At 60.2% G+C, this 57,671-nt stretch carries 40 protein-coding genes and 1 other RNA gene (2 of these 41 cut by a window edge); 30 read left to right on the top strand and 11 right to left on the bottom strand.

The window, feature by feature from the left end; all coding sequences use genetic code 11:
• From AAF358_09365 to AAF358_09355, 3 genes are all read left to right on the top strand, one after another.
• On the top strand, nt 1-1,978 hold the 3' portion of the coding sequence (locus AAF358_09365; protein ID MEM7705747.1) for a 6-bladed beta-propeller. Its footprint begins 2,792 nt before the window's first position; 1,978 of the gene's 4,770 nt are visible here — the last part of the coding sequence; its start codon lies off the left edge, out of view; its stop codon occupies nt 1,976-1,978.
• A 410-nt stretch (nt 1,979-2,388) separates the two neighbouring features.
• Nucleotides 2,389-2,628: a hypothetical protein gene (locus tag AAF358_09360; GenBank protein ID MEM7705746.1), complete on the top strand. Its 240-nt coding sequence runs from the start codon at nt 2,389-2,391 to the stop codon at nt 2,626-2,628.
• A gap of 51 nt (nt 2,629-2,679) precedes the next feature.
• The gene (locus tag AAF358_09355) at nt 2,680-4,938 is read left to right on the top strand and encodes a hypothetical protein (GenBank protein ID MEM7705745.1); all 2,259 of its coding nucleotides are present in this window, start codon (nt 2,680-2,682) and stop codon (nt 4,936-4,938) included.
• Nucleotides 4,939-4,989: 51 nt separating this feature from the next.
• Here the strand turns inward: AAF358_09355 and AAF358_09350 are convergent, their stop codons facing one another.
• Nucleotides 4,990-5,439 (bottom strand): NUDIX hydrolase, encoded by a 450-nt coding sequence (locus AAF358_09350; GenBank protein ID MEM7705744.1) that lies wholly within the window; start codon nt 5,437-5,439, stop codon nt 4,990-4,992.
• A gap of 3 nt (nt 5,440-5,442) precedes the next feature.
• A complete protein-coding gene (locus AAF358_09345; protein MEM7705743.1) occupies nt 5,443-6,951 on the bottom strand; it encodes a hypothetical protein in 1,509 nt (502 codons plus the stop codon).
• A gap of 118 nt (nt 6,952-7,069) precedes the next feature.
• Between AAF358_09345 and AAF358_09340 the strand changes: the two genes are divergently transcribed.
• Complete coding sequence (locus AAF358_09340; protein ID MEM7705742.1) at nt 7,070-9,481, top strand: hypothetical protein; 2,412 nt, start codon at nt 7,070-7,072, stop codon at nt 9,479-9,481.
• Nucleotides 9,482-9,800: 319 nt separating this feature from the next.
• Here the strand turns inward: AAF358_09340 and AAF358_09335 are convergent, their stop codons facing one another.
• The 4 genes from AAF358_09335 to AAF358_09320 form a co-directional block, all read right to left on the bottom strand.
• The gene (locus AAF358_09335) at nt 9,801-10,988 is read right to left on the bottom strand and encodes an integrase arm-type DNA-binding domain-containing protein (GenBank protein MEM7705741.1); all 1,188 of its coding nucleotides are present in this window, start codon (nt 10,986-10,988) and stop codon (nt 9,801-9,803) included.
• Nucleotides 10,989-11,152: 164 nt separating this feature from the next.
• Nucleotides 11,153-11,515, bottom strand: a transfer-messenger RNA (tmRNA) gene (gene ssrA / locus AAF358_09330).
• Between the two features lie 58 nt (nt 11,516-11,573).
• Nucleotides 11,574-14,255: a serine/threonine-protein kinase gene (locus AAF358_09325; protein ID MEM7705740.1), complete on the bottom strand. Its 2,682-nt coding sequence runs from the start codon at nt 14,253-14,255 to the stop codon at nt 11,574-11,576.
• Nucleotides 14,256-14,259: 4 nt separating this feature from the next.
• Entirely contained in the window at nt 14,260-14,796 is a 537-nt protein-coding gene (locus tag AAF358_09320) for an ECF-type sigma factor (GenBank protein MEM7705739.1), read from the bottom strand.
• A gap of 169 nt (nt 14,797-14,965) precedes the next feature.
• Here AAF358_09320 and AAF358_09315 point away from each other — a divergent pair, with 169 nt between their 5' ends.
• Nucleotides 14,966-18,904 (top strand): Ig-like domain-containing protein, encoded by a 3,939-nt coding sequence (locus tag AAF358_09315; GenBank protein ID MEM7705738.1) that lies wholly within the window; start codon nt 14,966-14,968, stop codon nt 18,902-18,904.
• A 77-nt stretch (nt 18,905-18,981) separates the two neighbouring features.
• Here AAF358_09315 and smpB read toward each other — a convergent pair whose 3' ends face one another.
• Nucleotides 18,982-19,458 (bottom strand): SsrA-binding protein SmpB, encoded by a 477-nt coding sequence (gene smpB / locus AAF358_09310; protein ID MEM7705737.1) that lies wholly within the window; start codon nt 19,456-19,458, stop codon nt 18,982-18,984.
• 70 nt (nt 19,459-19,528) lie between these two features.
• Between smpB and AAF358_09305 the strand changes: the two genes are divergently transcribed.
• Nucleotides 19,529-19,966 (top strand): type II toxin-antitoxin system RatA family toxin, encoded by a 438-nt coding sequence (locus AAF358_09305; GenBank protein MEM7705736.1) that lies wholly within the window; start codon nt 19,529-19,531, stop codon nt 19,964-19,966.
• A 51-nt stretch (nt 19,967-20,017) separates the two neighbouring features.
• On the opposite strand, the gene bamE is transcribed toward AAF358_09305, so the two are convergent.
• Nucleotides 20,018-20,392 (bottom strand): outer membrane protein assembly factor BamE, encoded by a 375-nt coding sequence (gene bamE, locus AAF358_09300; protein MEM7705735.1) that lies wholly within the window; start codon nt 20,390-20,392, stop codon nt 20,018-20,020.
• A 137-nt stretch (nt 20,393-20,529) separates the two neighbouring features.
• On the opposite strand from bamE, the gene fur reads away from it, so the two are divergent.
• Nucleotides 20,530-20,934, top strand: a complete 405-nt coding sequence (gene fur / locus AAF358_09295; protein MEM7705734.1) for a ferric iron uptake transcriptional regulator — start codon at nt 20,530-20,532, stop codon at nt 20,932-20,934.
• Between the two features lie 20 nt (nt 20,935-20,954).
• Here fur and recN read toward each other — a convergent pair whose 3' ends face one another.
• On the bottom strand, nt 20,955-22,628 hold the full coding sequence (gene recN / locus AAF358_09290) for a DNA repair protein RecN (protein ID MEM7705733.1): 1,674 nt from the start codon (nt 22,626-22,628) through the stop codon (nt 20,955-20,957).
• Nucleotides 22,629-22,718: 90 nt separating this feature from the next.
• On the opposite strand from recN, the gene hrcA reads away from it, so the two are divergent.
• The 13 genes from hrcA (at nt 22,719) to AAF358_09225 (ending at nt 39,616) form a co-directional block, all read left to right on the top strand.
• Nucleotides 22,719-23,756, top strand: a complete 1,038-nt coding sequence (hrcA, locus tag AAF358_09285; protein ID MEM7705732.1) for a heat-inducible transcriptional repressor HrcA — start codon at nt 22,719-22,721, stop codon at nt 23,754-23,756.
• Between the two features lie 132 nt (nt 23,757-23,888).
• Nucleotides 23,889-24,593 carry a nucleotide exchange factor GrpE gene (gene grpE / locus AAF358_09280; protein ID MEM7705731.1) on the top strand — a complete coding sequence of 235 codons (705 nt, stop codon included), beginning with the start codon at nt 23,889-23,891 and terminating at the stop codon, nt 24,591-24,593.
• Nucleotides 24,594-24,736: 143 nt separating this feature from the next.
• On the top strand, nt 24,737-26,668 hold the full coding sequence (gene dnaK, locus AAF358_09275) for a molecular chaperone DnaK (protein MEM7705730.1): 1,932 nt from the start codon (nt 24,737-24,739) through the stop codon (nt 26,666-26,668).
• A 32-nt stretch (nt 26,669-26,700) separates the two neighbouring features.
• The gene (gene dnaJ, locus AAF358_09270) at nt 26,701-27,810 is read left to right on the top strand and encodes a molecular chaperone DnaJ (protein MEM7705729.1); all 1,110 of its coding nucleotides are present in this window, start codon (nt 26,701-26,703) and stop codon (nt 27,808-27,810) included.
• A complete protein-coding gene (gene dapB / locus AAF358_09265; protein ID MEM7705728.1) occupies nt 27,810-28,604 on the top strand; it encodes a 4-hydroxy-tetrahydrodipicolinate reductase in 795 nt (264 codons plus the stop codon). Before dnaJ ends, dapB begins: the two co-directional genes overlap by 1 nt.
• Nucleotides 28,605-28,800: 196 nt before the next feature.
• Nucleotides 28,801-29,940 (top strand): glutamine-hydrolyzing carbamoyl-phosphate synthase small subunit, encoded by a 1,140-nt coding sequence (gene carA / locus AAF358_09260; GenBank protein MEM7705727.1) that lies wholly within the window; start codon nt 28,801-28,803, stop codon nt 29,938-29,940.
• A complete protein-coding gene (gene carB, locus AAF358_09255; protein MEM7705726.1) occupies nt 29,933-33,154 on the top strand; it encodes a carbamoyl-phosphate synthase large subunit in 3,222 nt (1,073 codons plus the stop codon). Before carA ends, carB begins: the two co-directional genes overlap by 8 nt.
• Nucleotides 33,151-33,630 (top strand): transcription elongation factor GreA, encoded by a 480-nt coding sequence (gene greA / locus AAF358_09250; GenBank protein MEM7705725.1) that lies wholly within the window; start codon nt 33,151-33,153, stop codon nt 33,628-33,630. The genes carB and greA overlap by 4 nt, the downstream gene beginning before the upstream one ends.
• Nucleotide 33,631: 1 nt before the next feature.
• Nucleotides 33,632-35,347, top strand: a complete 1,716-nt coding sequence (recJ, locus tag AAF358_09245) for a single-stranded-DNA-specific exonuclease RecJ (protein MEM7705724.1) — start codon at nt 33,632-33,634, stop codon at nt 35,345-35,347.
• A 91-nt stretch (nt 35,348-35,438) separates the two neighbouring features.
• Nucleotides 35,439-36,534, top strand: a protein-coding gene (prfB, locus tag AAF358_09240; GenBank protein MEM7705723.1) for a peptide chain release factor 2 whose coding sequence is annotated in 2 segments (ribosomal slippage) — nt 35,439-35,510 and nt 35,512-36,534 — 1,095 coding nt in all. Because the reading frame shifts where the segments join, the coding sequence is not laid out codon by codon here.
• Nucleotides 36,531-38,045: a lysine--tRNA ligase gene (lysS, locus tag AAF358_09235; GenBank protein ID MEM7705722.1), complete on the top strand. Its 1,515-nt coding sequence runs from the start codon at nt 36,531-36,533 to the stop codon at nt 38,043-38,045. The genes prfB and lysS overlap by 4 nt, the downstream gene beginning before the upstream one ends.
• A gap of 24 nt (nt 38,046-38,069) precedes the next feature.
• Nucleotides 38,070-39,245 (top strand): DNA polymerase IV, encoded by a 1,176-nt coding sequence (dinB, locus tag AAF358_09230; GenBank protein ID MEM7705721.1) that lies wholly within the window; start codon nt 38,070-38,072, stop codon nt 39,243-39,245.
• Between the two features lie 20 nt (nt 39,246-39,265).
• Nucleotides 39,266-39,616 carry a PilZ domain-containing protein gene (locus tag AAF358_09225; GenBank protein ID MEM7705720.1) on the top strand — a complete coding sequence of 117 codons (351 nt, stop codon included), beginning with the start codon at nt 39,266-39,268 and terminating at the stop codon, nt 39,614-39,616.
• 3 nt (nt 39,617-39,619) lie between these two features.
• Here the strand turns inward: AAF358_09225 and AAF358_09220 are convergent, their stop codons facing one another.
• The gene (locus AAF358_09220) at nt 39,620-41,296 is read right to left on the bottom strand and encodes an AMP-binding protein (protein ID MEM7705719.1); all 1,677 of its coding nucleotides are present in this window, start codon (nt 41,294-41,296) and stop codon (nt 39,620-39,622) included.
• A 157-nt stretch (nt 41,297-41,453) separates the two neighbouring features.
• On the opposite strand from AAF358_09220, the gene AAF358_09215 reads away from it, so the two are divergent.
• From AAF358_09215 to AAF358_09175, 9 genes are all read left to right on the top strand, one after another.
• Nucleotides 41,454-41,969 (top strand): polymer-forming cytoskeletal protein, encoded by a 516-nt coding sequence (locus AAF358_09215; GenBank protein ID MEM7705718.1) that lies wholly within the window; start codon nt 41,454-41,456, stop codon nt 41,967-41,969.
• The gene (locus AAF358_09210; protein MEM7705717.1) at nt 41,911-42,573 is read left to right on the top strand and encodes a hypothetical protein; all 663 of its coding nucleotides are present in this window, start codon (nt 41,911-41,913) and stop codon (nt 42,571-42,573) included. Before AAF358_09215 ends, AAF358_09210 begins: the two co-directional genes overlap by 59 nt.
• A gap of 97 nt (nt 42,574-42,670) precedes the next feature.
• Complete coding sequence (locus AAF358_09205; protein ID MEM7705716.1) at nt 42,671-44,584, top strand: CBS domain-containing protein; 1,914 nt, start codon at nt 42,671-42,673, stop codon at nt 44,582-44,584.
• A 30-nt stretch (nt 44,585-44,614) separates the two neighbouring features.
• On the top strand, nt 44,615-45,097 hold the full coding sequence (locus tag AAF358_09200) for a nuclear transport factor 2 family protein (protein MEM7705715.1): 483 nt from the start codon (nt 44,615-44,617) through the stop codon (nt 45,095-45,097).
• Nucleotides 45,094-46,089 carry a nitrilase-related carbon-nitrogen hydrolase gene (locus tag AAF358_09195; protein MEM7705714.1) on the top strand — a complete coding sequence of 332 codons (996 nt, stop codon included), beginning with the start codon at nt 45,094-45,096 and terminating at the stop codon, nt 46,087-46,089. The genes AAF358_09200 and AAF358_09195 overlap by 4 nt, the downstream gene beginning before the upstream one ends.
• 37 nt (nt 46,090-46,126) lie before the next feature.
• Nucleotides 46,127-49,435, top strand: a complete 3,309-nt coding sequence (locus tag AAF358_09190) for an FG-GAP-like repeat-containing protein (protein ID MEM7705713.1) — start codon at nt 46,127-46,129, stop codon at nt 49,433-49,435.
• Entirely contained in the window at nt 49,435-52,188 is a 2,754-nt protein-coding gene (locus AAF358_09185) for a multiheme c-type cytochrome (GenBank protein ID MEM7705712.1), read from the top strand. The genes AAF358_09190 and AAF358_09185 overlap by 1 nt, the downstream gene beginning before the upstream one ends.
• Nucleotides 52,181-53,989 carry a CRTAC1 family protein gene (locus AAF358_09180; GenBank protein MEM7705711.1) on the top strand — a complete coding sequence of 603 codons (1,809 nt, stop codon included), beginning with the start codon at nt 52,181-52,183 and terminating at the stop codon, nt 53,987-53,989. Before AAF358_09185 ends, AAF358_09180 begins: the two co-directional genes overlap by 8 nt.
• Nucleotides 53,986-54,522 carry a lipopolysaccharide kinase InaA family protein gene (locus AAF358_09175; GenBank protein MEM7705710.1) on the top strand — a complete coding sequence of 179 codons (537 nt, stop codon included), beginning with the start codon at nt 53,986-53,988 and terminating at the stop codon, nt 54,520-54,522. Before AAF358_09180 ends, AAF358_09175 begins: the two co-directional genes overlap by 4 nt.
• Here the strand turns inward: AAF358_09175 and AAF358_09170 are convergent.
• A complete protein-coding gene (locus tag AAF358_09170; GenBank protein ID MEM7705709.1) occupies nt 54,509-55,129 on the bottom strand; it encodes a peptidylprolyl isomerase in 621 nt (206 codons plus the stop codon). The genes AAF358_09175 and AAF358_09170 overlap by 14 nt on opposite strands.
• Before the next feature lie 182 nt (nt 55,130-55,311).
• On the opposite strand from AAF358_09170, the gene AAF358_09165 reads away from it, so the two are divergent.
• A protein-coding gene (locus AAF358_09165; GenBank protein ID MEM7705708.1) for an autotransporter domain-containing protein crosses the window boundary here: on the top strand, nt 55,312-57,671 show its 5' portion. Its footprint extends 3,397 nt past the window's final position; only the first 2,360 of its 5,757 coding nucleotides appear in the window; the start codon lies at nt 55,312-55,314; its stop codon lies beyond the right edge, outside the window.

The following is a 57,671-nucleotide window of genomic DNA, read 5'->3' as shown; positions in this document are numbered from 1 at the left end:
CGCCATGGGCAGCCAGAACGCTTACTTTGTCAGCCAGGGATCGCTGTCGTTCTCGAACGGATTCTGGGGCCAGATTCTGAGCGGCGAAACGGTCGGGGTGGCTTTTGAGTCTGCCTCGACCCTGGTTTCTGAGTCCTTTCAAGATCAGACGCCACAGGTCGACGCCAACGCCAACGGCGTGGCCAACGAACAGGCCGACCTCGATGCGGTGGCCGGGCAGATCATCGGCAGCGACATTCTCCTTGCCGGAGAAGCGCCGTCGATTCAGGCGCTGTCAGGGGCGCAGATCATCGACAGCGGCAGTAGCGCAACGCTGAGCGCGACGGTGCTGGACCCGGACGGTGTACAGCGGGTGTTTGCGATTCTGCGGCCGCCGGGGTTTATCCCGGCATCGCCCGATAATCCCATTGAGGGGTTACCGCAGCTGGAGTTTGTTGCGGTGGGCGGCGATGAGTTCACCGTCACCGCCGATATTTTCAACGTTCCTGGGACCTATAACATTGCCGTTTACGCCAGCGACAGCTTTGGCAATACCAGCAACGCAACGCTGACCTCGGTGACGGTCGACAATCCGCTGCGGCGAAAGGCCATTATCCTGGCCGGCGCGGCTGGTCCTGGTCTCCTGGGCACCGCCGGTCGGGTGAACAGCGAGCTGGCCTATCGGGCGCTGCTGCAGCAGGGTTACGGCCCAGACGGGGAAAGCTGTCTGGATGACAGCTGCGACTCCCTGCGGTTCCTGACTTTTGCCGGTTCCTCCGGGCGTGACGGAAATCCGTCTCTTGCGGCCCTGCAGGACGCCATCGAAAACTTCGGCACCGAAAATGCGCAGGACCTGATCCTCTACCTGATTGCGCCGGAGGAGGGCGGCAGTCTGGTGCTGTCGGGCGTCGACACACTCTCTCCGTCGGCGCTGGACAGTTTTCTGGATACGGCGCAGGAGACGCTGCCGGGAGAGATAACGGTGGTGATCGATGCGGACAACGCCGGCAGCTTTGCCAGTGCGCTGGTGCCTCCCGTGGACAAACGCCGCAGCGTAATCGTGTCGACAGCCGCCGGACAGGCCGCGACGTTCCAGCAGAATGGACAGATTTCGTTTTCGCGCTTTTTCTGGAACCAGGTGCTGAACGGGGCGCGCCTGCGTAGTGCGTTTCTGGTCGCGCGAAGCGCGCTGCGGTATCGCTCCAACAGCCAGACCCCCGGTCTGGACGACAACGGCAACGGGATCGTCAACGAGTTCATCGACGGGTTTCGGTCGCGACTGTTTTCTTTGGGCAACGGCATCCTGCTGGCCGGTGACGATCCGCTGATTGGAGAGATCACGCTGCCGGCAACGCTGACCGCTGTGGCAACGCCCCTGAGCGTTGCCCAGGTCACCACCACCGGCACGGTTGCTGAAGTGGTGGCGCTGGTGACCCGTCCTTCGGGCGAGGAAGTCAGCGTGAATCTCAGCGGCAGCGGCAGCGACTGGGCCATTAGCACCGAGGCGCTGTGCGCCGGTGCGGGCACTTACGAGGTAGGTGTGTTTGCCGTGGACGACGAGGGTGCAACCTCGGCTCCGGTGACCGCCAGCGCCAGCCGCGCCAGCGCATGTGAAGGACCGGTCGACCTGCTAGCGCAAGACGGCAGCGTGGACACCGGGATCAGTCGCAATGGTCGCGTGACGCTGAGCCTGACGGTGCGCAATGACGGCGGCCAGGATGCGGCGGCCACCGAGGTGGTGTTCCGCCTGTCCCCGGATGCCGCGATCGACGAAGCCGACGCCGAGCTTATCCGGGTACCCATTGGCCCAATCCTGGCCGGTGAAGAGCTGCCGCTGTCACAAGACATTCAGCTCCCCGGCAACGGATTCACCGGCTTTATCGGGGCCTGCGTGCAGGCCGTCAGCGGCGAGTCGGTCTACAGCAACAACTGCCTCAGCGGCCAAGCGGTCTTGGTTGAGCTGGAGGAAGCCGTTTTTGCTGATGGCTTTGAATTGTAGGAGTCTTGGCAAACTACCTGTGAGTGCGGCTGCGGTTAGCTAGGGAAGTCTCCCGTTGCTAACGCTGTGGAACAGCCGGTCGGCAGATTGCCGCAGAGCGGCAAACCTAAAAGTGGTGGAGGCGGCGGGAGTGCAATAAATGATATAAATCACTGATAAAAAAGGTTATACGTTCCAAATATTCATTGAATTGCCCCTAAAACGCAACCTAAGTTTTCTTGTGGCTTGGCACGGGTCGCAGGTGGAAAATTGCCGAAATTTGTCTGTACCCAGGTAATTTCCTATTGGCAGTCGTTAGCTATTCTTCTCAATGTAGGTTGAGTCAATCAGATGAGATGGCGTTGCAAGAAGTCACATCTAGTTTTTAAGGCGTTGGTTTTCAGAGAGTTTTTGCTGCCGAACAGCCGATTTTGACTCCCCTTGCTACTTCGGAATATCATGCGGCGGTTTTTTATCCCAAAACAGACAACAACCCAGACACCAAAATGGCAGCCCAAGAAAAACAAGATTTGGAGAAATCCGAGGCGTTTGCACGAAAAGTAAAGGAATTCTTCCCGGACCTAGAAGACGAAGTTGAGACGATGCGACGCGATTTCGATCTGTCAGACGAGGACAAAGAACGCGAATTTTGCTTCCACAACCCGAGGTAATTCGGGCTCTCTGTGTGAGCGTTAGTTTCTCCTGTTTTCATGATTGGGAAGTTGCCTCTTTACAACGACCGCTTACAGGTTTGTGGATTTTCCAAGCCGCTTTTTGGCCGCATCGTTCGCCAAGTTCTAGCTGGCTCGAATGTGGATTTGCGGGCAATATTCCGAAAGAAACAAGTCTCTTACCTCATCGGATATCTGTCGCGACAAAAAGCTCTTTCAGTAGTAATTGAAAAGGAATACGTAGACCGGCACTTTCTCGAAGACTACGCGAATTTCCACGTCCGAAGCCATCGCGACTTTGGGAAACTGTGCACCCGGCTGCATTTTTTTAGCGGGAAGGCGAATCCCAGCCACAATAGGCCGTTCTACCGCAAAGAGTTGATCGCGCTGATAAGAGGACAAGCCGAGACGTCGTTGTCTCAATCCTCTTTAAGCGAGGCCTACCTCGGGTTCGTCGTAGTGCGGCCACTCGAAAATGCACTCGTAGGACGGACTTGCCTAAATACTTATTCTCCCGGCGATAAAGCAACTGACGAGTGCGATTCGCGCGCACTCTCCAGGGAATACAAAACTACGACGTCGGAATCAGTCAACCTGTTCGGATTGGAACTAACTATCCCGACCACCCTGCCGTTTCAAGAGCAAGACAGTTCGGTAGCCGCATGCGCATCAAGCGCGTTGTGGTCCTACTTTTATGGCGTACCGACATCACGAAAAACACAAATTCCATCACCATCTAGCATCACCCGAATGGCCCAATCATGGGGGCGTGCAAAGGACTTCCGGCTTTCCGGGACACATGGTCTCACTCCCGACTTGGTAAAAAATGCCCTCGCGGCATTTGATCTGGAGTATGTTCAATACGCCGTGTCGCCAACGAGGGTGGACAGTAAAAACTCACCAAGTTTCAGAAACAACCGCCTCAGAGCGCTCATTTACGCCTACCAAGCCCGAAAAAGGGAGCCTCTATTGCTGGGGGTAGACGTGTACAAACGCTGCGATGGGAAACTGGGGCCAAAGCTTGATGGGCACCTGATTACCGTAACTGGATTCGAGTACGCTGAGGACTTGAGGATCGCCGGCGACCCTGGTTCTGAACTTTACGGCCATCGAAACTCAGCTTGCTCCATTCGTAAGCTTTACTGTCACGATGACGCGCTTGGTCCATTCGCGAGACTTACTTTCGAAGCCGTAGAAAATAGTGAAGGCGACGTTCTAGAGGTGCTTTGCCCCTATGTCGTAGATACAGGCTCCGGCGGCAAGAGTAACGCGGGTAACTTAGTGGATGATTTGGTTTATGTTCCGCGTACGGTTCACCTGGGCTTATACCATAAGATTAGAAATCCATTCCGCCAAGTCCTCGAAGACTTGCTCCGGTTTCGGCGCTATATTCAATCACTAATAATGCTGATTGGCTCAGATCCTTACTGGACAATGCAGAACGAGGCATGCTGGGAGCTTTTCCTCGTAGACCAGAACGACTACAAAGCTGAGATGCTTGACGTATCAAAGCAGGTCCAATCAGAGGACTTGAAAGATGAAATGTTTGAGTTGCTGGTTTCTCGACTGCCGAGATTCTTTTGGTGCATCCGATATAGAACAGAAACGATTACTCGTTTCGACATTTTAGTGGACGCGACTTCGTCATCGGGCGGAGCTAGCGAAACGATTAGCGCGGGAATGATTGGCGTTGTTTCCCATGACACAGAATGGTTTCGTCGGTTGACCCTGGCCTACGAATCAATGGGGCTAAAAACAACTAAGCAAGAATTCGAGAGTAGTGCGGAGACTCTGGATATGCTTTTGGCTTGGGAGCAGTTTATAAAGCAGCGCCAGCGTCTCCCACTAGCAGACAGAATTTTCGGGGACTTGGCGTTTCCGACTGAAATCTACTCTCACGAGGAAAAGAACCTTTACGAATTGAGGAAGCCTGCTCAGCATTTTTGTATATCGCGCAACTACTCTGTCGACGTTGAAGTGACTCTCAAACAGTTGGACCGACAGACCGTCTATAACTGGGTGGTTGACGAGTTTGGTGACATTTACGTCGGGAGCCTGGATGTAATTGGCGAGGATTCTGACGGAACGCCAATGGAGCTTGGGCATCCGACTCTTATCAACGGCGCGCCCGCAAGAATTGCCGGCGAGTTGCGATTTCTAGATGAACGATGGAGCCTCAACAATAATTCTGGCCGTTACGCAATGGATAAAGAGAATCGTGGCCCTTCTGAAGTAGAGGCGGTCAAGCGTTTTCTGGATTCAAGGGGATTTACCGACTCTGCTAACGAGATCTTCGTGGATGTTGATTAGCTGAGATTTCTTTACAGGCTTCATAGTCGCTTGCCGAAACACATATCCGGACTACTGAACACGCTGAGCGCTCAATAGAGGGTGCAGGGCGCAGATCATTGGTACATTCTTGATTACTGATATTTTCGCCATGTCCTCTATCCGAGTCCAAGCATAGTCATTGTATTCTTCTGCGTTAAGATCGATGTGTTGCTCCTTTGAAGCAACGCCGAAGAAGTGAGGCAGAGTCATATGTTTGCTGTCACTTCTGACGTACTCAACTAGGAAACACAGTTGGGAGGAAAGTTCGTAAGCAAAGACTGATCCAAGTTCCTCGGCTAACTCTCGCTGGATACCGGCCTCAATCGACTCGTCGGACAATTCTGTTTTACCGCCGGGAAAAGAATAGGTGCGGTCAAAGTCCGCTTCTCCTTTTCTCTTGCAGAGCAAAAACTCTTTTGACGCCGGGTTAAGCAAGCAAAGCTTTGGGCAAATAATGCTCTGCAGCGCGTTAGAAGACATGGATTAGGTAACGCACATGGGAAAAGGTTGGTCATGTCGACAGCCATCTCGGTATATTGAAATTGACTTTAGGCCAGACTTCCACGCTGCCGTAATCACATTCTTTGCGTCAGTTACCGTCGCAGAATTTTTGAGGTGGACTGTCTTTGAGACTGATTCATCGACATATTTTAAGAAAGCATTTGTCGTATTCAGTTGGTCCAGAACTGGCACAATGCTAATTGTGTTTGGTGCTCCAGGCGCATACGCCTCTAGGCTCGGAGATGCGCCTATCACTCTGGCGGCACGGCCAGAAGGTGGAATCGCGGTAGTGGTGCTGTGCTTTGTGCGATTGGCCTTCACGAAGGTACTTGCTTTGCGTACCAGGCCAGATCTTATTCCAAGCCCTAGTCGAGTGTTTTTAGGGGCATAGGTCGGTCCAATATCTTGATCACTTGGGCACTTCGCTAGTTGAGCCGACCTCTCCTTTGAGAATAGGTTAACCGCGGCCATCAATGTTTCTGCCAAAACCAACGCTCTGTGGGAGCCGTAGTTGGTATTGGTTTTATGAAGAGCATCAGAATAGCCGCAGATTCCCACAGCTATCCGCTTTCTTTCGCTGAGCATATCAAGCTTGTATTGATAGCCTGATTGAAAGCTTGTCCAACACAAACAATAGTCCAGGAAGTCAACGGTATCGTGCACGGCTGATCGGAGCCTCCGGAAATCAATCTCTCGATTTTTCTTGAAAAACGCGTTCAAATTGACATACGCAAAGTGGCAAAGATCGCCATCCATCAGTCCTGTTTCACCACATGGGGCCACCGTTGTGTATGGATTTCCAGGTAGCTCTTTCTTGTTGAGTCGATCCGAAAAAATTACACCTGGATCTCCGGTGAGCCAGGCAGAGTAGGCGATTCTGTCTAGAAGCCGTGAGGTCTTGCCACAAGTCTTGACTTTGTCGAAGAATGCCTGATCGAGCTTTACTGAAAAGTTTGCAAGCCATTTCTGGGATGGGTCTGAGTTCTTGATTTCGACGAATGCCGCGATATCTGGATGGTTCCAATAGAGGGAAGCCGAATCGCCAACAGGTCTCTTGAGATTCTCCTGTGAGTGTTGCCTTAAAAACACTCTATTTGATTCATTCAAAAATCCCACCGGGTCTTGCAGCTTGTCCAAGTCAAACCCGACACCGATGCCATGTCGATGCGCATGCAGGCAGTCTTTCAATAGGGCGCTGGCAGACCAGTCGCACGAAACCGCTCGAGCCGTACAGGAAGCCAAAGCGAGCGAGGGAGCTCCCATATTGAGCAGGATTGGCGTCCCTGGAACCACTTGTCGGTTATTGACTCGGTCTGCAAACCTCGACGCGCCAGTACTTGAGTTGGCTACCTTATTGACCAGATTCTGATAGCGGTCGTCGAAACACGCATTTCTTATTCGACGCATTGCGTCAGAGAGCGTCTCCCCGAGAATATCGTAGTCTCGCTGCGGCAAACCTAATGCCGTTTGAGTTGGTTTTTCGAGTGGCATTGGTTGGTGCCGATAGCCATCACTTGCCTGATAGCCATATTAAGGCGAGTTTCGTTTACCGGCAACGAACAAATAGCTACTATCTTATGGGGTAAATTTTTCTCGGGAGGGAGTCTGAGTGTTATTCGACAAACTAGTTGCTGATTCCAATGGCCTTGAACTAGCCCTTTATCAAGCGTTGGAGGAGTCGACGTTTTCGGGAAGCCAAGAGCAAACGAGAACCTGTAGCAAACCCCGCTTCGTTACCAGCCTGAAAAAACACTGGTACTACAGGAATCCGTACAATTCGTTTGCAAGTAGCCCAGATTTCTCCCGCTATTCTGGTTCATTGTTTTTCGTCTCACAGAAGAACGCTGATGTCACAAATCTCTTCTATATAGAGCTTGCAAACCTAATCAATAAACATAGCCGCCACACCGCGGATTGTAGGATATCAATCAAGTGTTACACCGATATTGAAATTGCTGATCTGATAGACAAGGCTGCCGGAATAGATGAGTTCTTCTTCAGCGACATAAATATTGATAGCAGTAAAGAAGCCTTGGGCTATGTCGAAAAGTGCACTGAATTTGTGCAGAGGTTTTTGCGCTTGTATCGCGATACCCTTGAGAAAAGCGTTGTTTTTGATCGATATTTTTGCAGTGGACTGATTCACTTTCCAGAAACTCTATTTTGCGATGTTCGAAAAGTTTTCGCGGAATGCGGCTATGCTCATTCAGCAGGAATTCCACTTATTTATAGGAATTCGTCCAAAATGTTCGGTGGCGACGTTTATCGGGCGTTTGAGAAATTTCTGGACGGCTTCAGCCCCGAGGACGACAAGAACAAAATGCTAGTGAACGTACTCTCTGAGTCGACCATCAGTCAAAAGCGCAAAAAAGGTAGCGTCTTATCAACACGTAATGGTTTAGCAGAGTTACAGATTGATTTGCGAAAGTATTACATCGAAGACGTTCCGCTAGTAAGTGTTATGGCCGATCTTGGCGCAAAGCACCGCTCCAAAGTCGTGATTCCGGTGCCGGGCGATGACGAGGAACTAGATGTGGAGTGTCGAAGCGATTGTTCGGTGTGGATGATCAATGACTTTGACATATACCTCGATACAACATCCAACCGATTCGGGAAGGGTACTAAGCAATATCTCGGAATCTATGCTCAATACTTCAAGAACGGAACACCTCTAAACATTTTCAAAGAGCGGAAGCCGGGCTGGATCGCGCCAATCACAATTCCAACCACGTTGTCCTCCGCCATCATTAATTCATGCGAGATACAGCTCCGCGAGGAGGCCCAAACCGGGGGCGAAGGACTTGTGATCTTGGACCCTTTTGCTGGATCAGGAGGCTTCCTGATGGACGCTTTGGTACGTTTCCCGAGAGCGAAAATCATTGGATTGGACAAAAACATAATTGCCCCTTACATGGCCCGAGACAACATTCGATTCTTCGGCAATATCGAAAAGATGTCGCAGGCAAAGGGCCTACTTAATTTGGCGATGATCTGCAGCAAAATTCGAGAAGCAGATGAGAACTTGGCGCCCGATAGAATTCTTGAATCTTACGATTCGGAGGCTATCAAAGATCCAACCGCATACCCTACTCAGTTTGCGATAAACGAGATCAATAGATCGTTGGATTTTCTGGGAGAAGCCCACGACGGGAGAGAATTTGCTGCAAAAATAGCGGACTTATCCGAAGCCGGAGGCCCACGTAGTCTCTTCGAGTTTTTATCGTCAGATGATGAAGAGCTATTGTCGATACGACTCTTTGTTTATGCAATTTGGCGCGGAATCTATCTAAATGCCACAAGCATAGCTCAGCACCCAGAAAGACTAGCTAGTCTCCTGGAGTCAGAGATGACAGCTCTGATTCGAGAGCTCAACAAGGCTACCGGATTGGCGGATGAGGGCGATCTTCATCATCTCGAACCGAGTTTGTTTTCACTATCAAAAAAAACTGATAGCAAGCAGATATTCTCAAGTTATACGACAATAGCTCAAAGCCAGATCCAAAAGTACTCTTGTTTTAGAATTGCATCTCCGCAAGATTCCTGTGAAGCGGAAAATATTATTCGCGAATTCGTCTCATCTCCAGAATCCGGGATTTTATATGTAAGCGTTGAAGACAGTTTGGATGTTTTGGCGCGTATGAAACAGTTTGCAGATCTCATAATCGGCGACCCGCCCTATGGATTCAACACATCGGAAGGGGGCAATGCGGGAATGATCGACTTATTTTCAAAGCTATTTCCAACGCTTATTGACGCAACGAAAGATGGCGGAGAGGTGGCTGCAGCAATTCCGCTACAGGCTCGCCATGGCAGGCAGTTTCCATATTTCCAGACCAACGAATTTATTGAGGATCAAATCATGCGTTTTCTCGCTGACACTGGCCGTGCTGCGCGTTGGGCCGCGGCGCCGTTTGGCGCCGTGAATAGTAGTCAGGGATTTGGGCACGCCTATTGGAGTTCTGCATCCGCTTTAGTAAGAGGGGTCCTAAACATAAAGCTCGGCGCTCCTCGATCTTTGTAACCGCGATTTGAAGAGGGCGATTCGCGAACGACGCGCGTGGCACTAGATCTTAGCCTAGTTTTCTGGGCGCTAGCGGCTTGGGTTTTCATCAGCCGGATGATAGATGACAAATACACGGTTTAGCCCTAACGTTTGGCGAAGACCTCGGGATCGGTCACGGCATATATTAGTCGAGTGGATCAATCGGAAACTTGCCTCCTGTCTTCATCACGACACCGTTCGTTCGTTAGCAACGCAGTTTATTTTTGTTGGTCCAGCCCAATGCTATAGAGCCCGACGCGAGGAACAGGTTTTTGTTTTTCCTATAGATAGATATAGGTCAGCGCGGTAACTTCTCCAAATAGTCAGCCCACGCTTGCATCATGGCTCTTCGTTCGTTTAGGTGGGCTGTCCGGTTGTATGCTCTCCCGAGTGGGTCGCGAACGGCGTGAGCAAGCTGATGCTCGATTAGGTGAGGTGCAAACCCTAATTCCTCGTCCAGGAGCGTTCTGGCCATCGCACGGAATCCGTGCACGGTCATCCGCTCTTTGGGAATGCCCAATCTTCTAAAAGCCGCTAGAAGTGCATTGTCACTCATCGGTCGGGTTCCCTTCGGCGTTCTCGCGCTCGGAAAAACGTAGGGGCCTCTGTCGGTCACCATCTGGATTTTTTCCAGCAGGCTGACTGCCTGAGTCGCTAACGGAACGATATGCTCGGTGTTGGTCTTCGTTGCGATGAATCGCCATTCAGCAGATTCGAGGTCTATTTCTTCCCATTTCGCGTGGCGCAACTCCCCTGGTCGGACGAAGACTAAAGGAGCGAGCTTGAGCGCTGTGGATACGATGAGCGTACCTTTGTAGTTCTCGATCGTCTTGAGCAACTCGGCAACCTCGGTCGGTTTGGTGATCGCTGGGAAGTGCTTTGCCTTTGCTTTCGGCAGAGCGTCACCTAGGTCGCGTGCTGGGTTCGAAACGGCCTGTCCAGTGCTGATGGCGTAGCGGAAAACCTGGCTGACGATAGTCTTGATCCGGTGGGCTGACTCGATGGCGCCGCGATTCTCAACTCGTCGCAGCGCGGAGAGAACGTCTGGGGCGGTGATTTTCGTGATTGGACTCTTGCCCAGGAAGGGCAAGATGTCTCGGTCCAGGCGGGAGCGGATCGTTCTCAGATGACCTGGCGACAACTCCTTTTCCTTCTGGATCATCCACTCAGCTGCAATGGCCTCGAACGAGTCCTTATTGGCTGAAGCTTGCGCTTTTCGGACGGCGCTGGGATCAATACCGTGGGCGACCTGTCGCCTGGCTTCTTCTCGTCGGTCCCGGGCCTCGGCGAGGGTGATCTCGGGAAAGGTGCCCAGGCTGATTCGCTTCTCTCGATTTTCGAACCGATACTTGAAACGCCAGTACTTCCCGCCTTTGGGCGTTACCTCCAGGTAGAGGCCTCTGCCGTCAAACAGTCTCTTGCTCTTCGTCTCAGCCTTTGCGTTTTTCACTTCCGCGACGGTGAGCGGGGTGGTCGTTCGTGCCATTAGGGGCAACTCACTTCCAGAATAGCGGCTCTCTACCTTTGTGTGCCCCTAAGGGTAGGGGGCTGCTATCGGATTTCCTAGGATGTTATAGGAACTAAAATTAGCACAAATGCTTGAATTTAGTTAATAAAAAAGCCGTCCTGGGACGGCTTTGGAAGGTGTATTGGTGGAGGCGGCGGGAGTCGAACCCGCGTCCGTCAGTCCTCTGCCTCAGGATCTACATGCTTAGCCGTCCTTTAATTTAACTGGGCGCTACCTGACGGCGGGGAAAACGCACAGCGGTCCCGGATAGGTTTTAACGAATCCACGCCGGGCGCGCTTCATCGCGATCCTGTGAAAGGTGACGTTCCGAATCTGCGCCGCACAGGCACGGCCTCAGTGGAACGGCAAACTACCGGTTTTTAGGCGGCGAGTGCGTAGTTGTCGTCGTTGGCAACTATAAGTTTGCAACGGGATTAACGAGGATCCTTGCGTCCTCGGCATGCACCTTGCGGTTTCGCGACCGACGTCGAAGCCAGTACGCCCCCACGGGTGGGTTCACTGCCCCTTTGGCAGCAAACCACGACGAATGTTCAATATATTGGACTAACCGGCGGTTTTTTCAAGGTGTTTTGCAAGGTCCTCACCGGCAATTCGCGCCAATATGGACCTTGCGCGCTTGATCTCTTTGTCGGCCAGCCAGGACGTTTCCGAGGGCGTTTGGCTGGCGGCTGACCTCGCTAGTCGCTCCGATTCTGAGTGCTCGCCCAGCGCCTCCTGAAGAGCGGCTAAAGCCACGGTCGAAGCAAGCGTCTCGGGGTGGTTGTCCGGCAGCTTGTCGCTGATGGATCGATGCGCTTGCTCCAGCATTGTTGCAGCCTCGACTAGCTTGCCCGAGGCGAGCAGTGCCTCTCCCAGCTTATGGCGAGCTCGCCAGACGCCCGGGTGGGTTTCACCCAATTGATCTACGCGGGTCGCCAAGGCGGATTCCAACCTTGAGACGGCCTGCGGAAAATGCGCTCTGGCCATCAGCAGATTACCGATCTGCATCTGTACCCGTGCCACCTGGGTCTGTGAGATTTGTTCGGCAAGCGGCAGCGCCTCATCGAGCAGTGCCTCGGCCTCGTCCAGGCGCTCGACGGCAATCAGCGTGGCGGCCATCCCTGTTAATCCCGCAACCAGGCTTGGATGCGCGTCCGCGAAGGCGGTTCGACGAATCTCTAGCGCGAGAGCGCGATGCTCGATCGCTGTATCGAAAAGTCCGAGGTCGGTTTCCACCGCTGCGAGAGCTGCCAGCGAATTGGCGAAGGTGGCCCGGTTTTCCATGCCCTGGTTGCGCTTGATCTCAAGGGAGCGTTCCAGCAGCTTTTTGGCTTGCCGATATTCACCGAGCGCGTGGTGAGCCTGCGCGAGATTGTGTAGCGGAGCCCCGAGGTTGAGCGAGTCAGGCCCGGTAACCGCCTCGTGCATTAGCCGGGAGCGGTTAAGCATCTCGACCGCCTCGTCGTATTTGCCGCTTCCGCGAAGGAACAGGCCAAAGTTGTTATAGGAGTCGGCCAGGTCGGTGTCCGGGCCGGATGCCAGGCGCTCGCGGATCTCCAATGCTTCCCGCAGCGCCGTTTCCGCCTTCTCAGGCTGGCCGAACTCGCGGTGGAAGTTGCCCATGCGGTTGAGCGAATCGGCCACCTCTAGGCTGTCGTTACCGAAGACCTCCCGGCGCACGTTAAGCGCCTTTTCCATCAGCACCATGCCGCCCGAGTAGTCGCCCTGGTTCACGTAGGCCATGCCGATGATGTGCATCAGGCGCGCGCGATTGATCGGTGCAGCCGCCATTTCTTGACCGATCGTCGACGCAGCCTCGTCCAATAAGTCTCGGGCCGTCACCTCCTTCATGTCGCTGGTTCGTGGGTCTGAGTGCTCGAACAGGCCAACCATGAAGTCTGCGACCTGACGGGCCGCCTCCGCTTCCTGCCTCGCCGCGTCGCGCTCGGCTTCGATTTGCAGCGACTGCCAGCGCGTGGTGAACGTAAACGCCAAGAGGCTCATGAGCAGCAGACCGCTGGCTGCGGCGCCCATTGGATTGCGCGAGATCAGTTTCTGTAGGCGATAGCTCATGGAGTCGGGGCGCGCTGAAACCGTTCGTCCCTCCAGGAATCGCTGAAGGTCGTCAGCCAGCTGCGCCGCTGATTCGTAGCGACGCTCTGGCTCCTTGCGCATCGCCTTGAGCACGATCCGGTCTAGGTCTCCTCGCAGCCGCCGTGGATTGACGTTGTTGGTGCCGCCGCCTGGCGGTTGGCCGGTGCTTAAGCGCCGACTGGGGGGCAGGGGGTCGGTCTCGCAAATCTGGCGCTCCAGCTCCAGCGTGCTCGCGCTGTTGTCTACCACGTAAGGCAGTTCACCGGCGAGAAGCTCATAGAGCAGCACGCCGAGGGAATAGATGTCGGACGCGATGGTGATCGGCTGGCCGCGCACCTGCTCCGGGGAGGCGTACGTTGGCGTCATTGCGCCCGCGCGGGTTAGCGTCCCTGCAGCGTCCTGGGCGCCGTCGGTGGGCAGCAGCTTCGCGATACCGAAATCGAGCAGCTTGATCATGCCCTGCGGGTCCACCAGCACGTTGTCCGGCTTGATGTCCCGGTGGACGATCAGGTTGCTGTGGGCGTAGCGAACCGCGCCACAGAGCTGAATAAACAGCTTGACCCGATCACGCTCATTAAGCTGCCGGTGCGTGGCATAGTCGGTGATGTTCTCTCCGGCCACGTATTCCATCGCGACATAGGGGAGGCCATCGTCGGTTTCGCCCGCGTCGATCAGGGCGGCGATGGCGCTGTGGCGCAGGCGGGCGAGCACCGCCTGTTCGATTTGAAAGCGCTCGCGCACCACGCCCGGAGCGGTTCCCGCGTGCAGCAGCTTGATCGCCACCTGCTGTTCGTAGCCCTCGTGCTGACGGGTGGCTCGATAGACAGCGCCCATGCCGCCGCGCCCGAGCTCTTCTTCCACTTTGTAGGGCCCAATCATCTCGGGGAGAGCCGCCGGGTTGAGATGACTGCGCTGATCCGAGATGGCGTTGCCCAGCGGGTCCGACCGGGTGTCATGCGCCTGGTCTGCATTGAGCATGGCCAGCAGCCGCTGGCCTGCCTCCGGATCGGCACCGCAGTGCTCGGCGATGAACTTGGGCCACTGCTCCTGCGGCAGCCCCAGCGCCTCGTTGAACAAGCGGTCCAGCGTGTCGAAGTCGATCCGCTCGGGCTCTCCTTCGGGACTAATCGGCTCGGCCGGACGATCGCTCATACGTTTACCGGTGGCTCGACAGCTCAGCCGTGAGCCAGGCCCGTGCCGTGCGCAGGTCGCGTTTGACCGTCGCCTCCGACACCGCCAGCACGGGCGCAATTTCCGGATAGGTCATGCCGCCAAAATAGTGCATCTCGATCACCTGAGCTTTGCGGGGGTCCTCCGCGGTGAGTGCCTTCAGCGCCTCATGAACGTCCAGCAGGTCAACCGCCGACTCGTTGCCGAGCTGCGAGGTGAGCGTGACGCGCAGTCGCGCGTCGCGTTTGGCGGCCTTGCTGGCCCGCGCCTGATCCACCAGCACTCGGCGCATGACCCGAGACGCCATGGCGAGGAAGTGGCCGTGGCTTTCCCACTGGAGCTTCAGGTCCGCCATGCGCAGCCAGGCTTCGTTCACCAGCGCGGTGGGCTGCAGGGCGCCCGGGCTGAACTCCGCCGCCAGCTGCGCTACGGCAATCGATTTAAGGCGTTCGTAAAGGGCCGACCAGAGCGGGCCAGCGTCTTCCCGGGAACCTTCCTCGGGCGGATTAGTGGGCGCGGACATAAGCGGCACTTAGCGGTGAAAAAACCATCGATCTTTAGTTTAGCCGCAAGTGATGACCCGATTCATCGAACAATTCCGCCATTGGGGAGAGCAGGCCAAGAAGGACCGGCCTGTGCGAGCACTTTTCTGCGGCAGAAACGCAGCGGGCCAGACATGGAGATCGGATGAGATGTTAAAGGACTTGCTTAAACGCCGGGTGCCGCTGGCGCTGGGAATCTGTTTAGCCATTGGTGGTGCGGGCCTCAACCCGGCTATTGCGGAAATTGAGGACAACGACGGCTACGAGGACGCCTACACGGCCTGGGCCGCGACACACTTTGCGCTGCTGCCAACGTCTTTCCTGCCGGGGTTCATCGGCAACGTGGCCGACCTTGCCACCATCGGGATCGATATCGTGATCAAGACCCTGCCGGCCAAGCTGATCACGGTTAACCCGACGCCCGTGAATCCACAAAGCCCGGACGGCTGCCACTACAACTTCTTTCTCCCGCAGAAGGAGGCGGAGTACGACAACCTGTTCGGCATCGCCGATATCCGCTCCCTGCCCACCAACTGGGGCGCCTTCAGCGATCCTCAGCCGCCCGTCGTCGGGCATGCCAATGCGGAGGTGAAGGTTCGCGTCGACAACTTCTATCTCGAGGACTGGAGCGAAAGTGACCGCATCGTGGTTTACCCCTCGGGCAATCACCCGATCGTCTGGGAGGCGGCCACGCAGCTCAATCCGGTGATCGACGTTGCGCTGCCGCTGGCGCTGTTCTACATCACCAATGAAGTCAAATACTTTAAGAGCTTTTTTGAGATTCAGACCGACCCCAAAACCGCCGCCCGCGCGCTGGAAATCGGCGGTCTGTTCCTGATCAACGCCGGCATTGAGGCGGGCGTCATCACGCTGGATGCCGTTGGCGATGAGTTCAGCAGCGACAGCGAGGCGGTGCGCTTCATCCTCGACAACAGCTTCGACACGGCGGTGCACGAGCAGCGGCGCACGTTCACAGTCAACGACGTCAACCCGCCGGTGATCGATTACATACCGGATCCGGGAATCGATAACGACCAGAATCCGGTGGTGCTGGAAGCCAACAGCTTTGGCGGCGAGCGCTTTGCCGTGCACCGCGATCGCTTCCGAAGCTGGATCGTGGAGTCCGATCCGTGTGATGCGCCGATCAGCGTTGGCAACGACGCGCCGCTGCTGCTGGAAATTGGCACCAATTTCGTTAACTGGACGGCGAGCGATCTTCATCCCGAAGGCCCGGGTAATCCTGGTGAGACGACGTTCTCACAGAAGATTGTGGTACAGGACACCCGCGCGCCCATCATCCTGGTGCCGCCCGCACGGGTGATCGAGTCGAACGATCCGGCAACGCAGGCAGACGTCGATATCGGTACCGCGGTGGTGTTTGACGTCGCGGATCCGAACCCGGCGCTCACCAACACGGCGCCGACGACTTTCCCGGTCAACAGCAGAACGCAGGTGCTGTGGACCGCCACCGACAGCTCGGGCAACAGCGACTCCAAGCCTCAGTGGATCACGGTCAAGGCTCCGGGCACCAACCAGGCGCCTTCAGTCCAAGATGTGTCCTCCAGCGCCCTGACTTCGGAAGTGATCGACCTGACGCTCACTGGCAGCGACCCGGACGTGGTGTCCGGCATGTTCGATCCGCTGAAGTTCGACATCGTCAGCCTGCCGGGGAATGGCTTTTTTGTGGCGCCACTGGTGCCGTACTTTATCGAGGACTATCGGGTTCGGCCTGACAACGAAGTCGGTGAAATTCTCAATAACTTTGATCCGGCCATCAACGAAATTGCCGCCCGCTTCTGCGGCACCGGTGGGCCCGGTGAGGTGCCCGTCGACTTCGTCTACGAGCCGGAGTTTGTGCACGTGACCGATGACGGTATTTCGTTTGTGCTCGACGAGCGTTTTTTCTGCAGCGGCGGCGGCGGTGCTGACACACAGGCGCGGATCAGCAAGTGGAGTCCTACCGGGGAGTTCCTCGGGGAGTTTGCCGGGAGCGAGCTGAGCGGGGCCAAGCGCCTGACGCTGGACGACAGCGGCTTTATCTATGTCGCCCAGCCGGAGCAGAACGACCTGCCGCTCATCTACCGCAAGCTGGACGGTGATCTGAACGTGGTCGACAACCGCAACCTGGAGGCGCCGAGCGGCCGGCTGCTGGACGCCAAGACGGACAGCAATACGGGCCTGATCTTTTCCACGAACAAACAGCGCGTGTTCGTCTATGACGGTCGCGGCAATGACTTCCGGCCGTCGCTGCTGGGTACGCTCAAAAACAATGAGTCGTTCCTGTCCGGCGAACCGTCAGTGGCTGGAAGCTCCAGCCGAGGGTTCAACATTGAACTGGACTCGCTGGGCAACGTTTACGTCGTCGACTCCGGCGACGACCGGATTCACAAATTTGCCCCGACCACGGTGGATGGCAACACCCTGAATCCCGGTGCCTACATCGGTTGGCTCGGTAAGTGTGACAGCGGCCCTGGGTGTGATGACGAAAACGGCCGCAGCTTCGGCTTTTCCTGCAGCGACGCCACGCCCTGCAACGTTTCGCAAACCAGTGGCAGCCTGCCGGGGCAGTTCAACACACCGACCGGGATTGCGCTCGATCCGGAAGACACACTCTACGTCACCGACTACGACAACAGCCGCGTGCAGCGCTTTACCGCCCTCGGCGACTTTGCCGGTGAAGCGGCGTCGGTCTGTGACGGCAGCTGTTTTGTGCTGGGCGACATGGGTCGGCCCTTGGATATCAGCGTCAACTCCACCCAGTTCTACGTGCTCGATCGAGACCGCGAGCTAATGCATGTGTTTGAGACCGCGCCGTTCAAAGACATCACGGAGAATTCTGTGGTGGTGTCCTACAGCTCGGACAACGGTTTCCAGGGCACCGACAGCTTTACCTTCCGCGCGGACGACGGCCTGGCAGACAGCAACGTCGGCACGGCCACCATCGCGGTCAGCCGCAACTTCCGGGCCCCGGAGGCTTTCGACGACGCCGTGGTGCTCGACGAGGACACCACCGCTGACGTCAACCTGCTGGCCAGCGACCCGGACGGTATTGCCGGGGTTGATTTCAACGGCCTGGATACGCTCACCTACACGGTGGTCGATGGCCCGAGCAACGGAACGCTCACCGGCAGTGGCGAGATGCGGACCTACATTCCCGCGCCGGACTTCAACGGCACCGACCAGCTGGTTTTTGAGGTCAGCGATGGTCGCGACGTGTCCAACCGGGCCACGGTAAACATCACGGTCAATCCCGTAAACGACAAGCCCGTGCTGCGTTTTATGGACGACGGCTCGAAGTTCCTGCCCAAGGCGATCTCTAAGCTGCTCAAGGGCCAGGTCATCAACCAGGGTTTTGAGGCGGGCCTGGGTTTCCCCGCTGGCCTGATGGCGGAGTACGACGACCCGGACGCGGGTCAGGCTCATTTTCTGACGATCAGCTGGGGTGACGGCACCAACGATTCGGCCAATCAGGCGCCGCCGTCAGATCCCAACGCGCCGCGCGAAGACCCGATCATTACGCTCACCGCGGGCGGCACCGGGCAGGTGCTGGGTGATCACGTGTTCCTCGCCCCCGGCGTCTACGAGGTGGGCCTCAACGTGATTGACGAGACCGGTGCCGGCAGCGATTCAGCAGACGCGCTCGTTGCGCAGATCACGGTGTTGCCCATGGTTGACGTCTCGCTGGAGGCGGTGCCGGAGAGCGACGCCCCCGTCCTGCCGGGCCAGGTGACCACGCTGAACATCAACGTGACCAACGAGCTGCCGGAAGACCCGGTGACGCCGTTGGAAGCCACCAACGTGGTGTTTGCCGGCGTGTTGCCGGAAGGGGTCGAGCTGATGTCGGTCAGCACCAGCAAAGGCACCTGCAGCCACGACATGGACACCACCACCTGCAGCTTCGGCACGCTGGCGCCGGACGAGACGGTGGCGCTGTCGGTAGCGCTACTGCCCGACGCCAACTTCGACCCGGAGGCCTTTGGCTATCAGATCGATGTCGACAGCACGGAGCAGGACGCCACCGGGGACAACCTCACGGTGGTTGAGGTCCCGGTGCTGCCGCAGGTGGTCTTCCAGAGCGGCTTCGAATAAGCCGCTTCGGAGTAGCCATGATGCGTTGGAAAACGGGGTGGGGCATGGCTCCGCGCCGTTTGACGTTCCGCTGGCTGTCAGGAGTGCTTGAGGATACGGGCCTGATCGCGCTTCCAGTCGCGATCCTTTTCCGTAGTGCGCTTGTCGTGGAGTTTCTTACCCTTGGCCAGTCCAATCGCGGCCTTTACTCGGCCCTTTTTCCAGTAGAGCGTCAGCGGAATCAGTGAGTATCCCTTGCGCTCCACCGCGCCGATCAGCTTGTCGAGCTCCTTGCGGTGCAGCAGCAGCTTGCGGGTTCTGACCGGATCGGCCTTGACGTGGGTTGAGGCGGAGACCAGCGGCGAGATGTGCGCACCAAACAGGAACGCTTCACCGTCTTTCAGCAACACGTAGCTCTCGCCAAAGCTGATGCGCGCCTCGCGCAGCGCCTTCACCTCCCAGCCTTCGAGCGCCAGGCCAGCTTCAAACTCTTCTTCAACAAAATACTCAAAGCGCGCTCGCTTGTTGCGCGCGATGGTGTTGTCGTTGACGGGTTTTTTGGGTTTTTTGGCCATGAGTTTTTCTCGCCGCTCGCGGCGGCGGCGTATTGTACTGACATTCGCCCTCGCGTGATATGCTCGCGCCATGCCGCTGATTGAACGCTCCGCGCTGGTCGAACACAGCGCTGCGGATATGTATCGCCTGGTGAACCAGGTTGCCCGCTACCCCGAATTTCTGAACTGGTGCACCGGCACGGAAGTGCTGGAGCAGGCTGAAAACGCCATGGTCGCTCGGGTGAGCGTAAATATCGCGGGTATTCGCCAGGCTTTTACCACCCGCAACGCCTTAAATGAGCCGACCCACATCAATATGCAGGCGGTCGACGGGCCGTTTCGTCGCTTCGAGGGTCAGTGGTCGTTCCGGCAGCTGGGAGACGACGGCTCCCGGGTTGGGCTTCAGCTGGATTTTGAGCTGGCCTCGGACCTGCTGGCATCAGCGTTCTCGGGCGGCTTTTCCTGGGTGGCCAAGCGGCTGGTCACCGACTTTGTGCAGCGCGCCAACACGGTTTTCGGCCAGGTTTAGCCGACGTGGTCGCGGAGCGACGACCCTCTCTGAAGTTTAGCTGGCTGAGGCCTAGCTGGCCGGCTCGGACTCCTCCGCGGAATCCGCCATCTCGGAGTCTTCCGGCAGATAGTCGCCCTCGATTTTGACCAGGCGGTTGTCTTCGAACAGCAGCGATAGCGTCTTGAGCTGCTCGGGGCCGCCACGGAAGGACACTGTGTTGACGTAGTTCCAGCGGTCCTGGCGGAACGGGCTGGCAATGGCCGGCGTGCCCATCACCAGCGAGACCTGACGTTTGGTCATTCCGGGACGCAGATCATTCACCATGTCCTGATCAAGCACGCTGCCTTGCTGAATATCGATCTTATAAATGAAATTACAGCCACCCAGCGCGGCAAGCGCGGTGAGAACCATCGTCAGACGTGCAATGCGAAATAGTGGGCGCAAGGAAATATACCGCCAGCCTTAACTCGTGGGGCGCGATGATACAATAGCGCTTGTTAAGCTTCCATTCGTGACACAGAGCGCTGTATGCGTGGGCTGTCGCGGTGAATTCGCCCATTTAACGCGGACAACAAAAATCCATGCCCGATCGAAACGAACTGCGTAAGGCCGGTCTTAAGGTCACCCTGCCACGTGTCAAGATCCTCGAAATTCTGGATTCGAGCGAAACCCGGCACCTGAGCGCCGAAGACATTTATCGGAAGCTTCTCGAGCTCGGAGAGGATATCGGGCTGGCAACCGTGTATCGCGTGCTCAACCAGTTTGAGGCGGCGGGTCTGGTCGTCAAACACGACTTCGAGAGCGACAAATCGGTCTTTGAACTCGATTCTGGCGAGCACCACGACCATATGGTGGATATCGATTCGGGTGAGGTGATGGAGTTTTTTTCCGAAGAGATGGAGCGGCTTCAGCACGAGCTGTGCGAAGAGCGGGGCTACGAGCTGGCAGACCACACCATGGTGCTTTACGTTCGCAAGAAAACTTGACTTTGACTCGGCCTCGGCCGCTACCGGGCGCCGCCTTCTCCCTGCGATAGCATTTCTGCGGCGTGGGCGACCGTCTGCTCGGTGATCTCGACGCCGCCCAGCATCCGCGATAGTTCCTGCAGGCGAGCGTCGTCGTCGAGCGCCAGCACGCGCGTCAGCGTCGACTTCTTGTGTTGTTCTTTCTCCACGCGGTAGTGCTGATGCCCACAGGCGGCTACCTGGGGGAGGTGGGTGACGCTCAGCACCTGACCGGTGGCCGCCAGTTCCCGCAGCTTTTGCCCGACGCGCTGCGCCGTGGCACCGCCCACGCCTGCGTCAACCTCATCAAAAATCATCGTCCGACCCCGTTCGTTCGCCGCCAGCGCGACCTTCACCGCCAGCGCCACCCGCGAAAGCTCGCCGCCGGATGCCACCCGGTCGAGCGTGCCCGCCTTGGAGCCGGGGTTGGTTTGGATGAGAAACGCGACGCTGTCGAGCCCGGTGCGCGACGGGGGCTTTTGTGCATCAAACGATACGTCCACCGCAAACTGCGCCTGATCCATGCCGACTTCGCTGATCGTCTTGGTGATCTCAGTGCCCAGCTTTTTAGCCGCCCGCTGTCGGGCTTTGGACAAGGTGGCGGCCGCTTCTCGATAGGCTGCTTCCGTTTCCGTCAAGGCCTTGAGCAACACCTGTTCCGTCTCGTCCGCGTCCGCTGCCGCCTCGCAGCGCGAGCGCAGGGCACCCAGATGTCCAGCGAGATCTTCGGCGGCCAGGCGGTGTTTCCGGGCCAAGCTGTGGATTTCGTCCAGCTGCCGGTCAAGTTCTGCAACCCGCTGCGGGTTAGCCTCGAGCTCGCGCACCTGCCGCGACAAAACCGACTCCGCCTCCTGCGCCTGGAGCAGCGCGCTCTCCAGCAGATCTAGCGGCTCGCTGAGGGCCGCCATGGTGGACTGCTGTCGTTTGAGGTCGTTGACCACGGCGGACAGCTGCGGGGTCACCGCGTCAGCCAGGGTTTCCGCCGCCTGACCCGTGGAGGCCATAAGGGACTCAGCGCTGGCGAGCTGACGATGTTCCGCGTGGAGTGTTTCCAGCATCTGCGGCTCTACCGCAACCCGCTCCAGCTCGTCCACCTGATGTCGCAGCAGATCCAGCTCCGCCGGGGACATGGCGGCTGAGCTGCGCAGGGCCTCAAGCTCCGCGTTGAGGTCGCGCCAACGACCGAAGGCGGCCTGGACATCGCTCAAAAGCCGGATGTTGTTGGCGAACAGGTCCAGCAGCCTTAGCTGCTCCGGCGCCCGAACCAAGGTCTGGAACTCGTGCTGCCCGTGAATTTCCACCAGCCGCTCGCCCAGCTCACGCATCTTCTGGATCGGCGTCTGCACGCCGTTGACGTAGGCGCGGGAGCGGCCATCGGCGTTAACGACCCGTCTCAGGAGCAGTTCGGCATCCTCCGGCTCGAGGTCGTGATCGCTGAGCCAGGCTTTGACCGCCGGACGTTCACGCACGTCGAACGCCGCGGACACATCGGCCTTGGAGGCCCCCGCGCGCAACACGCCGGCGCTGGCGCGCCCGCCCAGCACCAGCTGCAGCGCGTCGAGTAGAATCGACTTGCCGGCGCCGGTCTCGCCCGTCAGGACGCTGAATCCCGCGCTGAAATCCAGATCGAGCTGCTCGATCAGCGCGAAGTCACGGATGGCAAGGTGGGTCAACATCCGGGCATTTTAGCCTGAGCGCGGGTGGCTGATCACGGCGATTTTGCCGAAGGACTTGCCATCGAAGGCGAGTGACACAACATAAGAATCATGAGCGGGACGAAGCTGGACGACCGCGCACGGCACCTGCTGGGCGTGTTGGTGCGTCAATATATCGATGCCGGACGACCCGTAGGCTCCAAGCTGCTGGCCGGGCACGCCGGTCTGGAGCTCAGCTCGGCCACCATTCGAAACGTCATGGCGGAGCTCGAGCGGCGCGGCTTTATCCATTCGCCCCACACGTCAGCGGGTCGGATTCCCACACCCCGGGGCTACCGTTTCTTCGTCGAGACGATGCTGACGGCCGAATCGGCCGAAGCCCACCTGGCAGAGCATATTCATAGCCGGCTCAACGAGCATTCGTCGGTGCCGGAGGTGATCGGCGAGGTGTCCAGCATGCTGTCCAGCCTCACCAATTTTGTCGGCGTGGTGACGGTGCCTCGACGCGACCTGTTCAGCTTTCAAAAGATCGAGTTTGTGCCGATCGACAGCCAGCAGGTGCTGGCCGTCGTGGTGCTGACGGGCGGTGAGGTGCAGAACCGGGTGCTGGCGCTCGACCGCGGGTTTGATCAGGCGGAGCTCGAGCGAGCCGCCAACGCGCTTAATCAGGAGTATGCCGGGCTGCCGCTGGCGGAGATCAAACGCCGCTTGATGGATGATCTGGTGCTGGCTCGGCGCGAGATGGATCGGGTGATGGAGCAGGCGATTGAGCTCGCTGGCAGTGCCCTTGGGGCGCGCCCGGCGAAAGACGTGGTCGTCAGCGGGCAAAACAACCTGATCGGCTACGACGACCTGTCGGATCTGGAGAAGCTCAAGTCGCTGTTTGAGGCGTTTCAGGAAAAGCGGGAAATGCTCGATCTTCTCGATCGCTGCGCCGAAGCGGACGGGGTGCAGCTTTTTATCGGCAGCGAGTCAGAGTCTGATGCGTTCGAATCGTGTTCGCTGGTCGGGGCGCCGTATCGTGTCGACGGCCAGGTGGTGGGTGTCCTGGGTGTCATCGGTCCGACGCGGATGGCCTACCAGAAGGTGATTTCGGTGGTCGACAGTACGGCAAAAATTCTTGGCACCGTCTTGAATCAGGCCACCTAGGCCTTATCTCCGGGGGATATTTTGAGGTCGGCGACGTTTTCCGCGCTTACGCGGGTGGTCGAAAGGGGTGAGCCCCCGCGCTGGTGAATCGGCGTCGGTCGGGCCTGCAGACCCAGAACAAGGGAGTAGGGAATGAATAGTCCGCAAGATAGATCCGAGCCCGAAACGCAGCCAAGCGGTCAGCCAGCCGGCGATGCCGCTGAACAGGCGTCCGCGCAGAACCCTGAGGGTGCCGAGGGGGCGTCGGTGTTTGCCGCTGAAGACGCGCCGACCAAGGGTTCAGGAGGTGCCGAAACGCAGGCCGAGGGTCTCGAGGGCGGCGAAGCTGAAGAGGCGCCTGGGACTGCAGAGCCTGAAGCCATCGATCCAGCGAAGTTGCTCGAGCAGGCGCAAAGTGAACGGCAGAAGGCGGTTGATGAAACGTTGCGCGCTCGGGCGGAGATGGACAACGTCCGCAAGCGGGCTGCGCGGGACGCCGACAACGCGCGCAAGTTTGCGCTCGAAAAGCTGATGACCGACATGATCGACGTGATCGAAAGCCTCGAGCGTGGGCTGCTCGCCGCAGAAGGGGAACAGGTCACCATCGAACAGATGAAGGAAGGCACGGAGCTCACCTTCAAGATGCTGAACAAGGTCCTCGCCAAACACGGTCTCGAAGAAGTGGTGCCGGACGGCCAGCCGTTCGATCCGGAGCGTCACGAAGCGCTCAGCATGATACCCACAGCGGAGTGTGAACCCGACTCGGTGGTCCAGGTGGTGCAAAAGGGTTTTGTGCTCAACGGCCGGCTGCTGCGGCCCGCCAGAGTACTCGTAGCGCAGGCGCCGCCCGAGGGTTAGCGCGTTCGCCGGAAACTTCCGACAAAGAATTGGAATTTCCTCACACAATCCCCACATAGTTGAACAGTTTAGAAATGTGCTAACCATCGGGTCTGATGCCCGGGGAAGCCAAACCACTCTCAGTTATTTTTTGGAGCGATCTGATGGGCAAAATAATCGGCATCGACCTGGGTACCACCAATTCGTGTGTCGCCGTCATGGAGGGCGATCAGGCCAGGGTCATCGAAAACGCGGAAGGGGATCGCACGACCCCGTCCATTGTGGCCTTCACCAAAGACGAGGAGGTGCTGGTTGGCCAGCCCGCCAAACGTCAGGCGGTGACCAACCCGACCAACACCCTTTACGCCGTCAAGCGACTGATCGGCCGGAAGTACGACGAGAAGGTCGTGCAGAAGGATAAAGACATGGTGCCTTACACCATCGTCAAGGCCGACAACGGCGACGCGTGGGTGGAAGCCAACGGCAAGAAGATGGCTCCGCCGGAAGTGTCCGCTCGGGTGCTGATGAAAATGAAGAAAACCGCGGAGGATTACCTCGGTGAATCGGTCGACGAGGCTGTGATCACGGTCCCGGCCTACTTCAACGACTCACAGCGCCAGGCCACCAAAGACGCCGGCAAGATTGCCGGGCTGAATGTACGCCGGATCATCAACGAGCCGACAGCGGCAGCGCTGGCCTACGGCTTGGACAAGAAAGGCGGCGATCGCAAGATTGCGGTCTATGACCTGGGTGGCGGTACCTTCGACGTCTCCATCATCGAAATTGCTGACGTTGACGGCGAGAAGCAGTTTGAAGTGCTCGCCACCAACGGTGACACCTTCCTGGGTGGTGAAGACTTCGACCTGCGGCTCATTGACTACCTGGTGGATGAGTTCAAAAAGGATCAGGGCATTGACCTCCGTAACGATCCGCTGGCGCTCCAGCGTCTCAAGGAAGCCGCCGAGCGGGCCAAGATCGAGCTGTCTTCCAGCCAGCAGACCGAGGTCAACCTCCCGTACATCACGGCCGACCAGACCGGCCCGAAGCACCTCAACATCAAGCTCACCCGAGCCAAGCTCGAGTCGCTGGTTGAGGAGCTGGTCAAGTCGACGATCGGCCCGTGCCGGACGGCATTGAACGATGCTGGCCTGAAGGTGGGTGACATCAACGAAGTAATCCTCGTCGGTGGCCAGACCCGGATGCCAAAGGTGCAGGAAGTGGTTCAGGAGTTCTTTGGCCGCGAACCGCGCAAGGACGTGAACCCCGACGAAGCGGTCGCCATCGGTGCGGCGGTGCAGGGTGGCGTGCTGGCGGGCGACGTGACCGACGTGCTGCTGCTCGACGTCACACCGCTGTCGCTCGGTATTGAAACCATGGGCGGTGTGATGACCAAGCTCATTGAGAAAAATACGACGATTCCGACCAAGGCATCGCAGATCTTCTCAACGGCGGAAGACAATCAGACCGCGGTCACCGTGCACGTGCTGCAGGGCGAGCGTGATCAGGCGCAGGCCAACAAGTCGCTGGCGCGTTTTGACCTGGCGGGCATTCCGCCGGCCGGCCGCGGCATGCCGCAAATCGAGGTGGAGTTCGACATCGACGCCAACGGTATCCTCAACGTGCGCGCCACGGACAAGGCCACCGCCAAAGAACAGCGCATCGAGATCAAGGCGGGCTCTGGCCTTAGCGAAGAAGAGATCGAGCGTATGGTGCAAGACGCCGAGCTGCACAAAGACGAAGACCGCAAGTTCCAGGAGCTGGTCACGTCTCGCAACGCGGCGGACGCGGTGCTGCACACCACGCGGTCGAGCCTCACGGAGCTGGGTGAATCGCTTAGCGACGAAGAGAAAAGCAATATCGAGACGGCCGCCACCGCGCTCGAGGAAGTGCTGAGCGGTGACGACAAAGAAGCGATCGACAACAAGGCTGAAGAACTGCAGCAGGCAGCCGCTGTACTGCTGACCAAAGCGGCTGAAAAAGCTCAGGCTGAGCAGGCGGGCGCTGAGGGTGCTGCGGATGGCGGCGCTGCCGGCGGCAACGGCGGTGACGATCAGGTTGTTGACGCGGAGTTCGAAGAGGTCAAGGAGGACAAGTAAGTCAGGATCTGATCCTGGCTGGCTGAGCGGGCATGAAGCGCGACTATTACGAAGTGCTGGGCGTCGATCGTGACGCCGATGAGGCGGCCCTGAAGAAAGCTTTCAGGCGCCTGGCCATGAAGCATCATCCGGACCGAAATCCGGATGATGCGGCCGCTCAGGAAAAGTTTAAGGAGGCCAAGGAGGCCTACGAGGTGCTGTCCGACAGCCAGAAGCGGGCCGCCTACGACAAGTTCGGCCACGACGGCGTGAGCAATCAGGCCGGGATGGGTGGCGGCTTCAGTGGGGACGTCGGTGATATCTTCGGCGACATCTTCGGCGATATCTTTGGTGGCGGCGGGCGTCGCCGCCAGCAGAGTCGTCGCGGAGCCGACCTGCGCTTTCCGATCGAGCTCGATCTCGAGGAGGCGGTGTCCGGGGTCACCAAAGAGATTCGGGTTCCCACCACCGTCAACTGTCACGTCTGCAACGGTACCGGCTCCAAAGACGGCAAGATGCGGACATGTCAGACCTGTGGTGGTGTGGGTCAGGTGCGCATGCAGCAGGGGATCTTTTCGGTCCAGCAGACTTGTCCGACCTGTCACGGGCGCGGGCAGGTCATCGAAACGCCTTGCGACAACTGCGGCGGCGTGGGCAGGATCAAGGACACGAAGACGCTGTCCGTGAAAATTCCCGCCGGCGTCGACGATGGCGACCGCATCCGCCTGTCCGGTGAAGGAGAGGCCGGGGAGCGTGGCGCACCGGCCGGAGATCTGTATGTCGAGGTCCAGGTTCGCACCCATCCGATCTTCCATCGCGAGGGGGATAATCTGTACTGCGAGATCCCCATCCGCATCGGCACCGCCGCCCTCGGCGGTGAGCTGAAGGTGCCCACGCTGGACGGCCACGTCATGCTCAAGGTGCCGTCGGAGACCCAGACCGGCCGGACCTTCCGGCTGCGCGGCAAGGGCGTTCAGTCGGTGCGCAGTCACGCCAAGGGTGATCTGATGTGCCGCGTGGTGCTTGAAACGCCGGTCAAGCTCAACGCCCGGCAGAAAGAGCTACTGAAGGAGTTTGAGGAAAGCCTGGGCGAAAGCACCAGCCATCCCAAAAGCTCGTCCTGGGTCGATTCCGTCAAGCAGTTCTTTGACAACATGACCTAATGAGCGGCGTTCTCGCGATTGCCGTGCTGGGTGCCGCAGGCCGCATGGGCCTGCAGACGGTCACCCGCGTTCACGAAGCGGAAGATTTGACGCTCAGCAGCGCCCTGGTGCGGCGCGAAAGCCCGCTTTATGGCCGTGACATCGGAGACCTCGCGGGCCTGGGGCCGATTGATGTTGTCGCCGGGTCCACGCTCAACGAAGCGGACGTTCTAATCGACTTTTCCAACGCGCAGGTGCTCGAGTACTGGCTCCCGCAGTGCGCTGAGCGAAAGATTCCCGTAGTTTCCGGCACCACCGCCCTGGACGAAGCTCAGCAAAAGGCCCTCGATGAGGCGGCGGAATCCGTCCCGGTGTTGTGGGCGGCCAATATGAGCCCCGGGGTTGCGCTGCTCACCCGTCTCTGCCGCGAGGTCGCGGCAGCGCTCGGCGAGCAAGCTGACGTCGAAATTGTGGAGATGCACCACCGCCATAAGAAAGATTCCCCGTCGGGGACGGCCCTGGCGCTGGCCGAAGCGGTGGCGAGCGCTCGCGGCCAGACCCCGGCGGACGTGGTCCAGGTGCTGCGCCAGGGTGCGGACGCCAGTCGGGTTCCCGGGGAGATCGGCATCACCGGCTTACGGGGTGGTGAGGTGGTGGGAGACCATACGGTTCACGTGGCGCTTGAGCACGAGCGCCTGGAGCTGACCCATCGCGCGGCGTCACGCGCCGCCTTTGTTGACGGCGCCCTGGCGGCAGCCCGCTGGATCGTCAAACAGCCGCCCGGACGCTACGCTCTCACCGACGTCTACGGATAGCGCATTTGGGCCGAACCGTTCGTCTCGCAGGCCCAATCCACAGAAAAAACCGTAGGGTCCACTCGGCAAAAATCTCTGGTTTGGCGATAGACGCCAGCGCCCCGCTTGCGTAAACTTCCACGCCCGTGAATACGTCATCTCTGCTCCGTTCTGCATTGGCCCCGCATCGCGCTCCGGCCGTCCTTTTTCCACTTTCATGAGTTCCCGGCCCGCAGTACTCGCGCTGGCTGACGGCGCCGTTTTTCACGGGCGCGGTCTTGGCCCCGACGGCGTCAGTGACGGCGAGGTGGTGTTCAACACCGCTATGTCGGGTTACCAGGAGATCCTGACGGATCCGTCCTACAGCCGCCAGCTCGTCACGCTGACCTGTCCGCACATCGGCAACACGGGCTGCAACGACTCCGATCGCGAGAGCGGTGTCCCTGCCGCCGCCGGACTGATTATCCGGGACCTGCCCCTACGGGCCAGCAGCTGGCGCAGCGAAACCGATCTGGGTCAATACATGCTCAGCGAGCAGATTCGGGGCATCTGGGATATCGATACCCGTCACCTGACGCGGCTGCTGCGCGACGGCGGAGCGCAGAATGGCTGCATCGGGGTCGGCGAGGACCTTGACCCGGAGGTGCTGGTGGAAAAGGCCCGCAGCTTTCCTGGTCTGAAGGGCATGGATCTGGCGCGGGTCGTTACCACCGAGAAGCCTTATGCTTTCAGCGAAGGCGGCTTCGATCTGGACGCCAACGCGTTTCGGACGGCGGCACCGACCTCGTTTAAGGTGGTGGCCTACGATTTTGGGGTCAAACGAAACATCCTTCGGCTGCTCGCGGACCGCGGTTGCGAGCTGACGGTGGTGCCCGCCGAGACGCCCGCCCCAGAGGCGCTGGCGCTCAAGCCAGACGGCGTGTTCCTGTCCAACGGGCCGGGAGACCCGGAGCCCTGCACCTACGCGATCGACGCGATCAGGACGTTTCTCGAACAGAAGGTACCCACCTTTGGCATCTGTCTGGGCCATCAGCTGCTCGCATTGGCGAGCGGGGCAAAGACCGTGAAGATGAAATTTGGCCACCACGGGGCCAACCATCCGGTGGCGGAAGTGGCCAGTGGCCGGGTGTTTATCACCAGCCAGAATCACGGCTTTGCGGTCGACGAAGAGACGCTGCCCGAGCACCTGACGGCCACCCACCGTTCGTTGTTTGACGGGTCGCTGCAGGGAGTTCGGCACAACGCCAGTCCGGCCTTTGGCTTTCAGGGGCACCCGGAGGCCAGCCCGGGCCCTCACGATATTCGCTCCCTGTTCGATGAGTTCATCGACCTGATGAAGGAGCACGCCAATGCCTAAGCGCTCTGACATCAAAAACATCCTGATTATCGGCGCGGGCCCGATTGTGATCGGGCAGGCTTGTGAGTTCGATTACTCGGGTACGCAGGCCTGTAAGGCGCTGCGGGAGGAAGGCTACCGGGTCATCCTGGTGAACTCCAACCCGGCAACCATCATGACCGATCCCGAAACGGCGGACGCGGTTTACGTGGAGCCCATCAACTGGCGGTCGGTTGAGCGAATTATTGAGGTGGAGAAGCCCGACGCGGTGCTGCCCACCATGGGAGGCCAGACCGCCCTCAACTGCGCCCTGGATCTGGTGAGCAACGGCGTCCTCGATAAACACGGCGTGCAGCTGATCGGCGCCTCGCCAGACGCCATCGACATGGCCGAGGACCGCGAGCGTTTTGCGGACGCCATGCGCGATATCGATCTGGAGGTTTGCCGCTCGACGATCGTCGGCAGCCTGGAAGAAGCGCTGGAGCGTCAGCCGGAGTATGGCTACCCGATCATTATCCGCCCGTCCTTCACGATGGGTGGAAGCGGCGGTGGTATCGCCTACAACCGCGAAGAGTTTGTTGAGATCGTGACGCGTGGCCTTGAGCTGTCGCGAACCAACCAGGTGCTGATCGAGGAGTCGGTGCTCGGCTGGAAAGAGTTTGAGATGGAGGTGGTCCGCGATCGGGCCGACAACTGCATCATCATCTGCTCGATCGAGAACCTGGATCCCATGGGTGTTCACACCGGGGACTCCATCACCATTGCTCCGGCGCTGACCCTGACCGACAAGGAATACCAGCGGATGCGCGACGCTTCGCTGGCGGTGCTGCGCAGAATTGGGGTAGAGACGGGCGGCTCCAACGTGCAGTTTGCGATCAATCCCAAGAACGGCCGGATGATCGTGATCGAGATGAACCCGCGAGTGTCGCGGTCCTCGGCGCTGGCCTCCAAAGCCACCGGTTTTCCCATCGCCAAGGTGGCGGCAAAGCTCGCGGTGGGCTACACGCTCGACGAGCTGGCCAACGAGATCACCGGCGGCGCCACGCCGGCATCGTTTGAGCCTGCCATCGACTACGTGGTCACCAAAATACCCCGCTTTGCGTTCGAGAAGTTTGCCAACGCGGACGCGAGGCTCACTACCCAGATGAAGTCGGTGGGGGAAGCGATGGCCATCGGCCGCACCTTCTCAGAATCGCTCCAAAAGGCGATGCGCAGCCTCGAGACCGGCTGCGATGGCCTGACGCCAATCCTTCACAGCCAGGACGAGGCGTCTCGCGACCAGCTGGCGCGGGAGCTCGGCCAGCCCGGCCCCGACCGCATTCGCTACGTTGCAGACGGATTCCGCTTTGGTTATTCGCTGGATGAACTGCACCGCCTGACGTTCATCGATCCGTGGTTTCTTGCGCAGATCGAGCGTCTGATACGCCTGGAGCAAACGCTTCAGGAGAAAGGCATCGAATACCTGACGGCCGAGCGCCTGACCGAATACAAGCGGCTTGGCTTCTCAGATTCGCGCATGGCCGAATTGCTCAACAGCGACGAGAAGGCCGTTCGTCATCTGCGCCACTCCCTGAACATCCGGCCCGTTTACAAGCGCGTTGACTCGTGTGCGGCCGAATTTTCGTCAGCCACGGCCTACATGTACTCCACCTATGAGCAGGTCTGCGAGTCGGAGCCTTCCGACCGGCGCAAGATCATAGTGCTCGGCGGCGGGCCGAATCGTATCGGGCAGGGCATTGAGTTCGACTATTGCTGCGTGCACGCGGCACTGGCGCTGCGGGATGACGGCTTCGAGACCATCATGGTCAACTGCAACCCGGAGACCGTCTCAACCGACTACGACACGTCCGACCGGCTCTACTTCGAGCCACTGACGCTCGAGGACGTGCTGGAGATTGTGGCGCTCGAAAAACCTGAGGGCGTCATCGTCCAGTTTGGCGGACAGACGCCGCTCAAGCTGGCCCGGGCGCTCGAAGCGGCCGGCGTGCCGATTATCGGCACCCAGCCCGACAGCATCGACCTGGCGGAAGACCGGGAGCGGTTTCAGCGTCTGCTCAAAGACCTTGAGCTGCGTCAGCCGGCCAACCGCACGGCCCGTAATGCTGAGGAGGCGTTAGCGCTGGCCCGCGAGATTGGTTACCCGCTGGTCGTTCGGCCCTCGTACGTGCTGGGCGGACGGGCGATGGAGATTGTCTACGGCGAGACCGATCTGAAGCGCTATATGTCCGAGGCTGTCCGGGTGTCCAACGACTCTCCGGTGCTGCTGGACCGCTTCCTGGATCATGCCACCGAGGTGGACGTCGACGCGATCTGTGACGGTGAGCAGGTGGTGATCGGCGGCATCATGGAACACATCGAGGAGGCCGGCGTGCACTCCGGCGACTCGTCCTGCTCGCTGCCGGCCCACTCGCTGAGTCCGGGTATGCAGGACAAGCTGCGCGAACAGGTCGAAAAAATGGCCCATGCGCTCAAGGTGGTGGGCCTGATGAACACGCAGTTTGCCATTCAGGGTGACACCATTTTTGTGCTGGAGGTCAATCCGCGGGCCTCACGAACTGTACCTTTTGTTTCCAAGGCGTGTGGCGTGCAGCTCGCCAAAGTCTCGGCGCGCTGTATGGCGGGCCAGTCGCTGGCCAGCCAGGGCATCGAGAGTGAGGTGGTGCCGGACTTCTTCTCGGTGAAAGAACCGGTGTTTCCGTTCCTCAAGTTTCCGGGGGTGGATCCGCTGCTCGGACCGGAGATGCGGTCCACCGGAGAGGTCATGGGCATCGGTCGTTCCTTCGGGTCGGCGTATGCCAAGGCAAAGGTCGGGGCCGGAGTGGTGATGCCGACCAGCGGTCAGGCGTTCATCAGCGTGCGGGACGCGGACAAGTCGCGGGTCCTGTCGCTGGGGCGTGACCTGATCCGGAAAGGTTTTAGCCTGATCGCCACCGACGGCACGTGGAAGGCGCTGGTCGCGGCCGGCATCGACTGTGAGAGGATCAACAAGGTCCAGGAAGGCCGCCCGCACATTGTTGATATCATCAAGAACAACGAGGTGCAGTTCATCTGCAACACGACAGAAGGGCGCCGCGCGATCCAGGACTCCTTCTCGATCCGTCGGGAGGCCTTAAACTTCCGGGTCAACTATTCAACGACCGTTGCAGGCGCTCGAGCCACGCTACACGCGTTAGACTACCTGGAAAAGACCCGGGTTAACGCGCTGGGCGATCTGCATCAGGAGCTGAAGAAATGAGACGTCCACCCATCACGAAGCAAGGCTCAGAACGCCTTCGAAAAGAGCTTGAGCGGCTGAAATCCGAAGAGCGGCCAGCGGTCATCAATGCAATTGCCGAGGCGCGGGCTCATGGCGATCTCAAGGAGAACGCTGAGTATCACGCCGCGAAAGAGCAGCAGGGTTTTATCGAGGGTCGCATCTCGGACCTGGAGCGCACCCTGTCCAACGCTGAGGTGATCGACGTCTCGAAGCTTAATCCGGGTGCCCGGGTGGTTTTTGGCGCGCTGGTTGAGCTGGAAGACCTGGAGTCGGGCAAGCAGCTCAAGTATCAGATCGTCGGCGATATAGAAGCTGACATCCAGAAACAGCTCATCTCCGTCAGTTCCCCTATCGCTCGTGCCCTCATCGGCAAAGAAGAAGGTGACGTCGTAGACGTGGTGGCGCCCGGCGGCGAGCGCGAGTACGAGATCCTGAGCGTTTCCTACAGCGCCTGATGTGCGCATTTTACGTCGAGAAATACCGCTTAAAAACAATGATTTAAGCGGTAAACTTCATCCTGTTTTAGAGCGTGTTTACCTAGCTCGCGGCGTCGACCGCTTCGACGACCTCAACCATCGACTGAACCGCCTGCACCACCGGGAGACGCTCGGTGGGCTCGTTGAGGCCGCGTCGCTGACCGCTGACGCGATCGCCCAGCACCAGCGGATTGTCATCGTTGGTGACTTCGACGCTGACGGTGCCACCGGCAGCGCTCTGGCCATGCGGGGTCTCGCAGCGCTGGGAGCCGCAGATCTGCACTTTCGCGTGCCCAACCGGTTTGCTGACGGCTATGGTCTGACGCCGAGCCTTGTGGCCCACCTGCGGGACCTGAGCCCGGACCTGATCGTGACAGTCGACAACGGCATCGCCAGCCTTGCCGGGACCCAGGCCGCCCGCGATCTGGGGATGCAGGTAGTCATCACTGACCATCACCTGCCGGGCCCCAAGCTGCCGGCAGCCAACGCGGTGGTGAATCCCAATCTGCCGGACGATCACTTTCCTTCGAAACATCTCGCCGGGGTCGGCGTGATGTTCTACCTGCTGGCGGCCGTTCGGGCCGAACTGGTCGACCGCGGCGTGGCGAGGGCGGGGGACGTGAATCTGGGCCAATGGCTCGATCTTGTTGCGCTGGGAACGGTCGCTGATCTCGTCCAGCTGGACGTCAACAATCGCATCCTGGTCGAAAACGGTTTGCGACGCATGCGCGCCGGCCGCTGCGTCCCGGGTATTTCGGCGCTGGCGCAGGCGGCGGGGCGGGATCTCGGGCGGGCGACGGCGGCTGACCTTGGGTTTGGGCTGGCCCCGAGGCTGAATGCGGCCGGCCGGCTGGAAGACATGGCGGCCGGTATCGAGTGTCTAACGACCGATGACCCGGACCGTGCCGCGTCGCTGGCAGCGGAGCTCGATCGCCTGAACAGCGAGCGGCGTAGCCTGCAGGACGACATGCAGGCGCAGGCGTTGGAGGTCTCGGACGGGCTGGCGGAAGCGCCTGACTGGTCCGAACGCTTTTCTTTGAGCCTGTGGGACCCCCAGTGGCACCAGGGGATCGTCGGGCTGGTAGCGTCGCGACTGAAGGATCGCCATCACCGGCCTGTGGTGGCCTTTGCGCCGGAAGCCCCCGGCGCCGAGACGTGGAAAGGTTCGGCGCGATCGATTCGTGGCTTTCATATCCGAGACGCGATCGCTGAGGTAGATGCGCGGGCGCCTGGGTTGATCCAGCGGTTTGGTGGCCACGCCATGGCGGCAGGACTCACTCTCAGCGAGCGTAGCCTGGCGGCGTTTGAAGCGGCCTTTGAAACGGTGGCCTCGCAGCGGCTGGAGGCCGACCAGCTGACGCAGACCCTTCGCACCGATGGTCCGTTGAGCGCTGACGACCTTTCGGCGGAGCTGGCACAAGCCCTGGCCAGCGGCGGTCCGTGGGGGCAGGGGTTTGCTGAGCCTCAGTTCGACAATCCGGTAAGCGTGGTCACCCTGCGCGGGGTTGGCCGGGGACACAGCAAGATGCGCGTGAAGCTCGACGGCGTTGAAGTGGACGCGATCGCGTTCGGCTACGATGCCGACCACGTTCGCGATCTGGGCCACGCCCTGCACCTCGTATTTGCGCTGGAACTCAATGAGTTTCGTGGTCGCCAATCGCTCCAGCTCAACGTCCGACACCTCCAGCCGGCCTGAAGGTCGGCCACCTGAATAGGGCTCGCTGACCGCGAAACGAGGCAGTCGGCTCTGCTACAATACGCGGCTTTTTGGCGTGCAGGAAAACGCAATGGAACTGGGTCCGCTCAAAGCTCAACTGGACGATATCGCGACGCGCGAGGCTGCGCTCAGGGGGTATCTTTGACTACGCTGAAAAGCGTGAGCGTCTGGACGAAGTCAATCTTGAGCTGGAAAACCCGGAGATCTGGAATGATCCCGAGCGCGCCCAGCAGCTCGGCCAGGAGCGGTCGCGCTTAAGCGGCGTCATCGAAACGCTGGATGAAATCAGTCAGGGGGTGACCGACGCCGTCGATCTGCTCGAAATGGCGGAGGCTGAAGAGGACGAAGAAACCGTCACCGCCGTCGAGCAGGATGCGGCCCGGCTGGAAAAATCCACGGCGGCGCTGGAATTCCAGCGCATGTTTTCGGGGGAAATGGACCCGGGCAACGCCTTCATTGATATTCAGGCCGGCTCTGGCGGCACCGAAGCCCAGGACTGGGCTGAAATACTGCTGCGCATGTATCTGCGCTGGTGTGAACGCCACGGCTGGGATACGGAACTGATCGAGTGTTCTGCTGGTGACGTCGCAGGCATCAAGAGCGCCACAATCCACGTCAAGGGTGACTACTGCTTTGGCTGGGCCCGCACCGAGACCGGCGTACATCGCCTGGTGCGCAAGTCGCCGTTCGATTCGGGCAACCGTCGCCACACCTCGTTTGCCGCGGTGTTTGTCTCGCCGGAAATCGATGACTCAATCGAAATTGATATCAACCCCGCCGATCTGCGGATCGATGTGTATCGCGCCAGCGGCGCCGGCGGTCAGCACGTCAACCGGACCGAATCGGCGGTTCGGATCACGCACCTGCCAACCAACGTTGTGGTGCAGTGCCAGAACGACCGTAGCCAGCACAAGAATAAGGCCACGGCCATGAAGCAGCTGAAGGCCCGGCTGTTTGAGGTGGAGATGCAGAAACAGCAGGCGGATCAGCAGGCCGCAGAGGACGCTAAGTCCGACATTGGCTGGGGCAGCCAGATCCGCTCCTACGTGCTGGATCAATCTCGGATCAAAGATCTTCGCACCGCCCACGAAACCGGCAATACGCAGGCGGTGCTGGACGGCGATCTGGACAACTTTATTGAGGCGAGCCTGAAGCAGGGACTATGAGCGACGACTCCAACAACCACCAACCGGAAGACGAAAACCGTCTCATCGCCGAGCGGCGCCAGAAGCTCTCGGAGCTTCGTCAAGCCGGCATTGCCTATCCAAACGGCTTCACGCCGGCGAATCGCTGTACCGAGCTTCGGGGCCGGTACGGTGAGCACACCAAGGAGGCGCTCGAAGAAGGCGCGTTTGAGGTCAGCCTGGCCGGCAGGCTGATGGCACGCCGGGTCATGGGCAAGGCGAGTTTTGCCACGCTGCGCGATGGGTCCGGTGACCTCCAGCTCTTTCTGCAGCGCGACGGCCTGCCGGAAGGCGTCTACGCGCAGTTCAAACGCTGGGATCTCGGCGACGTCGTCGGCCTGACTGGCGTGATGTATCGCACCAACAAAGGCGAGCTGTCGGTGGCGGTCAGCGAGCTGAAGCTGCTCAGCAAATGCCTGCGGCCGCTCCCGGAAAAGTTTCACGGCCTGACCGACCAGGAGATGCGCTATCGCCAGCGCTACGTCGACCTGATCGTCAACGAATCTTCGCGAGCGGTGTTTCGTCAGCGGACGGCGATCGTGAAGTACATTCGCGAGTTTTTTGAGGCGCGCGAATTTCTGGAAGTGGAAACCCCGATGATGCACTACATCGCCGGCGGCGCCGCGGCCAGACCGTTTACCACGCATCACAACGCCCTGAATCTCGATCTGTACCTTCGCGTGGCGCCGGAGCTTTATCTAAAGCGCCTCACGGTGGGCGGCTTTGAGCGGGTGTTCGAGATCAACCGGAATTTCCGCAACGAAGGTGTGTCGACCCGGCATAACCCCGAGTTCACCATGCTGGAGTTTTACTGGGCCTACGCGACCTACCACGATTTGATGGATCTCACCGAGGCGTTGCTGCGCGGGCTGGCAGAGCACGTGCTGGGCCAGACGGCGCTGACTTATCAAGGCCAGGATCTGGACTTCGGTCAGCCGTTTACCCGGTTGTCGGTGGCCCAAGCGGTGCTCGACCATAACCCGGACATCCAGGAGAGCGAACTGCGCGACGTGGCGATACTGCGTCGGCACGCGGAGCGTCTGCAAATTCCTCTCGAGGACAGCTGGGGCTGGGGCAAGCTGCAGATCGAAATCTACGAAAAGACCGTGGAGGGAGAGCTTACTCAGCCGACCTTCATCACCGACTATCCCACCGAGGTGTCCCCGCTATCGCGCTGCAGCGACAGCGATCCTGAGCTGACGGACCGCTTTGAGCTCATCATCGCCGGTCGGGAAATTGCGAACGGCTTCTCGGAGCTTAACGATCCGGAAGATCAGGCCCGACGCTTTCAGCAGCAGGTGGCGAACAGCGAAGCCGGCGACCAGGAGGCGATGCAGTACGACGCGGACTATGTCCGCGCGCTCGAATACGGCATGCCGCCGGCGGCGGGTGAGGGGATTGGCATCGATCGGCTGGTGATGCTGTTGACCGACTCAGCGTCGATCCGAGATGTGCTGCTGTTCCCCTACATGCGCCCGGAGAAAATTCAGTGATTCCCGGCCGCCGCCGCTGAGACCGTGACGGCGCTACGCACCATTCTCCACGTGGACATGGATGCGTTTTACGCGTCGGTCGAGCAGCGGGATAACCCCGAGCTTCGCGGCAAGCCGCTGGTGGTGGGCGGCGCCGGTGCGCGGGGTGTGGTTGCCGCCGCAAGCTACGAGGCCCGAGGGTTTGGCATTCACTCGGCGATGCCGGTGTCGCGAGCCCGGCGGCTGTGCGCCGACCTGCTGATTGTTCCCAATCGCATGGGAGTCTACGCCGAGGTGTCCCGCCAGGTCTTTGCTGTCTTTCACCGCTACACGCCGCTGGTCGAAGCGCTGTCGCTCGATGAAGCGTTCCTCGACGTGACCGCCAGCAAAAAGCTCCACGGCAGCGGAATCGACATCGCAACCAAGATCCGGCAGGGGATTGACGAAACGCTCAACCTGACTGCGTCGGTGGGGGTGGCCAGCAACAAGTTCCTGGCGAAGGTGGCGTCAGATCTCGACAAGCCCGACGGCTTGACGGTAGTGCCTCATCCGCCGCAGCCGTTCCTCGACCCGCTGCCGGTCAGGCGGATCTGGGGGGTGGGCAAAAAAGCCGCAGAGCGACTGGCGACCATCGGCGTCACCACCATCGGCGACCTTCGACGGCAGCCGGACGGACGCCTCCGGTCGCTTTTGGGGAAACACGCGGATCGTCTGAGCGAGCTGGCACAGGGGCTCGACGAGCGGCCGGTAGTGCCGGACCGTGAGGACAAGTCGGTCAGCCATGAGGAAACCTACGGCCGCGATCTCACCGAATTTGACGCCTGTGACCGCCAGCTCTTGAGTCTATCCGCGGCGGTCGGCGCGCGCCTGCGTCGCAAGGGCATCAGCGGGCAGGTGGTTCGGGTAAAGATTCGCCTTGCAGATTTCACCACGCTCAGCCGCCAGCTTTCGCTGCACACGGCCGTCGATGACGATCAAAGCATCAGCCGGGCTGCCCGAGGGTTGTTCAGCCGCTGGTGGCGCAGGCATCCAGACTGCGCGATTCGCCTGCTGGGCGTGGGCGTCAGTCAGCTAAAGGAAAGTCAGCGCCAGGACGATCTGTTTGGTCCGAGCGAGTCGGCAACCATCGACAAGCTCAAAGATCGGATCAGCGAGCGCTTTCAGGACGCTGGACTCAAACCGGCAGCGCTCGTCAAACCACCGGGCAAAACTCAGGATTAGACCGGGTATACTGACCAGCCATGCTCAAGCAGAAAGACATCGGCACTCGCTATCGGCGCATGAGCCTTCGCGCCGAGGTCGTGGTGCTGCGCCAGGGTGAACTCTGGGACAGCGAGGTGGTTGATATCTCTGCCAGCGGCTTGCTGATGCGCCGACCGGACGATTGGGAGGGTTCGCTCGGTGACGAGATGAGCGTGGAGCTGCTGCTGGCCGAACAGAAGACGATCGCGCTGTTCGGCAAGGTGGTGCGCTACGATCGGGAGAACGTCGGCCTTGAGTTCTCCCACATCCCGCCCGAGAGTGAGGTGCCGCTTTGGACGCTGCTTGGCGCCTACGCGGATGCCCTGGACGCCGAGCGCAGCGCCGAGTAATCGCTACTGGCTGTCGCGCAGCTCGCGGCGCAGAATCTTGCCGACGTTGGTCTTGGGCAGTTCATCCATAAACACCACAACTCGCGGCACCTTGTAGCCAGTCAGCTGCTCTTTGCAATAATCGCGCAGCGCTTTTTCGGTCAGCTCCGGATCTTTCTTGACGACACAGATCTTGACGACTTCACCCGATTTGTCATCGGGTTGGCCGATCGCAGCCACCTCAACGACACCCGGATGGGCGGCCACCACATCCTCAATTTCATTGGGATACACGTTAAAGCCTGAAACGAGGATCATGTCCTTCTTGCGATCGACGATCTTAAAGAAACCGTCTTCGGTCATCACGGCCATGTCGCCGGTGCGCAGGTAGCCGTCGTCGGTCATCACCTTGTCGGTCTCCTCCTGACGCTGCCAGTAACCCTGCATCACCTGTGGGCCTTTAATGCACAGCTCTCCCGACTCGCCGGGAGGCAGGTTATTTCCGTCTTCGTCCTTGATGACCGCTTCGGTCGAGGAAATCGGCAGGCCGATATAACCGTTGTATTCCTGCATGTGCACCGGGTTGATACAGGCGCCCGGAGAGGTTTCCGTCAGTCCGTAGGCTTCGACGAGGGGGCAGCCCGTGACCTCTTTCCAGCGCTCCGCAACCGCCCGCTGTACCGCCATGCCGCCACCCAGGGTCACCTTAAGCGTTGAAAAATCCAGCTGGCCAAAGCGCGGGTGGTTGAGCAGGCTGTTGAACAGGGTGTTGACCCCGGTGAGGGTCGTAAACGGAATTTTCCCCAGCTCATCGACAAACCCGTCCATATCGCGGGGGTTGGTGATCAGGTGGTTGTGCGCGCCAAACTTCATGTAGACCAGGCAGTTCGAGGTGAGCGCGAAGATATGGTACAGCGGCAGGGCGGTAATAATGACTTCTTGCCCCGGCTCGATGGCCGTGCCAACCCAGGCTGACGATTGCTGCATGTTGGCGACAATGTTGCCGTGCGAGAGCATGGCGCCCTTGGCAACGCCCGTGGTGCCACCGGTGTACTGCAAAAACGCCAGGCTGCCGTGATCCAGCTCCGCCTTGGTCAGCGAATGACCTTTGCCTTTCGCGAGCGCGTCGTTAAACCACGTGGCGTTGTTCAGGCCGTGCGCAGGGACCAGCTTTTTGACGTGTCTGACGACAAAATTGGTGATCTGCCGCTTGGGAAAATCCAGGCAGTCTCCCAAGGCGGTCAGCAGGACATGCTTTACACCGGTTTCGGGCACCACCTTCTCAAGCGTTGCGGCAAAGTTTTCCAGCGCCAGCACCGCCACCGCTCCAGAGTCGTTGAGCTGATGTTTGAGTTCCCTGGCGGTGTAGAGCGGATTGGTGTTGACCACCGTCAAGCCGGCCCGGAGGGCGCCGAACAGCACGATCGGGTACTGCAGCAGATTCGGCATCATGATGGCCATCCGCTCACCGGGCTGAAGGCCGAGTTCGTGTTTGAGATACGCGCCAAACTGGCTGCTGAGGCGGTCCAGGTCGCGATAGCTCAGCGTCTTGCCCATGTTGGAGTACGCCGGTCGGTCGGCGAACTTCGCAACCGTCTGCTCCAGCACGTCAACGATGGAGTTGAACTCGCTGATGTCGATGAATTCCGGTACGCCTTCGGTGTAGTTCGATAGCCAGGGTTTCAAGTCGGTGCCTACCATGCGTGAGGATCGAGCGCGGTAATATAGCATTGCGGGGGTGGGGTCAGCAGGCTTGGACAATCCCGCAAATTTCTGTGGTCCAGGTGGCAGCAATTGAGAGATTTTGGCGCTAGACTCCGGCCTTCGGACCATTCATTGAGAGTAAGGCAGACCAGCCATGTGGAAAAAAGACGAAAGTGACAAATCCAGCGCTCCCCCGTTCGCTGAGGCCGGCGGCCAGGAGAGCGCCGGCACCGCGAGTTTTTCGACCGCTCCGCCGGCCGTCATCGGCAGCTCGCTGACGGTCAATGGCAACATTGCCGGCACCGAAGACCTGCTGGTTGAGGGGAAGGTTGAAGGCGACATTGCCTTGCCGGACAACGTGGTCACCGTGGGCGGCAGCGGCGTGGTGAAGGCGCACATCAAAGCGGCCGTCATCATCGTTGAGGGTCGCGTCGAAGGTGACCTGGTCGGCGAAGAACAGATTGAAGTGCGCCGTTCCGGTCATGTTTTGGGTAACATACAGGCTCCGAGAGTAGGGCTGGAAGACGGGGCCCAGTTCAAGGGCAATATCGATATGTCGCCCAAGAACCGACCCGCCTCCGCGCCGGCTCCGGCCGCCAAAAAAGACTCAGGTGACAATGCCAAACCTGCTGGCCCGACTACTGACGCGAAGCTTCCCGGGAAAGTCTGAAACCCAGTTTCAACCGCTGGGTCCGGATGCCTCGGACCCAGCTTCTGATGCGCCCGTCGGCTACGAATCGCGGGCTTTCAAGCTTTGGATCGAGAGCCTGGCGCAAAGCGGGCTCGAATCACCCCGTATCCTGGATCTGGGAAAGGTCCATGCTCAGACCCTAGGGTTCTTCCAAAAGCTCGGCGCCAGCTTCAGCGTCATGGATCTCGACATCTCGCTTAAGGGCACCGCTTTCGAAATGGCGCTTGAGGCCTATCGCGACTGGGGTCCTTTCGACGGTGTACTGGCCTGGGACCTGCCAAACTACATGGCCTCGGATGAGCTGTCCGTGCTCGGTACCTGGCTTGAAGCGCACACCGGCACGCCCTGTCCGCTGCTGGTATGCATGGCCACCCGAACGCCCTACGCCGACCAGCCGGGCCGCTACAGCGTGGTGGACGAGGCGACGCTGCTTGTCGATCCAGGCAGCAGTGAGGTTACCCGCACCGATCGCCATGTCCCCAATGTGCTGAAGCGCGCTTGGCCGAGTTTTTCCCCAAATCGCTCCTTCCTGCTGCGCAACGGCATGCAGGAATTTGTGCTGACCCGGTCAGCGCTTTCATAATGGGCGCGGGGCGGCGCGTTCGGCCGGGGTAAAGCCGGCGCTCCGGCGGAAAACCAATGGCTCTGCAGATTTACGGCACAGAATAAGGGGCGCGCCAATGGGCGAACAGTCAGTCGATTCCAGCACAAACGAACAGGTCAAGCGCGACTTTATGAAGGCGCTGCTGACGGACCTGCGCGCTTTGGAGGAGATGCTCAACAGAAACCTGTTCGAAACCGGTATCCGGCGTATCGGCGCGGAGCAGGAGATGTTCCTGGTTGACCGCGCACGAAAACCCAGCATGACCGCCGAGCAAATGATGGAAGCGATCACCGACGAGCGCTTTACCTTCGAGCTCGGCAAATTCAACCTCGAAGCTAATCTTTCGCCGCTGGAACTGGGCGGAGACTGCCTGCGGCGGATGGAGAACGAAGCGCTGGAGGTGATGGAAATCGCCCGCAGCGCGGCGGCTGCGCGCGGTGAGGCGGTGGTCCTCTGCGGCATCTTGCCGACGCTGGCGCAGTCGCATCTCAGCCTCGACTCCATGGTGCCGATGCCGCGCTACCGGGCGTTGAACGATGCTATCCGGCAGCTGCGTGGCTCGGAGTTCAACCTCGATATCGAAGGACCCGACCGGCTGGACCTCACCCACGACAACGTGATGCTGGAGGCCTGCAACGCGTCGTTTCAGATTCATTTTCAGGTGGCGCCAGATGAGTTTGCCAACCTCTACAACGTGGCGCAGGCGATTACTGGCCCGGTCTTGGCGGCAGCGGTGAACTCACCGACCCTGCTGGGCAAGCGACTATGGCAGGAGTCGCGGATCGCGGTTTTTGAGCACTCCATCGACACGCGCTCCGATGTCCATCGTTCCCGTGGCCTGCAGCCTCGCGTGCATTTTGGCGACCACTGGATCGAAAAATCGGTGCTGGAGATTTTCCAGGAGGATATCGCTCGATTCCGCGTGGTGCTGACCACCGACTCAGGTGCCGATCCGATGGCAGAAATTGAGGCGGGCAGGGCGCCGGGACTCAACGCGCTGCGTCTCCACAACGGCACCGTCTACCGGTGGAACCGGGCCTGCTACGGCATTACCGAAGGCAAGCCGCACCTGCGAATCGAACATCGGATACTGCCGTCAGGGCCAACGGTCCTGGACGAGGTGGCAAACTCGGCGCTGTTTTTTGGCCTGATGTCCGATCTCGCGGACGAGGCGGAGGAGATCACGCAGCGTCTCAAGTTTGAAGACGCGCGTTCCAACTTTTTTGCGGCGGCCACCAACGGACTGCGGTCTCAATTCACCTGGCTGGATGAAGAGGGGATCAGCGCCGTCGATCTGCTGCGTGATCAGCTGGTTCCGCGGGCGCGGTCGGGCCTTAAGCGTGTCGGCATCGATGCCGCCGACATCGATCGATACATGGGCGTCATCGAACGGCGCCTGGAGACCCGCCAGACCGGGTCCCGGTGGGTGATGAGCTCGCTGGAGGCCATGGGCGGCGGGCGCACCACCGATCAAAAAATGCGCAACCTGACCGAGGCTATTGTCGTGAATCAGCGCGACGAGACGCCCGTTAGCGAATGGCCCATCGCCCAGGTCACCGAAAGCCTCGACTGGCGCGACAGCTACCGCTCGGTCAGCCAGTTTATGACCACCGATCTGTTTACGGTGCGAGCGGATGACCTGGTGGATTTTGCGGCCAGCTTGATGGAGTGGAAACACATTCGCCACGTGCCGGTCGAAGACGACAGCGGGGAGTTGGTCGGGCTGGTCTCGCACCACGATCTCCTGCGGATTGTGGCTCGCGGGCTGAGGCAAAACGAGCAGTCGGCGCCGGTGCGAGACATTATGGAGCCTGACCCGTTCTGCGTGGCGCCGGACTGCCGCACGGTAGACGCTATTCGCTACCTGAGAGATCGGGGTATTGGCTGTCTGCCGGTGGTGAAGGATCGCAAGCTGGTGGGGGTGGTCACGGAGGCTGACCTGATCGACGTCGCTGGCCAGGTGCTGGAGGCGATTCTTGAAGATCAGTAAGACGGCGCGTCGACCGTTTGGCGGATCGGAATGACCGTAGCACCGTGGCCGCGCCTGAGCGGTTTTCTGAATATGATGAGCATCGGCCGCAACGTCGCCGCGACGTGCGTGGCGCTTGCGGCAGCGCTCCTTCTTGCCGGCTGCGAGCGTGCGCCGGCCGAGCAGCGACTTCGAGACACCATAAACGCCATGCAGGAGGCGGCCGAAAACGGCGATCGCGGCGCTTTTATGGAGCGGGTCGACAGCAATTTTGGCGGCCAGCGGGGCCAGTTCGACCGACGCTCGCTCGACGGCATTTTGCGCATGCAGATGATGACGCATCAGAATATTGGCAGCACGATCACCGACCTCGACCTGACTCTGATGGATCAGCGCGCCACCACCACCATGAAAGTGCTGTTGACCGGGGGTCCGCGAGCCTGGCTGCCCGAGAACGCTGAGCTCCTGGAAGTCACCGCCGGCTGGGTCGATACCGACGACGGCTGGCGCCTGATTAGCGCCGACTGGCGATGACGCTTTTCTACGCGGCCGCCTGCCAAACCAATTTTCCCAATCCGGTCCATCGCAGGGAAATCGCCTCGCGGGTGGATCGGATGTGCACCATCATCCGTCAGACGGTCGAAGGCTATGGGCCATTTCACGACGTCCGGTTGTTCAGCTTCCCAGAGTTTGCCCACGCGGCGCCGATTCACGACTCCCCCTCGGCCTTGCTCAAGCACCTCGCGGTTGAGGTACCCAATGAACACACCGCTCAATATCACGAGCTATGCCGTGAGCTGAATATCTACCTGCAGTCGGGAAGTTTTCTCGAGGTTGATCCGCGCTGGCCTTCCCACGTTTTTAACACGTCCGTCCTGATTGGCCCTGAGGGCATCTTGCTGAAATATCGCAAGGTCAATCCCTGGATCCCGTGGGAGGTGCATGCGAGCCCGCACGACGTCGCCGATTACCCCGAGCCGCTGTTTCCCGTGGCCGATACGGAGATCGGTCGGATCGGCGTGGCGATCTGCTACGACTGGCTGTTCCCTGAGGTGCTTCGTCAGCTCACGTTCAACGGTGCAGAAATCCTGGTGCGGGTTTCAGCCTACATGGACCCCTGGGGTACGGCCGCCCCACTGGACTGGTGGACGCTGATCAACCGGACCCGGGCGCTGGAAAATACGGCCTACGTGGTGGCTTCAAACCAGGCGGCGGATATGAAAAACTACCCGCCTTTTGGATGGCCGGGCGGCAGCATGGTGGTGGACTATGACGGACGGCTCCTCGCCCAGGCAGACCCTGGCCCGGGCGAAAAGGTGGTGGTGGCGCCGATCAACATCACTCAGCTTCGCGAGGAGCGTGCCCGTCGCCAGGGCCACGACATGCGGGCTCATACCCGCAGCGAAGCGTATCCGTACTTGAAGGAGCCGGGACTGACCCCGGCGCACGCCTGGCAGGATGGCCAGGAACAGGAAATCCATATTGAATCCCTCAAGCAGCGAATTGTCCAAAGCAAAACGTCCTGACGGACGACGCTCGCTGCCGCTTTAGCTGATGTTCTTGATGTGTAGTAATCCGAAGTCTCAGAACCGCCTTAACCGCCGGCGCTCCCTGACGCTTTCGTCAAGCGGGCTCTCTCTTGCCTCGCGCATTTCGTTGCGCGTGGTGCTCGCCGGACTGCTGACCATCACCGCGTGCAACAAGGCGCCGGAGCAAGATCCCGAGCTGCAGCGTTTGAACAACCGCGGTGTTGCGCTGATGGGACGCTTCGACTATCCGGCAGCAGCTGACGTGTTTCGCGAGCTCTATGTCCAGGCGCCCGAGTGGCCGATGGCGAGGGTCAACCTGGCCGTCGCAACGCTGAATCGGCAAAACCCCGGGGATGAGGCGACGGCGTTGGAACTCCTTGAACCGCTGCTGACGGTTACAGGGCCTGAGCAGGCTCGGGCGAACTTCATGGCCGGGATCCTGCATTTCAATCAGGGACGTACCGAGGCGGCCCTGGAACGATTCCGCGCTGCGTCAGAACTGGTTCCCGGCGATGCCTACGCCAATTATTTCCTTGGCCAGGTGCTGCTTCAGACCGGCGCTGCTGAACAGGCGCTGGAGCGATTCGAAACCGCGGGTCGTCAGGACAGCTATCTCCGAAGCGCTTTCTATGGCCAGTTTCTGGCGCGGCAGCGGCTGGGGCAGCGTCAGGAGGCGAGGCAGGCGCTAGCGGTTTATGAGCGTCTTGAAGATAATCCGCAAAGCCGTCTGGCTGAGATCAAGTACACGCGCATGGGGCCGCTGGCGATGGCCCGCCCGGTTTCGCCCCCCGGCCAGGGGCCAGCGAGTGACCGGGGTGAGGGAACGTCTCCGGGAAGAGCGCCCAAAGGCCCCGCATTTGGTGAACCGGTGCTTATTGCGGCTGACGTTCCAGCGGTGCACGGAAGCACGCTGGCAAAACCTAAGGATGGTTCGCTGAGCGTGGCGCTAACGCTGGTCGGAGAGCGCGCGGTGTGGTCCTGCAGCCTCAGCGAGTGCGCGCCGCTTGCTACGCCAAGCCAGGCGCCACAAGCTTCGGCCTGGGGCGACATGAACGGGGACGGATCCGCCGATCGTCTGCTGCTGGCAACGGATGGACTTTGGATTCAGTCGCAGGACGGACAGGACTGGGTTGAGGTGCTGCCCGACGACCCCCTGGTCGGTGCTGACGGGTGGCAAGACCTGGCGGTCCTCGACGCGGACCATGACGGCGACCTGGACGTGCTGCTGATCGGGACGGAACGTCCGGGTCTGCTGATCAGCAATAACGGTAACGGCAGCTTTCGTCGGCTGGACGACTATCTGCCGCCGTTGATCCCGGCGCGCCAGGTCCTAGCGACCGATCTGGACCGGGACCGGGACCTCGATCTTGTACTGGTCGGAGAGACAGGCCAGCAGGTGCTTCTGAACGATCGCCTGTGGCGTTACAGCGCGCCCCCTGACCCGCTGCCGCCGTGGGCGCAGGAGGCGGTACTGGCACTGACGCTCGCCGACCTCGACGTCGACGGTCAGCTGGAGGCGATTGCGATCAGGGGTGATAAGGTCACCGTTTGGCGAGACACAGACGCAGGCTGGACCGCCGAGCAGGCCTTCGCCCACGGCTTTGATCGGCCGGAGCGATTTCTGCTGCACGATTTTGTGGGTGCAGGCACGCCGCAGCTGCTGGTGGGTGACGCGCAGCGGTGGCAGCTCATTTCGCTGGACGACGGGGTCAAGCTCGCTGAGGGAAACGGCCTTGTGCTGGGTCCGACCGTGAGCGACACGGAGCAGGGGCCGGGGCTGCTGATTTCCAACGAGAGCCAGGTCACCTTGCTACCTCCGGGGAGCGGTCGGTTTGCGTTTGCCACGCTGGCCCTTTCCGGATTGACAGATCCCGGTCAGTCGATGCGTTCCAACGCCAGTGGCCTGGGGACTCGGGTGGTGGCGCAAACGGCATCCCGCTGGCAGGTGCTGGGGAACGCCTCGACCACCGCAATGCCCGGCCAGAACCTGCTGCCGGTGACGGTGGGGCTGGGTGGTGCTGACGCGCTGGCCGCCGTGACGCTGGACTGGTCTGACGGTGTCTACCAAACCGAGATCGACCTGGGCCCGGGCCTGCATTCCATCACAGAAACTCAGCGTCAGCTGGCGAGCTGCCCAGTGCTGTTTCAGTGGGACGGCGAAGCGTATCGGTTTGTCACCGACGTGCTCGGCGTTGGCGGGATGGGCTTCAATCTGGGTTTTGGCGAGTACGCGGCACCGCGACCCTGGGAAAAGCTGCTCATCGACGCGCCAGAAACCGGGAGTGGCCCTTTGCGGCTGATGATCGCGGAGCCGATGGAGGAATCCGCTTACCTCGACCACGTGTCAGTGACGGCGCTGGATTTTCCGACCGAGTGGGAGCCAAGGCTCGATGAGCGTATGGCGACTGACGAAGTCCAGGCCACCGGCGAGCTACTCTGGGCAAAGCGGTACGTCGAGCCGGCGGCCGCGGTCGACCATCGAGGTGTCGACATCAGAGAAGAAATCCTGGCGACTGACCGAAAGGCGGCACCATTGCCGGCGCTCGACCCCCAGTTGACCGGGCTGCTGAAGACGTCACAGGTCATAACGCTGGATTTTGAGCAAGACCTCGCCGCGCTGAATGCGCCGGCGCTGGTGTTTGACGGTTGGGTGGAATACGGATATTCGCAGACGCTCTTTGCGGCCTGGCAGGCAGACCGAGTCTACGACGCGGTATCGCTGGAGCTGGAGCAAGACGGACAGTGGGTCGCCTGGCGCCCGTCGTTTGGCTATCCGGCGGGTATGCCTCGGGCGGCGACGCTGCCGCTCACCGGTCTGCCGGCCGGCGTCTCGCGCCTTCGCCTGCGAACCCAGCAGCAGATCTACTTCGATCGGCTGGCGGTCATAGAGACCGATCTGCCGACCGGGGTCCAGCATCGGAGGTTAACGCTCACCGAGGCGCGCGTCAGCCATGTTGGCTTTGCGCGGCGCACCAACGGGCCACAGATGCAGCCAGCCTACGAATTCGCGCGCCGTGACACGTTCTGGGACACCCGCTATCAGCGCGGCCACTACACGGCACTCGGGCCGGCAACCGAGCTGGTGGCCGAGCGGGACAACGCGTTGGCGATTATCGGCCCCGGGGATGCGCTTGAGCTAGTCTTTGACTATTCGCTGCCACCGCCCGCGTCCGGCATGAGCCGAAAGCTGCTGGTGACCTTCCACGGATGGGCGAAAGATATGGATCTCTTTACCCAGTACGGCGAGACGGTAGGGCCGCTGCCGTCCGCGTCGGACGTGGAGCAGGACCGTTCTGCGGTGCTTCACGCCCGCTACAACACGCGCTTTCGGTCGGGTCGCTGATGAGCGTGACGCCGGCTGACACCCCGCAAAGCCGACCGGGCCGGGGCAAGATGTACAAGGACGTCATCGGTCCGCGCCTGAAGCCGGTGTTGACTGCCGTGCTGACACTTTTTGCGCTGCTTAGCATCAACGCGATCTACCTGTCCGCGGTTTCTCTGCTGGAGTTCTTTACGGGCCGCGCGCTTCAGGACACGTTTTTCCAGTACATGTTTTTGGCCCACGTTGTGCTCGGGCTGCTGTTTGTGGTGCCCGCGCTCATTTATGCGGCGGGCCACTACCGCCGAGCCCATCGACGGCCCAACCGACGGGCGGTAAGGGCAGGCCAGGGCATCTTGTTCGCCGGGGTGGTGCTGCTGTTGTCCGGCCTGGTGCTGACGCGCGGGCTGCCGGGAATTGCGCTGACCGATGGGCAGGTGCGGGCGACAGCCTACTGGCTGCACGTGGCGGCGCCGCTGCTGGTGGTGTGGCTGTTTGTGCTCCATCGGCTGGCGGGGAAAGCCATCCGGTGGCGCCGGGGTGGGGCGGTCGCGGGGCTGGCGTCGCTGCTGGCGCTGGTGGGCGTTGGCGTCATCTGGCAAAGCCAATCGACGTCGCTGCCGCAGGCGAGCGAGCAATATTTTTCGCCTTCTCTGGCGCGAACGGCGAACGCGGAGCTCATCCCGGCTGAGCTGCTGATGACCGATCAATACTGCGCCGAGTGTCACGAGGACACCCACGCACAGTGGGAGTTCTCGGCCCATCACCTGGCCTCGTTCAACAATCCGGCCTATCTTTTTTCGGTTCGCCAGACTCGCCAGAAGATGCTGGCCCGCGACGGATCGGTTCAGGGCGCACGATTTTGCGCGGGCTGCCACGATCCGGTGCCGTTTTTCTCGGGCGCGTTCAACGATCCAGACTTCGATGATGTGGCCGACCCCACGTCTCAGGCGGGGATCACTTGTGTGGCCTGTCACGCGATCGAACACATCAACAGCCCGCGGGGCAACGCCGATTACGTGATCGGAGCGCCGGAGTACTATCCGTTTACGTTTTCCGAGTCGGCCACGCTGCGCTGGGTCAACCGCTTTTTGGTCAAAGCCAACCCGTCGTTTCACAAGCGCACGCTGCTTAAATCCCTTCACGGTGAGCCGGAGTTTTGCGCGACCTGTCACAAAGTGCACTTGCCCGAGGCCCTCAATCAATACCGGTGGCTCCGTGGCCAGAACCACTACGATTCGTTCTTGCTGAGCGGCGTGTCGGGGTCTAGCGTTTCGAGTTTTTATTACCCGAAGCAGGCTGAAGCGGGCTGTAACGGGTGCCACATGCCTCGGGTGGCTTCCAATGACTTTGCCGCCAGCGTCGAACCGGGTGAGAGCGAGCCGGCGATTCACAACCATCTGTTTGCCTCTGGCAATACCGCCCTGGGTTCGCTGCTCGACCATCCCGATCGTATCTTTGAGCAGCATCGGGAGATGGTCGAAGGATCGGTCAGCATCGATCTGTTCGGCCTGCGCGAGGGCAGTATCGACGGGCCCCAGCTCGCACCCTTGAGCTCCATCACCGATCCGCTGCAGCGTGGGCGGGACTACCTGCTGGAAGTGGTGCTAAGCACCCAAGGGATGGGACACCTGTTTACCCAGGGCACCGCCGATTCCAACCAGATCTGGCTGGAGGTGTCCGTGCTGCACAACGGCGAGCCGATTGCGGTTTCGGGCGGTATGAACAGCCAAGGTGAGGTCGACCCGGCGGCTCATTTTGTGAATGCCTTTGTGCTGGACCGCGACGGTTACCGGATCGCTGAACGCAACGCGGAAGACATTTTTACGACGCTATACAACCATCAAATACCGCCAGGCGCCTCGGACGTAGTTTTCTACCGCTTCAATATTCCGCCGAGCCTGCTGGGCGAAATCTCCTTCGAGGCCCGGCTGCGATACCGGAAATTTGACACGCAATACTACCGGCGCTTCACGGACTCACCGGGTGCCGCCAATCCGCTCCCGATCATCGATATTGCGGCGGCGAGCGCGATGCGCGGCGTGGGTGACCCATCAACCTGGCGTCGCTGGAACAATTACGGCATCGGCCTGCTGCGGAAACCGGAAAGCGGCGCTTTGCGCCAGGCGGAGGCGGCCTTTCAAGAGGTGGCAACGCTCCCCGGTGAGACCGCTACCGGCCACGGCCTGCTGAACCTGGCTCGAGTGTACCTTCGGGAAGGTCGGCTGGCCGAGGCGGAAAGGACGCTCCAGCAGGCGGCGTCGGAGAACCTGGCTTTCCCGTGGGTGCACGGCTGGCTGACGGCTGAGCTCAATTTACAAAACGGTTTCATCGAGCAAGCGATCGACACGCTCGAGCAGCTTGCGACCACGCCGTTTGCGGCGGCCCGCAGTGCCGGCATGGACTTCTCTCGAGACTATCGCCTCTGGGAGAAGCTTGGCGGGGCCTACTACACCCTGAGCCGTGCGCTGGCGGCCGGACCCGACCGGGATGCAGCGCTGGCCTCCGCACGCGATGCTTACCGCCGTGTCCTGGACGCCGATCCGGAGCGAGCCGGCAGTCATTACGGCCTGTCGCGCGTCCTGCTGGCGCTGGGCAACCAAAGCGAAGCTGAGCATCATGCGCAGATGCACGATCGCTACCGGGTTGACGACAATGCTGCTGATCGCGCGATTGCGGCGGCGCGGGCCCGCTATCCGGCCGCGGCGGTGGCGGCTGAACCGGTGGCGGTCTATCCCCTGGAGATCGCCCTAGATCTGATTGCCACCGATGACTGAAGCGCAAGACGACACGATCATCAGCCTCTGGTTCCGCCGCTCCCTTTTGGCACTCGGAGGCATAGCGCTGCTCGTCGCAACAGGCTGGTGGTTCACCAGAGAGTCCGTCGAGGAGGTCATGCCCGAGGAGAGCACGCCCGAGGCGCCGCTGGCCAACACGCAGGAAACGCCCGCCGTCCCGCTGCCGGGTTTTTACTTTGTGGAGCGTGCTGCCGCGGCCGGACTGGACTTTGAGTTTGAAAACGGCGCTTTCGGCGAGCGCTACCTGCCCGAAACGATGATCGGCGGTGTGGCGTTTCTGGATTTTGATCTCGACGGTGACGCCGACGTTCTGCTGACGGGCGGCAATCGTTGGCCATTCGACGAGGGGACGGAGCGGCTCGAGCAGACGGTGGGCCTTTTCCGCAATGACGGTCAGGGGGGCTTTCTTCGCGTCGACCGGGCGGTCGGTCTGACGACCGATGCCTACGTCATGGGAATGGCCATCGGCGACCCTGACGCTGACGGTGACCCGGATATCTTTCTGACCACAGTTGGGGCCAACCTGTTGTTTGAAAACCTGGACGGCGCGGGTTTCCGGGCGGTGCCGGAGGCGGCCGGGGCGGGCACTGACAGCGAATGGAGCACCGGAGCCAGCTTTACGGACGTTAACGGCGATGGCTGGCCTGATCTGGTGGTGGTCAACTACGTTCAGTGGAGCCCGCAGCTCGATCGAGAGGCCAACTACGAGATAGCCGGGCTCGGCCGAGCATACGGCCCTCCGACCAACTTTCCCGGCTCGCTGCCGAGGCTGTTTATCAACCAGGGTGACGGCAGTTTTATTGATCGGTCGGAAGCTGCCGGTTTGCACGAGGTGCCCGAGGGCAGCGCTAAGTCGCTGGCGGTGCTGCCGCGCGACTTTGACCGCGATGGCGACGTCGACCTGTTTGTCGCCAACGACACCACCCGCAATTTTCTATACGTGAACGACGGCAGCGGCCGTTTCAGTGAGCAGGGGCAGAGCAGCGGCGTTGCCTTCGACAACACCGGTAAATCCACCGGCGCCATGGGCGTGGACGCAACCTGGAGCCTGGCCAGCGGCACTCTGGCGCTGGCGGTTGGCAACTTTGCGAACGAGATGACGTCGTTTTACGTCGCTGACAAGACGGGCAGTCAGTATGCGGACAATGCGATTATCAGCGGCATTGGTCCGGCCAGTCGCCAGGCGCTGACGTTCGGGCTGTTTTTCGCTGATCTGGACGGCGACGGCCGCGAAGACCTGCTCCAGGTGAACGGTCACGTGGAAAACCTGATCAACCGGGTGCAGCCGAGCCAGCGCTTCGAGCAACCGGCCCAGCTGTTCTGGAACTGTGGTCAGGCCTGCCAGAGACCCTTTGTGCCGGTACCGGCTGTGGGTAGCGGAGATCTGACGAACGCGCTGGCGGGTCGAGGCGCCGCGGCGGCGGACATCGACAATGATGGCGATCTGGATTTGCTCTTCGCTGAGGTTGGGGGGCGCCCGAGGTTGCTCGTCAACGAAACGCCCCAGGCGGACGGGTATTTCCGGCTCAGGCTTGTCGGCGCGCATCCCAACACCGAGGCGCTCGGCGCGGTGGTGGAGGTGGAATCTGCCGATGGGCTACAGCGACGGGAAATCAGCCGAACGCGAAGCTATTTGTCGCAGTTCGACCTTGAGCAGCTTTTTGCCATGGGCGCTGGCCCGGTCAGGGTTCGGGTCCGCTGGCCGGATGGCATTATGTCGGTCCGTGAGGACATTACGGCAGGGCAGCTGCTGGTTCTCACGCACCCTTCGAATCAATGAGCCGCAAAATCCTCAACGAAGGCGGCTGGGCCAATGGGACGGTCTTCCTCGAGGATAGCCCCGAAGGGCCGGTTGTCGTCAAAAGTTACGCCCGCCGCATCGGGCTGATTCGGATGCTGGGTCGATACCTGCTGTCACGTGAGCGGCGGGCCTACCGGCGATTGGAAGGCATCACCGGCGTGCCGGAGCTTGTACCCGACCCAGACCCGCTGCGGCTGTCGTTACGGTTTATCGAGAGCGAGCGAATCAGCAACGAGCGACTCGCGGTGGACGGCGCGGTGGTGATCAAACATCTGCGCCGGGTTGTCGCAGACATGCACGCCCGTGGCGTCTATCACCTGGATTTGCGTAACCAGGGCAACGTGCTGGTCGACGCCGAAGGTCGCTGCTACCTGATCGACTTTGCGTCCAGTCTTTATCTGCCGCCCAGCTCGCTGCGGCGCCTGGTATTGACGCCGCTGGCGCGGGCTTTCGATCGCTATGGGCTGGGCAAGTGGGAAGCTCGGGCCGGCCAGCAACTCAAGGAGTCATAAGCGCCACGGTCTTAATGATCGCGTTGGTGGTCGGCACGTCGGTGGTACCGAGCTGTTCGGAGAACCCGGTGGGCACCTGGCTGAGGGTTTCCACCACGTCCCATCCCTCGATGACTTCGCCAAACACCGTATAGCCCCAGTTTTTCCGATTGGGGTCGAGACTGTCGTTGTCGTTCATATTGAAGAAAAACTGGGACGTGGCGCTATGGGGATCGTCGTGCCGGGCCATGGCGATTGAGCGGGTGCGGTTTGCCAGTCCGTTGCCCGATTCGTTCAGGATTTCAGCACCTTCCTCCACCTGACTCAGGTCGGGGTGGTAGCCGCCACCCTGCACCACAAACTCCGCGATCACGCGATGAAATAGCGTGTTGTTGTAGGCGCCGGCCTCAACGTAACGCAAAAAATTGTTAACGGTGACGGGGGCTCGGCGGCGATTCAGCTCGACGACAAAGTCGCCATGACTCGTGGTGAATTTCACCTGCGGGTAGTGGGCATTGGGATAAACCGGCGTCTCCACCGCACATTCCATGGCCTGGGAAGCCAGCGGGAGCAACAAAAGGCAGCCTGCGAGAGCGCCGGAAACACGCTTTGCGATGTTGAGAACCATGTCGCCTAATCCTGTGATCCGTAATGTTAAAAGTGGAGTTTGTGAGCTTAACCTCTGAGGGGCAAGCCATTTTTTGGCGTTATTGATGAGATAGCCAGCGCGTTTTTGCGTTGTATACTGAAATGATAAAGAGCGTTTGCCAGGGGATCAGGGACGTTATGCAGGGGCATTCGAAAAGAAAGATGGGTCGAGTTTGGCTGGCCGCCGCGCTGCTCTGCGGCGGGCTGGGTTTCTTTGGTTCCGCAGTAGCGCAGCGATTTGACGATCGCGAACCAACGCGGCTGGCGGTTGCGGGCGCGGCGCAGAAGGGCACCGGTTCGCTGACGCTTGGACTGGGCGTCAATCCTGCGGTGGTCAATGGGGAAGAATTCGGCACCGTTACCTACACAATCACGGTTGATCGGCCCGGCGGACAGGGTGACCTCAGTGGCTTCGTCCTGGACGGGGTTTTCACCACCAATCTCGGGCAGGTGAAGAAAGGCTTTCAGAAGGGGGCGATCCTGGCCAATCTTGAGCCCGGGACCCAGAGCCCGGTGGACTCGCAGGGCCAGACTTGGAGCTGTACCAGCGATTTCGGCACTCTCACGTGTACGCCGCCCTCCGGCACGCTAATCGACGGTGTCAGCACGTTCACGGTGACTGCCGGCATCGGCTCTAAGGGGCCGTCCGGGACGGTGGATCTTCAGGTGGGGTCAACCCGACTTCCCGGCATCATCCCCGCGACCACATCAGTAACAGTACTGGCGCCCGGTGGCGCAGAACTTTCTTACACCGCTGCGGCAAATCCGGTGAATCCGGCGCCACAGGATCCGGTGGATCTGGAGGTCACGGTGCAAAACACGAGCGCCGCGGCCATCGCCAACCCCTTTACCGTCAGTTTCTTTGGCTCATCGGGTATCTTTCTGCCGACCAGTTTTGGGGATTCAAACTTCTCCTGTACTCAAGTTGTCACGGACCAGCTGGACTGTGATTACCAGAGCGGGAGCCTGCTGCCTGGCGCGCAGGTCACGCTCCGGATACCGGTGACCGCACCTTTCGGCGCGCAGCCGTTCTCGACGTCGGTGAACGTGATCCCCGACGTCAACGATACCGTACTGACCGCAGGGCCGCTCACGATCAACGGTGACACCAGCACACTCATCGACTTCAGCGTCACGCCCCCAACCAATCAGCCGGTGGCTTTTGGTGACCCCATGGAGTTTGTCGCCACAGTCACCAACTCGGGCCCAGCGCCCGCCCGCAATGTCTTTTTTGACCTGTTTGGCGACGACAACGTGTTTTCGGGTACCACCACCTTTGTGAGCGGCACCGGCGCCAACTGGAACTGCATGGGACTCGGGCCCCAGAATCGCAAACGCAACGGCAAGCGTGAGCGGCCGGTTGCGCAAAAAGGGGCGGGCGTAGGGTCAACCTGCGACTACGGCATCGACCTCCTGCCAGGCCAAACGACTCCTCCGGTAACCATCATCTTTAACGCGCCGTCAGGGCAGGGCGTCAATCTGTTTTCGGTGTTTCCTGATGCCTTCGCTGACAACCAGTCAAACTCCAGCAGCCCGACGCCCATCGATGTGGTGATTGCACCCGCCACGGATCTCAGCCTGACCAAAGTGGCGTCGCTCTCGAGCACCAACGTGGGGAATCAGTTCACCTATTCGCTGACCGTTACCAACAACGGTCCGGTCGACATCGACAAGACCGAATACACGATCACCGACACGCTGCCGCCGGAAGTCAGCTTCGTGTCGGGCCCAACCAGCCTCTATACCTGCGTGGACACCGGCGGCACTGTCGTGTGTAACTACACCGAAAGCCCGGATTCTCTGCTGATCGGCGGGTCGGACGTTATCGATCTGGTTGTGACCGCCACCGGGGCTGGCTCAACCGTCAATACCGCTGACCTCACGCTCGGCGGTCCGACCATCGACACCAACCTGACCAACAACACCGATACGGCGAACGTGGTCATCGCCGGGAGCTCCGACCTGTCGCTGGCCAAAACCGCCAGTGCTGCCAGTGTCGATGTAGGAAGCCCCTTCAGCTATACGCTCACCGTCAGCAATGCTGGCCCCGATACGGCCAGCGCATTCACCGTGACCGACACCCTGCCCACCGGCGTGTCGTACGACGGATTCAGCGGCGCCGAGTTTTCCTGCACCGAAGCGGCCGGTGCGGTGACCTGCACCTACAGCGGGGCAGGGCTTGCCAACGGGGCTACCACCAGCCTCAATTTGAACGTCACGGCGCAAAGCGATGGTTTGACAAGCAACAGCGCCACCGTGGACCTCTCACCGCCGGCCGTCGATCCGACGCCGACCAACGATACCGGCACCGTGGACGTCACCATCAACCCAGGCGCTGACCTGGCGCTGACCAAGTCAGCCAGCGTTTCCACCGCCACTGTTGGTGATCTGTTTGACTGGGTGATCACCGTTACCAACAACGGGCCCGCCGGCGCCGACGGCTTTACGGTGACCGACACGTTGCCGACACAGACGAGCTTCAGCTCGGTTGTGGCGCTCGACTACACCTGTACCACAGCGGC

The organism is Pseudomonadota bacterium, assembly GCA_039033415.1.
In the GTDB taxonomy this organism is placed as follows: Bacteria; Pseudomonadota; Gammaproteobacteria; order Xanthomonadales; family SZUA-38; genus JANQOZ01.
This window is presented reverse-complemented; position numbering and strand designations above follow the sequence as displayed.

Bases quoted from the DNA above. Each gene is read 5' to 3' on its own strand.
- AAF358_09200 (MEM7705715.1), top strand. From the start codon at position 44,615: ATGACCGTAGCACCGTGGCCGCGCCTGAGCGGTTTTCTGAATATGATG.
- AAF358_09180 (MEM7705711.1), top strand. From the start codon at position 52,181: ATGACTGAAGCGCAAGACGACACGATCATCAGCCTCTGGTTCCGCCGC.
- AAF358_09205 (MEM7705716.1), top strand. From the start codon at position 42,671: ATGGGCGAACAGTCAGTCGATTCCAGCACAAACGAACAGGTCAAGCGC.
- AAF358_09305 (MEM7705736.1), top strand. From the start codon at position 19,529: ATGCCGCTGATTGAACGCTCCGCGCTGGTCGAACACAGCGCTGCGGAT.
- AAF358_09315 (MEM7705738.1), top strand. From the start codon at position 14,966: ATGTTAAAGGACTTGCTTAAACGCCGGGTGCCGCTGGCGCTGGGAATC.
- greA (MEM7705725.1), top strand. From the start codon at position 33,151: ATGAGACGTCCACCCATCACGAAGCAAGGCTCAGAACGCCTTCGAAAA.
- dapB (MEM7705728.1), top strand. From the start codon at position 27,810: ATGAGCGGCGTTCTCGCGATTGCCGTGCTGGGTGCCGCAGGCCGCATG.
- dnaJ (MEM7705729.1), top strand. From the start codon at position 26,701: ATGAAGCGCGACTATTACGAAGTGCTGGGCGTCGATCGTGACGCCGAT.
- AAF358_09190 (MEM7705713.1), top strand. From the start codon at position 46,127: ATGTGTAGTAATCCGAAGTCTCAGAACCGCCTTAACCGCCGGCGCTCC.
- AAF358_09195 (MEM7705714.1), top strand. From the start codon at position 45,094: ATGACGCTTTTCTACGCGGCCGCCTGCCAAACCAATTTTCCCAATCCG.
- carA (MEM7705727.1), top strand. From the start codon at position 28,801: ATGAGTTCCCGGCCCGCAGTACTCGCGCTGGCTGACGGCGCCGTTTTT.
- AAF358_09215 (MEM7705718.1), top strand. From the start codon at position 41,454: ATGTGGAAAAAAGACGAAAGTGACAAATCCAGCGCTCCCCCGTTCGCT.
- AAF358_09345 (MEM7705743.1), bottom strand. From the start codon at position 6,951: ATGCCACTCGAAAAACCAACTCAAACGGCATTAGGTTTGCCGCAGCGA.
- hrcA (MEM7705732.1), top strand. From the start codon at position 22,719: ATGAGCGGGACGAAGCTGGACGACCGCGCACGGCACCTGCTGGGCGTG.
- carB (MEM7705726.1), top strand. From the start codon at position 29,933: ATGCCTAAGCGCTCTGACATCAAAAACATCCTGATTATCGGCGCGGGC.
- dnaK (MEM7705730.1), top strand. From the start codon at position 24,737: ATGGGCAAAATAATCGGCATCGACCTGGGTACCACCAATTCGTGTGTC.
- AAF358_09175 (MEM7705710.1), top strand. From the start codon at position 53,986: ATGAGCCGCAAAATCCTCAACGAAGGCGGCTGGGCCAATGGGACGGTC.
- AAF358_09220 (MEM7705719.1), bottom strand. From the start codon at position 41,296: ATGGTAGGCACCGACTTGAAACCCTGGCTATCGAACTACACCGAAGGC.
- AAF358_09185 (MEM7705712.1), top strand. From the start codon at position 49,435: ATGAGCGTGACGCCGGCTGACACCCCGCAAAGCCGACCGGGCCGGGGC.
- AAF358_09335 (MEM7705741.1), bottom strand. From the start codon at position 10,988: ATGGCACGAACGACCACCCCGCTCACCGTCGCGGAAGTGAAAAACGCA.
- lysS (MEM7705722.1), top strand. From the start codon at position 36,531: ATGAGCGACGACTCCAACAACCACCAACCGGAAGACGAAAACCGTCTC.
- recN (MEM7705733.1), bottom strand. From the start codon at position 22,628: ATGTTGACCCACCTTGCCATCCGTGACTTCGCGCTGATCGAGCAGCTC.
- fur (MEM7705734.1), top strand. From the start codon at position 20,530: ATGCCCGATCGAAACGAACTGCGTAAGGCCGGTCTTAAGGTCACCCTG.
- AAF358_09350 (MEM7705744.1), bottom strand. From the start codon at position 5,439: ATGTCTTCTAACGCGCTGCAGAGCATTATTTGCCCAAAGCTTTGCTTG.
- AAF358_09225 (MEM7705720.1), top strand. From the start codon at position 39,266: ATGCTCAAGCAGAAAGACATCGGCACTCGCTATCGGCGCATGAGCCTT.
- smpB (MEM7705737.1), bottom strand. From the start codon at position 19,458: ATGGCCAAAAAACCCAAAAAACCCGTCAACGACAACACCATCGCGCGC.
- grpE (MEM7705731.1), top strand. From the start codon at position 23,889: ATGAATAGTCCGCAAGATAGATCCGAGCCCGAAACGCAGCCAAGCGGT.
- AAF358_09170 (MEM7705709.1), bottom strand. From the start codon at position 55,129: ATGGTTCTCAACATCGCAAAGCGTGTTTCCGGCGCTCTCGCAGGCTGC.
- AAF358_09325 (MEM7705740.1), bottom strand. From the start codon at position 14,255: ATGAGCGATCGTCCGGCCGAGCCGATTAGTCCCGAAGGAGAGCCCGAG.
- AAF358_09320 (MEM7705739.1), bottom strand. From the start codon at position 14,796: ATGTCCGCGCCCACTAATCCGCCCGAGGAAGGTTCCCGGGAAGACGCT.